At 58.8% G+C, this 57,671-nt stretch carries 48 protein-coding genes, 1 tRNA gene and 1 pseudogene; 18 read left to right on the top strand and 32 right to left on the bottom strand.

The genetic code is table 11. The annotated features are described in order from the left end of the window. Positions 1-46: 46 nt before the first annotated feature. The 12 genes and pseudogenes from EOS_RS33590 to EOS_RS33545 form a co-directional block, all read right to left on the bottom strand. Positions 47-997 (bottom strand): DUF979 domain-containing protein, encoded by a 951-nt coding sequence (locus EOS_RS33590; protein WP_047896521.1) that lies wholly within the window; start codon positions 995-997, stop codon positions 47-49. Next, entirely contained in the window at positions 994-1,731 is a 738-nt protein-coding gene (locus EOS_RS33585; RefSeq protein WP_047896520.1) for a DUF969 domain-containing protein, read from the bottom strand. Before EOS_RS33585 ends, EOS_RS33590 begins: the two co-directional genes overlap by 4 nt. Positions 1,732-2,705: 974 nt before the next feature. Next, positions 2,706-3,293: pseudogene (locus EOS_RS49560) on the bottom strand (L-serine ammonia-lyase, iron-sulfur-dependent, subunit alpha); the annotation flags it as partial. A 204-nt stretch (positions 3,294-3,497) separates the two neighbouring features. After that, positions 3,498-3,614 carry a serine dehydratase beta chain gene (locus tag EOS_RS49365; protein ID WP_235443040.1) on the bottom strand — a complete coding sequence of 39 codons (117 nt, stop codon included), beginning with the start codon at positions 3,612-3,614 and terminating at the stop codon, positions 3,498-3,500. 279 nt (positions 3,615-3,893) lie between these two features. Continuing rightward, the gene (locus EOS_RS33580) at positions 3,894-5,450 is read right to left on the bottom strand and encodes a methyl-accepting chemotaxis protein (protein ID WP_047896519.1); all 1,557 of its coding nucleotides are present in this window, start codon (positions 5,448-5,450) and stop codon (positions 3,894-3,896) included. Between the two features lie 768 nt (positions 5,451-6,218). Further along, positions 6,219-7,298 (bottom strand): NAD/NADP-dependent octopine/nopaline dehydrogenase family protein, encoded by a 1,080-nt coding sequence (locus EOS_RS33575; protein WP_047896518.1) that lies wholly within the window; start codon positions 7,296-7,298, stop codon positions 6,219-6,221. 440 nt (positions 7,299-7,738) lie between these two features. Continuing rightward, a complete protein-coding gene (locus tag EOS_RS33570; RefSeq protein ID WP_047896530.1) occupies positions 7,739-9,478 on the bottom strand; it encodes a hydantoinase B/oxoprolinase family protein in 1,740 nt (579 codons plus the stop codon). Between the two features lie 64 nt (positions 9,479-9,542). Then, positions 9,543-11,612: a hydantoinase/oxoprolinase family protein gene (locus tag EOS_RS33565; protein WP_235443039.1), complete on the bottom strand. Its 2,070-nt coding sequence runs from the start codon at positions 11,610-11,612 to the stop codon at positions 9,543-9,545. A gap of 1,786 nt (positions 11,613-13,398) precedes the next feature. Beyond that, entirely contained in the window at positions 13,399-14,526 is a 1,128-nt protein-coding gene (locus EOS_RS33555) for an NAD(P)/FAD-dependent oxidoreductase (protein ID WP_047896515.1), read from the bottom strand. Further along, the gene (locus EOS_RS33550) at positions 14,523-15,923 is read right to left on the bottom strand and encodes an NAD(P)/FAD-dependent oxidoreductase (protein ID WP_047896514.1); all 1,401 of its coding nucleotides are present in this window, start codon (positions 15,921-15,923) and stop codon (positions 14,523-14,525) included. Before EOS_RS33550 ends, EOS_RS33555 begins: the two co-directional genes overlap by 4 nt. Then, positions 15,907-16,293 (bottom strand): (2Fe-2S)-binding protein, encoded by a 387-nt coding sequence (locus EOS_RS45030; protein WP_082163607.1) that lies wholly within the window; start codon positions 16,291-16,293, stop codon positions 15,907-15,909. Before EOS_RS45030 ends, EOS_RS33550 begins: the two co-directional genes overlap by 17 nt. Positions 16,294-16,584: 291 nt before the next feature. Next, positions 16,585-17,784, bottom strand: coding sequence for a porin (locus tag EOS_RS33545; RefSeq protein ID WP_047896513.1), 1,200 nt, complete (start codon positions 17,782-17,784; stop codon positions 16,585-16,587). 457 nt (positions 17,785-18,241) lie between these two features. On the opposite strand from EOS_RS33545, the gene EOS_RS33540 reads away from it, so the two are divergent. Beyond that, entirely contained in the window at positions 18,242-19,159 is a 918-nt protein-coding gene (locus EOS_RS33540) for a LysR substrate-binding domain-containing protein (protein ID WP_047896512.1), read from the top strand. Between the two features lie 661 nt (positions 19,160-19,820). Here EOS_RS33540 and EOS_RS33535 read toward each other — a convergent pair. Next, positions 19,821-20,447: a helix-turn-helix domain-containing protein gene (locus EOS_RS33535; RefSeq protein ID WP_200908731.1), complete on the bottom strand. Its 627-nt coding sequence runs from the start codon at positions 20,445-20,447 to the stop codon at positions 19,821-19,823. 115 nt (positions 20,448-20,562) lie between these two features. On the opposite strand from EOS_RS33535, the gene EOS_RS33530 reads away from it, so the two are divergent. The 3 genes from EOS_RS33530 to EOS_RS33520 all read left to right on the top strand — a co-directional run bounded on the left by EOS_RS33530 (position 20,563) and on the right by EOS_RS33520 (position 23,217). Further along, positions 20,563-21,762 carry a glycine C-acetyltransferase gene (locus tag EOS_RS33530; RefSeq protein ID WP_047896510.1) on the top strand — a complete coding sequence of 400 codons (1,200 nt, stop codon included), beginning with the start codon at positions 20,563-20,565 and terminating at the stop codon, positions 21,760-21,762. A 12-nt stretch (positions 21,763-21,774) separates the two neighbouring features. After that, on the top strand, positions 21,775-22,803 hold the full coding sequence (gene tdh, locus EOS_RS33525; RefSeq protein WP_047896509.1) for an L-threonine 3-dehydrogenase: 1,029 nt from the start codon (positions 21,775-21,777) through the stop codon (positions 22,801-22,803). 75 nt (positions 22,804-22,878) lie between these two features. After that, positions 22,879-23,217: a hypothetical protein gene (locus EOS_RS33520; RefSeq protein ID WP_047896508.1), complete on the top strand. Its 339-nt coding sequence runs from the start codon at positions 22,879-22,881 to the stop codon at positions 23,215-23,217. A 276-nt stretch (positions 23,218-23,493) separates the two neighbouring features. Here EOS_RS33520 and EOS_RS33515 read toward each other — a convergent pair. From EOS_RS33515 to cysS, 6 genes are all read right to left on the bottom strand, one after another. Next, positions 23,494-23,587 (bottom strand) — tRNA-Ser (locus tag EOS_RS33515). 203 nt (positions 23,588-23,790) lie between these two features. Next, positions 23,791-25,041 (bottom strand): aspartate kinase, encoded by a 1,251-nt coding sequence (locus EOS_RS33510; protein ID WP_047896507.1) that lies wholly within the window; start codon positions 25,039-25,041, stop codon positions 23,791-23,793. Positions 25,042-25,489: 448 nt separating this feature from the next. Beyond that, entirely contained in the window at positions 25,490-26,917 is a 1,428-nt protein-coding gene (tilS, locus tag EOS_RS33505) for a tRNA lysidine(34) synthetase TilS (protein WP_047896506.1), read from the bottom strand. 98 nt (positions 26,918-27,015) lie between these two features. Further along, positions 27,016-27,987: an acetyl-CoA carboxylase carboxyltransferase subunit alpha gene (locus EOS_RS33500; protein WP_047896505.1), complete on the bottom strand. Its 972-nt coding sequence runs from the start codon at positions 27,985-27,987 to the stop codon at positions 27,016-27,018. A gap of 118 nt (positions 27,988-28,105) precedes the next feature. Next, entirely contained in the window at positions 28,106-29,182 is a 1,077-nt protein-coding gene (locus tag EOS_RS33495; RefSeq protein ID WP_047896504.1) for a DNA-3-methyladenine glycosylase family protein, read from the bottom strand. 44 nt (positions 29,183-29,226) lie between these two features. After that, positions 29,227-30,645: a cysteine--tRNA ligase gene (gene cysS, locus EOS_RS33490; RefSeq protein ID WP_047896529.1), complete on the bottom strand. Its 1,419-nt coding sequence runs from the start codon at positions 30,643-30,645 to the stop codon at positions 29,227-29,229. A 408-nt stretch (positions 30,646-31,053) separates the two neighbouring features. Here cysS and EOS_RS33485 point away from each other — a divergent pair, with 408 nt between their 5' ends. The 4 genes from EOS_RS33485 (at position 31,054) to EOS_RS33470 (ending at position 34,038) form a co-directional block, all read left to right on the top strand. Further along, positions 31,054-31,914 (top strand): tetratricopeptide repeat protein, encoded by an 861-nt coding sequence (locus tag EOS_RS33485; RefSeq protein ID WP_082163603.1) that lies wholly within the window; start codon positions 31,054-31,056, stop codon positions 31,912-31,914. 90 nt (positions 31,915-32,004) lie between these two features. Further along, positions 32,005-32,586, top strand: a complete 582-nt coding sequence (locus EOS_RS33480) for a peptidylprolyl isomerase (RefSeq protein WP_047896502.1) — start codon at positions 32,005-32,007, stop codon at positions 32,584-32,586. A gap of 148 nt (positions 32,587-32,734) precedes the next feature. Continuing rightward, positions 32,735-33,232, top strand: coding sequence for a peptidylprolyl isomerase (locus EOS_RS33475; RefSeq protein ID WP_047896501.1), 498 nt, complete (start codon positions 32,735-32,737; stop codon positions 33,230-33,232). Then, the gene (locus tag EOS_RS33470; protein ID WP_047896500.1) at positions 33,229-34,038 is read left to right on the top strand and encodes a UDP-2,3-diacylglucosamine diphosphatase; all 810 of its coding nucleotides are present in this window, start codon (positions 33,229-33,231) and stop codon (positions 34,036-34,038) included. The genes EOS_RS33475 and EOS_RS33470 overlap by 4 nt, the downstream gene beginning before the upstream one ends. A 47-nt stretch (positions 34,039-34,085) precedes the next feature. Here EOS_RS33470 and cysE read toward each other — a convergent pair whose 3' ends face one another. Both cysE and EOS_RS33460 read right to left on the bottom strand, forming a co-directional pair. Beyond that, on the bottom strand, positions 34,086-34,874 hold the full coding sequence (cysE, locus tag EOS_RS33465) for a serine O-acetyltransferase (RefSeq protein ID WP_047896499.1): 789 nt from the start codon (positions 34,872-34,874) through the stop codon (positions 34,086-34,088). 251 nt (positions 34,875-35,125) lie between these two features. Further along, positions 35,126-35,908, bottom strand: a complete 783-nt coding sequence (locus tag EOS_RS33460) for an RNA methyltransferase (RefSeq protein ID WP_047896498.1) — start codon at positions 35,906-35,908, stop codon at positions 35,126-35,128. 328 nt (positions 35,909-36,236) lie between these two features. Between EOS_RS33460 and EOS_RS33455 the strand changes: the two genes are divergently transcribed. From EOS_RS33455 to EOS_RS33435, 5 genes are all read left to right on the top strand, one after another. Further along, complete coding sequence (locus EOS_RS33455) at positions 36,237-37,037, top strand: inositol monophosphatase family protein (protein WP_047896497.1); 801 nt, start codon at positions 36,237-36,239, stop codon at positions 37,035-37,037. Between the two features lie 242 nt (positions 37,038-37,279). Further along, complete coding sequence (gene lplT, locus EOS_RS33450; RefSeq protein ID WP_047896528.1) at positions 37,280-38,578, top strand: lysophospholipid transporter LplT; 1,299 nt, start codon at positions 37,280-37,282, stop codon at positions 38,576-38,578. 116 nt (positions 38,579-38,694) lie between these two features. Beyond that, complete coding sequence (locus EOS_RS33445) at positions 38,695-39,063, top strand: DUF883 family protein (RefSeq protein WP_047896496.1); 369 nt, start codon at positions 38,695-38,697, stop codon at positions 39,061-39,063. A gap of 186 nt (positions 39,064-39,249) precedes the next feature. Then, positions 39,250-41,967: a DNA mismatch repair protein MutS gene (gene mutS / locus EOS_RS33440; RefSeq protein ID WP_082163602.1), complete on the top strand. Its 2,718-nt coding sequence runs from the start codon at positions 39,250-39,252 to the stop codon at positions 41,965-41,967. Further along, entirely contained in the window at positions 41,954-43,336 is a 1,383-nt protein-coding gene (locus EOS_RS33435) for a hypothetical protein (RefSeq protein ID WP_235443038.1), read from the top strand. The genes mutS and EOS_RS33435 overlap by 14 nt, the downstream gene beginning before the upstream one ends. Before the next feature lie 96 nt (positions 43,337-43,432). Here the strand turns inward: EOS_RS33435 and EOS_RS33430 are convergent, their stop codons facing one another. After that, entirely contained in the window at positions 43,433-43,972 is a 540-nt protein-coding gene (locus EOS_RS33430) for an FKBP-type peptidyl-prolyl cis-trans isomerase (RefSeq protein ID WP_031363930.1), read from the bottom strand. 33 nt (positions 43,973-44,005) lie between these two features. On the opposite strand from EOS_RS33430, the gene EOS_RS33425 reads away from it, so the two are divergent. Together EOS_RS33425 and EOS_RS45020 are read left to right on the top strand one after the other, a co-directional pair. Further along, positions 44,006-45,226 (top strand): JmjC domain-containing protein, encoded by a 1,221-nt coding sequence (locus tag EOS_RS33425; protein WP_075645431.1) that lies wholly within the window; start codon positions 44,006-44,008, stop codon positions 45,224-45,226. Positions 45,227-45,454: 228 nt separating this feature from the next. After that, complete coding sequence (locus tag EOS_RS45020; RefSeq protein ID WP_075645430.1) at positions 45,455-45,733, top strand: hypothetical protein; 279 nt, start codon at positions 45,455-45,457, stop codon at positions 45,731-45,733. 196 nt (positions 45,734-45,929) lie between these two features. On the opposite strand, the gene EOS_RS33415 is transcribed toward EOS_RS45020, so the two are convergent. The 10 genes from EOS_RS33415 to EOS_RS33365 all read right to left on the bottom strand — a co-directional run bounded on the left by EOS_RS33415 (position 45,930) and on the right by EOS_RS33365 (position 55,274). Further along, the gene (locus EOS_RS33415) at positions 45,930-46,703 is read right to left on the bottom strand and encodes an MBL fold metallo-hydrolase (RefSeq protein WP_047896494.1); all 774 of its coding nucleotides are present in this window, start codon (positions 46,701-46,703) and stop codon (positions 45,930-45,932) included. Positions 46,704-46,712: 9 nt separating this feature from the next. Next, positions 46,713-47,855, bottom strand: a complete 1,143-nt coding sequence (bamC, locus tag EOS_RS33410; RefSeq protein WP_047896493.1) for an outer membrane protein assembly factor BamC — start codon at positions 47,853-47,855, stop codon at positions 46,713-46,715. Positions 47,856-48,019: 164 nt separating this feature from the next. Beyond that, positions 48,020-48,925 carry a 4-hydroxy-tetrahydrodipicolinate synthase gene (gene dapA / locus EOS_RS33405; protein ID WP_047896492.1) on the bottom strand — a complete coding sequence of 302 codons (906 nt, stop codon included), beginning with the start codon at positions 48,923-48,925 and terminating at the stop codon, positions 48,020-48,022. A gap of 42 nt (positions 48,926-48,967) precedes the next feature. Beyond that, positions 48,968-49,579, bottom strand: coding sequence for a class I SAM-dependent methyltransferase (locus tag EOS_RS33400; protein ID WP_053064112.1), 612 nt, complete (start codon positions 49,577-49,579; stop codon positions 48,968-48,970). After that, entirely contained in the window at positions 49,579-50,781 is a 1,203-nt protein-coding gene (locus EOS_RS33395) for a tryptophan--tRNA ligase (protein ID WP_047896491.1), read from the bottom strand. The genes EOS_RS33400 and EOS_RS33395 overlap by 1 nt, the downstream gene beginning before the upstream one ends. Positions 50,782-50,785: 4 nt before the next feature. After that, the gene (locus tag EOS_RS33390) at positions 50,786-51,451 is read right to left on the bottom strand and encodes a site-2 protease family protein (RefSeq protein ID WP_047896490.1); all 666 of its coding nucleotides are present in this window, start codon (positions 51,449-51,451) and stop codon (positions 50,786-50,788) included. Between the two features lie 178 nt (positions 51,452-51,629). After that, a complete protein-coding gene (locus EOS_RS33385) occupies positions 51,630-52,271 on the bottom strand; it encodes an L-threonylcarbamoyladenylate synthase (protein WP_047896489.1) in 642 nt (213 codons plus the stop codon). Between the two features lie 296 nt (positions 52,272-52,567). Continuing rightward, positions 52,568-53,398: a 3',5'-nucleoside bisphosphate phosphatase gene (locus EOS_RS33375; protein ID WP_047896487.1), complete on the bottom strand. Its 831-nt coding sequence runs from the start codon at positions 53,396-53,398 to the stop codon at positions 52,568-52,570. Positions 53,399-53,496: 98 nt separating this feature from the next. After that, the gene (locus tag EOS_RS33370) at positions 53,497-54,402 is read right to left on the bottom strand and encodes an alpha/beta fold hydrolase (protein WP_047896486.1); all 906 of its coding nucleotides are present in this window, start codon (positions 54,400-54,402) and stop codon (positions 53,497-53,499) included. Next, positions 54,399-55,274, bottom strand: a complete 876-nt coding sequence (locus EOS_RS33365; RefSeq protein ID WP_047896485.1) for a ferritin-like domain-containing protein — start codon at positions 55,272-55,274, stop codon at positions 54,399-54,401. The genes EOS_RS33370 and EOS_RS33365 overlap by 4 nt, the downstream gene beginning before the upstream one ends. Before the next feature lie 311 nt (positions 55,275-55,585). Here EOS_RS33365 and EOS_RS33360 point away from each other — a divergent pair, with 311 nt between their 5' ends. The 3 genes from EOS_RS33360 to EOS_RS33350 all read left to right on the top strand — a co-directional run bounded on the left by EOS_RS33360 (position 55,586) and on the right by EOS_RS33350 (position 57,595). Next, positions 55,586-56,110, top strand: coding sequence for a gamma carbonic anhydrase family protein (locus EOS_RS33360; RefSeq protein WP_047896484.1), 525 nt, complete (start codon positions 55,586-55,588; stop codon positions 56,108-56,110). A gap of 47 nt (positions 56,111-56,157) precedes the next feature. Next, positions 56,158-57,126 carry an Hsp33 family molecular chaperone HslO gene (hslO, locus tag EOS_RS33355; RefSeq protein ID WP_047896523.1) on the top strand — a complete coding sequence of 323 codons (969 nt, stop codon included), beginning with the start codon at positions 56,158-56,160 and terminating at the stop codon, positions 57,124-57,126. Positions 57,127-57,235: 109 nt separating this feature from the next. Further along, positions 57,236-57,595: a hypothetical protein gene (locus EOS_RS33350; RefSeq protein WP_047896522.1), complete on the top strand. Its 360-nt coding sequence runs from the start codon at positions 57,236-57,238 to the stop codon at positions 57,593-57,595. The last annotated feature ends 76 nt before the right edge of the window (positions 57,596-57,671 follow it).

Raw genomic sequence — 57,671 nt, 5'->3', positions numbered from 1 at the left:
AACTGGTCATTCCACAAAAATCATGACAATTTTCGGTTCGCAATCCTCACATCAAGAAATATAGCAATACTGCGTTCACCACCAAAACGCAAATCGCGGTCGGCGCTTGGGCGCGAATTACACCATACTTGTCTGGCAATTCCAGTAATGCAGCGGGAATCAGGTTGAAGTGGGCCGCCATCGGAGTCATGAGCACGCCCGCGTACCCGCTGAACGTTCCTAGCGCCGCGATTTCCGCCACGTTGCCATGGAAAGTGCCAACCAACACTGGCACGCCAATTCCAGCCACCATCAGCGGAAACGCTGCTGCGCTACCGCCCATGATCATCGAGAACACCGCCATTCCTGCACAATAGACCGCTACGGCCACCCAGCGTACGTCAGTTGCAATATAGTGGCTAGCGAGGTAGGCGCTTGCATTCCCTACGCCAGTGTGCTGAAACATCGCTCCCAGCATGGACAGCATCTGAGGCAGGACGAGTGTCCAGCCTACAGCATCGGTCAATTCACGCGACTGGCGCACCGCCTGTACTACTGTGTCTCGCGTTAGCCAGCACGCCAGACCTAACGCAACGATACAACCGATTCCAAATGAAATAAGGTTGGTGTTAGCAGCATCATGCAGGAACGCTATCCCGATTTTCGTGTACCCCAACGCCATCGTCCCTACCAAAGTACAGAACGGTATCGCCAATGCTGGGATCAACAGCTTCCAACCTAGGCGAAGCGCGCTTGCCTCACGCACTGAGGCCGGGAGGCGCCGCGGAGACGATCTGCGCAGACCGCCGCACGCGGCAATCGCACTCAGCGCCAGCACCTGCGCACCAACCACTGTAGGTGGCATTCTGTCACCTGCAATAAACAACAGGCCCAGATCCGACCAGAATATAGCGGCGAATAACCGTCGCGGGTGCCTCCCGTCGCGCACGATCACGAAGGCGCTGGCTAAGAGAAGGCTACCAGCCAGCCAATATAGGTATTGAACTGAGAGGATCACGGGCGACACTCCTCGCCTGCTGAGGCTGAAACATCCTCGACCGCGGCGGTCCTTTGCTCACGGTCGAGCCAGCCGTCAAGCCGGTACAGACGGAACGAATGAATGACAAACACGCACACCGCAGTTGGTATGCCGGCGAACGCGATGCGCGTTGGATCGACGTCTATACCCATGTTATGTAGAACGTTCTGCATGAACAGTATCCCGCCGAAAGCAACGAAAACGTCTTCGCCGAAAAACTGGCCGATATTATCGGTCGACGCAGCAAACGCTCGCAGGCGGTAGACCTGGCGACTTCCGAGTTTGCCGTAATGGCTCTCAGCGACGCCTTCCGCCATCGGAGCAATCAGTGGTCGGACCATCTGCGCGTGGCCGCCAAGGCTCATCAGCCCGATAGCCGCTGACAACTCTCGCACGAATAAGTAGACAATTAACAGGCGTCCAGCCGTCGCTGTGCGTACCTTAGCTATCGCTCGCTGGACAAACTCTCGTAGACCATGCCGCTCCAGAAGGCCGATCACCGGCAGCGGCAGCAGTGTAATCAGCGGCAGATTGCGAGCCTTTACGAAATCGCTACCCACTTGTGCCAGAATTTCGTGGAACGGCATCTTCGCGGCGATTCCAGTCACGATCGCCGCAACAGAAACGATCAGCATCGGGTTGAAGCGGCATATAAAGCCCAATGCAACTGTGGCGACTCCGAGCAATGGCCAAAAACTAATAGTAGTGCTCATATCTTATCCAGAAATTGAATTAACTGTTAGGCTCACGCCGGCGTCGCTTTCTCTCCAACGCCGCAGTCGCCACGCAAGGATAGCGCGACACATCGTCGTCGATTAACTCTTGCCGCGGAGATTCCATCTTATGCTCGCGTGGATGACCGTAACCATCGCCTCCGCGTCTCTTAAAGCGAACTCTTTCACCGAAGTCATGCCGGATGTCTCGGTCGTCCTCGATCCCCGCATCCTCTGTCGGCGCTGGCGTTGTCTCTCATCAAAAGAGCGCGTCTCGCAACGTGACAGATCGCAACAGGCGACGGTACGCCAGCCAGATAAACGTCGGATCGCGCAGAAAACATCATGCCTGCTGCATCGAGCACGGTGATCTAGTTGGCGATACCCAATCTGCGACGCGCACGTGCCGCCCCGCCCCGCCCATAGCCGCAATCCGAACCTCTTCGTACACCGCCATCAAATTTTCGTTCTTTAGCGCTTCTATGCTAATTTTTGTGCAATTCATTTTTAACGTCTCCAGTCTTTTATATGAGAGGAACGGCCGAATTGCAGCAATCGTCGATTTGCAGATGACTCATGGATCTGATCGCCGTCGTCGAACACTTCTTCCCAACGCCAACCGAATCCGGTATCCCGTTGCCGCTGCACAAACTCTGCCCTCAATGCACCGACGCAGTGATACCGATCTATACGCAGCCGCGGTCTCTAAATCGAGTCTGAACACGCAAAAAAACCGTGTCAAAGTCCAATTTAGAGGGACGCTATGCCGTTGGGTTATGGTCTTTCCCTTCTGGCTGTTGCGCCGCGGGCATGCGCCTACCGGTTTGCAGGAGTGTCATGCACTGATCGTTGCCTCGCGGGTTGCCGCCTGCAGATTCGTAGAGTGAGACACCCACCGGGTGGGAGCTACCAGTCAACATACCAAGAATGTTTGAAGGTAAGGTAAGCTTGGCCCGCGCTGGTCTAGTCGTCACCATATCGATGTTAGCGACCGCCAAACCGCCTCGGGACGTCTCCTTATATTTGGTCTTCGTGTCCGCCCCTCTCTGCATGATGACTCGGATGACTCAATCGACGGAGACGTAGTGGATAGCGGCGCTATGAGGTGTTATGCGAACGGCATTTACTGCCGTCAGAACCCATCGCGCTGCGCTCGATACAGGGTATCTGCACGATCTCACCTAACGGACCACAAATCAGTTCAAGGTTGTATTCCATCCCAATTTCGGCAGCGTTCTCGTTTTGCGCGAGAGTCCACCCATGACCGAAAACATCGCCGCACCGGCCATAGAACAGGCCGGGCCCACCACGCCCTGGCACCCCACTTCGGCCCCGATATGGGCACATTTCGCCTCGGTAGAATCCCAATTGCGGCAACCGTCAAAAGGAACTCCATGATTCCCTGTCTATTGGGCCCGAGATAAATCGAACGCAGTAGTGAAGAACGACGGGATTATTCCTGCTGTCCGTTCGTCGGAGCCTTAACTACACGGTCTCCGCAGCGCATTCTCCTCGTCGCTAGCAAGCGCGGATAGGTTCAACCAGTCCATCGCGGCACGTGGTTAATCTGGTCGCTAACCGAGCGCACTATCAACTTCTCATGAAGATGCTTGGCGCACCGCTTTACACCCAGTGACCCTGGCCAACCGCCTTCTGTTCGGCATCCAAGATCAACGCAAGCCTGAATCACATTTCAGATCGGGAACAACCCCTTGCCGGTCGCACCGAGGGAACCTCGCTACTCGGCGTGGATGCGGTCGACACACTCAAACGAGTTGCTTCTGTTCAAGGCAGAAACAAAAGGTAAACCATGCTCGCATGGGCCCTACTTCATGCGAGCATGACGGACCGATGCCGATCTCGAAGAGGGCGGAGACGCTCACTGACACCTTGAATGTCACCCTTTAAGGCATTTCAAAAAAAATCGACTGTGCTGCTACGCCATCCCAGGCCGGAGCAGCTAAGAGCGTAACCATTGTGCTACCAGCACCCAGCGCCAATTTTCTACGCTTGTTATCGTGTCGAACCTATCACAGTTTGGGGACGAGCGCCCGGTACGAACCGCCCCTATATGTCATGGGCGGACGATGACGCGGCCAACGCGCAGCATTGATCGCACCAGCCCGTATACGCCTGTACTATCGCCCCTAGCAGTCTGCCAGTTAAGCCGTATTTGGAACATGAAAGACGTTGACCGCGTCGCGCAACTCGCGGGCCTGTTCGTCGAGTAAATGGGCGGCGGCCGCCGCCTCTTCAACCATCGCGGCGTTTTGCTGAGTCGTCTGGTCTATTTGGTAGATCGCGATATTGACCTGCTCTATTCCCTTGCTTTGCTCCTCTGACGCCGTTGCGATTTCACCAATAATATCGGTGACGCGCCGCACGGCCGAGACCACCGAGACCATCGTGGTTCCCGCACGCTGAACCAGCACAGATCCCGCGTCAACCTGGCTGACCGACTTCTCGATCAATGCCTTAATTTCCTTGGCGGCATCGGCGCTACGACTCGCCAGGCTGCGCACCTCACCGGCCACCACCGCAAACCCGCGTCCCTGTTCGCCAGCACGTGCAGCCTCTACGGCTGCATTGAGCGCCAGGATATTCGTTTGGAAGGCAATGCCTTCGATGACCGAAATAATATCGACGATTTTCTTCGAACTCGTCGTGATGCTTTCCATGGTATTGACCACCTGACACACTACATCACCACCTTCTACGGCAATCTTCGACGCGCTAGCTCCCATCTGGTTGGCTTGCTGCGCACTCTCAACATTTTGTTTTACTGCAGCCGTGAATTGCTCCATGCTGGCCGCGGTTTCAGCCAGTGACGCGGCTTGCTGTTCGGTACGTACCGATAAGTCTTGATTGCTAGCTGCAATTTCCTGGGTTGCGAGGGATATCGTTTCGGTGCCGCTATGAATGCGCTTGATGGTCCTGGTAAGCCTCTCCTGCATATTGCTCATCGCAAATAACATGCTGCTATTGTCGTTACTCGCCAAGGAGATGACTGTGGTCAGTTCGCCCGCCGCAATTTTCTGCGCAATACTCGTGGCATACGTGGGTTCTCCGCCGAGGCTACACTTGACGTTGCGGATGATCGTAACCATCGCGACAGTTATCGCCCCGCCGATCACCAGGATCGCAAGTAGGTACTTCACCAGGTTTGCTTCGAAGGCCGTGTTGATGTCATTCACATATAGGCCCGAGATCAAATACCAGTCCCATGGCCCAAAGCGTTTGACAAAGGTGATCTTCGGTACCGAGCTATCGCTTCCAGGCACTGTAGCCATATAGTCGACGTAACCTTGCCCCTGAGCTTGGGCAACCTTGACCATTTCGACGAATAGGAGCTTACCGGTGGGATCTTTAAAGTCGCTGACATCCTTGTTGCGCAAATTAGGCACCGTCGGATGCATTAATACGACCGGCTTGGCCGAGGTGATGACCATAAAGCCGTTTTTTCCATAACGCATAGCCGACAACCGCACCATCGCCTGATGCTGGGCATCATCGAGCGTAATGGCTTTACTGTCGACCAGGCTTGCATATTCGTCGACGATGCCGTACGCAGCTTCAACGATATTCTGAATCACTAGTTTGCGATCGGCCAGCATGGTGCCGCGCAATTCGATTGCCGCCCAGCCACCGAGTACCAGCAGGCCAAGCCACGTTACCGCAAGCGCCAGCCATAATTTCGTATTCAGGCTAAAGCCGCTCATGGGTTATCCTTATTGTATGGAAGTGCCGCTAGGGATTTTAAAAGCTACTAAAGGAGGTATGAGAAACGTTTTTGTGGACAAAGGGTTGCCGCATTGGAAATCACCAGCCTCGAGCAATTGTTCAGTCTGGGCATGCGATGATCTGTAGATCGAATTCTCACCTTCATCTAATGATCAGCTGCCGCTGTTCTTGGACACTGTCGTCTAAGCGTATAGTGCCTGCGACAAGCCGTCCAAGCATTCGACAGCGCGAACAAATATGCCCGCTGAGCGGTGCTCTTCTTTAGGCCACGATACCTAACCGTGACAACACCAAACGCCGCTTGATCATTCGATAGGCAACCGACCATCGACTGCGGTCGAAAAATGATTAAGCATTTTCATCAACCGGAGCCGAGTCTAGGTATGCAAAAGTGCCGTGTCAAAGTCCGAATCTACGAGGGGCTATTCCATAGAGTTATGGATGTGCCGGCGAAAAGAGATCGTGCGCCGCTTCGGGTCTCGACGTAAATTGACCTCATGCGATGCTAGAACGGGAAGTCGACCTACTCTCCTGTCTTGACGTGGAGCGCAACCGGTTGTGCAGGATGCCGTTGTTCCCTATCACTGATCGTTCTCACTTGCGATGGCGTCGCTGAGCCTAACAAAGGCTGATCCTGTCTCGTGACGAGGAGCGTCGAATATCCTGCACTGCGGCGTGTCAGCCTGTCGATGGTTGCTTGCGCACGCAGCCGATTCGCAATCGAGCGATCACTGATCGTACGGGCATCAAATACTTTCGTACCCGACACGCGTGAGACGCTGCAATTCCGCGACAGACATATACTGCAGGCCGAGTTCGGGCAGAATATCGTTTTTCTGTGCGAAATCGCACCCATACGCGGCGGAAAATATCGCTATGCCAGACTCATGCAAGATGGCTTTGCTACCGGTCAGTTGACTGAGAAGAATAGTGGGCAGCAATCCGAATGGAACATCTTCGAGAACGTAGCGGCTATCCACTGTCTTCGGCCCGGAGCCACCCAAGCCTCGGCGATGCATTTCTTGACTCATTTCGGACACGCCACTGGGGGGTATGCGGTACGACAGTGAGAAGTGCTCCTGAACCGTCTTTACCGGCAAATCGAAGGTCTTCGCAATAGCAAGGCGCTCTAGGTCCAACGCCTCAATCAGTCGACCCACGGTAGGCGTAATATTCCCGCTTTGGCTCCATTCCTCGCCATGCTCCATACGCGTGAGATTCAACAGTGCGATGCCAAGATGATTCTGAGGATTCAGGTTACTCAGCGCGATCGCTAGGAGTCCATCGCGTTTCCCGAAGCGGTCGCCAAAAATTTGGAGGCAAAGAGAGTGTCCCTCATCGATAGCGCCCTCCGGAAGCGTCGCCATATCGACTTTCTGCCGCACTGTGCCCACTTTTACCTCCGTCGAACTCAACTGCCTTCCCGTCAAAAGCGTTGTGCTCCAAGCGATTATGGGTGCTCGAATACCGCGTGCGGCAAGAAGTTTCGACAAATAGAGCGCGCCGAAGGACATATGAGAGCTGATAATGATGGGCTGTCCCTCCCGTACATGGGGTGCCGCAGCCTCAAGCGCAAACTTGTGACCATAGCCTGGCAGCGCAAACATGACGACGTCTGCATCGCCGATGGCTTCGGCGCAAGAAGATGCAACGCGAAGCGCGAAACTCCCGCTGATCGCGCCTATGGCAGTGAGCGGCTGACCAGCGGCCAACTCTCTCGTTCGCTTGCCGGACGGCGACCAAAGCATGGGGTCATGCCCCGCCTGCGCCAGATACGCCGCAGTGCCATACGCGATTGCACCCGCTCCTAAAATACTGACTCGCATAACGCTCCATTTTTTAGCATTTTGGAATTTCGTATATACATTTTCGCCTTCCTGAACGCGCTAACTCAACATAAGGAGGGCGTTATCGCGTATCCGGTATGTAGCAGCTGAATATGTACTCGTGAACCATGTGCCGCCATCAACGGCATGACGAGCGATCTTCCTGCTCTGAGGTATCGCTTGGTACATCGGTCCGTATCGCGTATTCTTAAACTGAGTCGCTACCGATCTTTCGCGCTTGCAGCTACCCACTATTTAGCTCGAACCATTTGCGATATGGGATTACGCGCATTCCAAGAAGTGCTACGCAGGCGCCAATAGGGAATACGGGACGTTAAGGCATATCGACTGCCACGAGACTGCTGACAGACAATACGCTCCTAACACTCCCTGATTGGTTTCCAGACGTCAACCTCTCAGATTCGAGTCCGCCTGTGATTTCAGATCGTTAACGCTGTAGCCACCAGCTCTAACCCATAATCTTCTCGTGCCCGCTCTAAGCTTAAGATGCCGTCTCGGACGTCTTTCGCTATCAGCCGAGGATCGCGTTCTCCTGGTGGTCCATAACCTGCGCCGCCTGGCGTTTCGATGCGAATCGTCTCGCCCGCGACTAGCGTCACTCCCGCCACCCTCGAATTTAAATTCTCCGATGTGTCACGATCGAAATTCTTGATGAGACGACCGCACCCACCATCAAGACCGCCGAGTACTCCGGCGGCCCCTCGCTTATGATTATCGGAACGACCAGAGAACACTGTATCGGATTTAAGGGCACGAACTTGACGACATATTCCTAGGCCCCCTCGATGAAACCCTGCTCCTCCTGAATCCGGTACCAACGTGTAAGCTTCGACAAAGAGTGGAAACTCGTTCTCCAGCGCCTCGGACGGCATATTCAGTGAGTTCGTGATATGCACATGTACTCCATCCATGCCGTCGGATTCGGCCCGGCCGCCGGAGCCACCTCCCACTGTTTCTCCGAAGACGTAGTAGCTGCCATCCGAGCGATAGCCGGAAAAGGAAATCGCTGGCAAGACGTCGTAGCTGGACGCCATTACGCGATCAGTTGTCAAGATCCCGCGGAATGCGCCGAAAATCGCTCCTGCTATTTTCTGACATGTGACGGTGCGCGCACTGCAGGCAGCGGGCGCCCTTGGGTTTGTGATCGTCCCCTCTGGAGCGGTGATCGTAACGGGTTCGAATAAACCACTATTTACACTTAATCCGTGGTCTACAAGGGCTTTGACGCAATAGTAGACGGTCGCATTTAACGCGCTCCTTGGAACGTTCAATCCCCCTCTAGCCTGCGGCCCGCTACCAGTCATGTCGACGAACAACCGGTTGTCCCTAATGGTTACGTTTGCCACGATGGGAACAGAATCTCCGCCAAATCCGTCGTCGTCCAGCCAGGTCGTGAACGAATAGGCGCCTGGTGTCAGTTGTGTTAACCGTTGTTCGAGCCTCAGCCGCGTGTATTTCAACAATGCTTCGATAGCGAGACGCATCTCCTCAAGCTTCATGCGTGAAGCAAGGGAACGAACTGCCGCCGCCCCTCTTTCATTAGTAGCGATTTGTACCTGCAAATCAAAATTTCGCTCCTCAGGCAGCCGCGAATTCGCTGCAATCATAGCGAGAAGATGGCGGTCAGGCTTACCTCTCGACGCTATTTTAACAATGGGGATTCGGAGACCTTCCTCGAAGATATTTTTCGAAGTGGCGGATGTCGAGCCAGGGGTAGGTCCTCCAATGTCCGCGTGGTGGCCGATGCAAGCCGTGAACATTGCAAGCTCGCCATCGACAAACACGGGACTCACGATCGAAATATCCGGTAGATGCGTTCCACCTGCGAGATAAGGATCATTACAGATAAACGCGTCGCCCTCCTCGATGCTCTCCTTTGGAAACGCTGCCAAGAGAGCTTGCATTGCTCCCATGAGAGATCCTAAGTGGACCGGAATATGCGTACCTTGCGCCACGAGTCTACCGTTCCCGTCAAACAAGCCAACAGAGAAGTCGTGACGTTCTTTAATTTGTGAAGAGAAGGAAGATCTCATCATGTTGATTGCCATATCTTCAGTTATGGCCAACAGGCGATTGCTAAAGACTTCCATAGCAATTGCATCAAAGTTCTTTCCGACACTGTCTCGATCTGTAGCTATGCTGTCGCGGTTTTCAACCATTGCCATCATCCTTAAGTTTCTTTCAGTCGATTGCCAAAGAATAGAGCCGTAGCCTAGCCTTCGCTTACGTTAGCCGTGCTATGCACAGATTCCCTATCTCATCTACCGTGCAGGTTTGACGCGGCAAGACGACGGTGGTCGAACTCATTTCTTCGATGATAGCCGGCCCCTCTAGCCGACTATCAATCGAAAGCTCGTTGCGTCGATACACCGGTGTATCCAGCCAACCATCTTGCACGCCAAAGTAGACTTCACGTCCTTCTTTCAGGGCATTCCTCCCCGATCTCTGCTCGGTAGAGGCCGAGAGTTGGTTACGTAAAATCAGGCCAACGGCTTTAACCCGAATATTTACGATCTGAACAATTTGATCCTTAATGGCATAGCCGTACTGCCTTTCATGAGTCTGATGGAACTTGACGAGAAACTGGTCCATAGACTCAGAGCCGGTCGCGTCACAGACGATCGGAATATCGTGATTTTGCCCAGCGTAGCGTGCGTCAAAGGAAATAACAAATCTGCGACTAGCTTCTTCGACTTTCTCCGCATCCAGCCATCTTTGACCGGCAGCGATCATTTTTTCGGCCGACGTCCTTAAGCCCGTCCAATTATCTGCATCCACCCGTGCTAGCTGTGTAACAACGAAGTCTCTGCTGATATCAGAAACGAGAACTCCACGCGCGCACATAGTTCCTGGTTCTTGGGGGATTAGAATATTGTTTATGCCGCATTCCTCGGCTACGTCCGCCGCGTGTAACGGTCCCGCGCCGCCGAAAGCCATTAACGTGAATCCGGCCGCATCGACACCGTGCTCTGCGGAGATCGCTCGGATTGCACGGCTCATGTTTGCGGTTGCCACTTGCAGCATGCCATGTGCTGCCGCTTCGACGGTGATACCTAGCGGCTGCGCGATCTTGGCATCAATGGCAGCCCAAGATCGCTCTCGGTCGATGGGCATCCTTCCATCCAAAAGGGCAATCGGATTAAGCCGGCGCAAGCAAATATTTGCATCGGTAAGTGTCGGGTCAACGCCGCCTAAGCCGTACGCGACAGGACCTGGCTTCGCACCCGCACTACGCGGGCCGACTTTGAGACCTCCTGCACTGTCAACCTCAGCGATGCTTCCACCGCCGGCCCCAATGACGTGGATATCCACCATTGGCAACCTCGCGGGGTAGTCCGCAATCAATCTATTCGAGGTGAAATACGGACTTCCATCATTGATTAGCGAAACGTCAGTACTCGTTCCGCCTACGTCGAATGTAATTATGTTTTTCACTCCCGCGGCTGCGCCAATCGCCACGGCCCCTGACACACCTGCGGCCGGGCCGGAGAGACACGTCAAAACAGGGAGACGTTCGACGGTAGGTAGTGACAGCAATCCGCCGTTCGAGTGGACTGTGAGAGGCTCTGGAGTGATCCCTACGTCCCGGACTCGGTCGCGAAGGCGGTCGAGATAGGCTTTCATCCGAGGACCGACGTATGCATTCAAAGCCGTCGTCGACGTACGTTCATATTCGCGAAATTCCGGAAGCACTTCCGACGAGATGCTTATATAGACATTAGGGAGTAAAGCTTGGAGCACATCTCTCGCGCGAACTTCGTGCTCATTGTTCCGGTACGAATGCAGAAAACAGATTGCGACTGACTCAACCCCAAGCGCCAATAGTTGCTGCGCAACAATCTCAAGGTCCGCATCTTTGAGCGGGTTAAGGACTGAACCCTCGGAACTCATTCGCTCGTCGATTTCCAAACGCAATGAGCGTTCAATCAATGCCGGCGGACGGGAGACAGAGTAATCGAAAAGGTTGGGTCTAGTCTGGCGGCCGATAGCTAGAACATCGCGAAAACCCGCTGTTGTCACGAGCGCAGCGGTCGCTCCCCGACGCTCGATAATCATGTTTGTAGCGACCGTCGTACCATGGCCAAAGAACTCAACATCGGTTGGGGCTACATCAAAATTCGTCAGCATTTCTCGAACGCCGTTCGCTATTGCGACGGAAGGGTCCGCGGGCGTGCTCGGCACTTTAAAGTAATAGAATTTCTCCGCAGATGAATTCACCATAACGAAATCCGTGAAGCTACCGCCAACGTCCACACCTATCCGATACATAACCGTTTCCTGTTCAATGTTCACGCAAATTTGATTTGCAACCTTGCGCCATAAGCGTCGGAGGTCTTTTTAAATTTCAGCATCAATGGTTTTATGGTCCAGGGCACAAAAATTCGAATTGGACACTCTCCGTGATTCCAGACGATTTCAATTATGCTTACCTATTTGTCCGTATTGCGCGATGCGCTTGAGCGTCATCGATTCCGCGCTCGGCTCCGGTGCCATCGACCATCACGGCGGTGGGGTAACGCAAGCGATTTAGTCCGCCTCTATGGCCGACAAGCAACCCACACACGCCTCGGTCATGCCGGGCGTGCGGCCAGTCGTAGACCGATTGTCCGCGCTAACTCGGGCTTCGGGGCAAACTCTATCAGCTTGACCTTGAGCCCCGGCAGCACCACACCTACAGATTGGATAGGGATGTCGGAATGTTTGTGATTCAGCAATAATTTTTGCAAAGTTGTATCCTCCGCTTGGGCCATCTTTACAGCGCACTTCATCGTGCATTCTGAAGCGATAATTTATCCCAAACTAACAAAGGCAAAGTACGATAGCAGTGAGACTTTCACACTTTACCCGTTGTGATTTGATGGATCACCGATCGGATATCGCGATCTTCATACCGACATCTAAATATGGCATTTGTTGACACCACGACAATCGCTAATACGAAACAGAAAAACAGACCTTATGCAGAAAATATATTCCGCATCAGACGGCTCTTAGAGTTTCTGGTTTAAGAATTTATCCTTGCAATTTTATGTCGTCCAGTTCCTATTGCAACCGACCCTATGCCAGAAGGTTATGACATGCTACGTCGAGCGCCGCGTCAATTCGAGGCCCCAAGCCCGTGTGGAATATGGGGCGCTTCGTGGCGCTGCTCGTGGAGTGTCCGTGACCATGCCGGGATGGTGGAAAGCTTACTGAAATAACCCTATTTGAATGAGTAAAGGCAAGCTCGCCCCGTCCTCATCAGGTATACGAATGAAGGGACTTCCCATCCCAAAGTAGCGTCCGTTGCTAACACATCCAACGACGCACCGCGTTGGGTTTCGCGGTCCACCAGCCGAATCGGAAGGGGAAAGCCAATTGCGATCGTATTTAACGAGAGTTGAGGAAGCGACATAGCCGTCCAGCGCATTGGTTCTTGGAAGCAGCGCTTCGCTCCTGATCATATTCGCGACAAAGCGCTTCGGGCAATGAAATCGCGCGTGCTACCGAGCCCGAAATCCACTGCTCCTCCTCTCGATCAACTGGATGTTAAAGAAGGGACTAGTTGCCGGATCTTCACGTGCCTCGGGTCGACTCGCCGCGAGTGTCCAGCTAGTTATCGACAGTCCATCCCTGCGACTGACCAACTCCATCGTGCGGCATTTCACTCAGCGCAGGATCGTCCCATGCCGCCGTGCTTCTTTCGGGTCGAGCGATCACGACAGGTCGTGACCAGCCCTAATTTCCACGTGGCTTCGAAAGCTCAGCGCAGGTACCATCCCACGCATGGACGATTATTTCGCGGTCGACGTGTTTGCAGGTGATCAGCCATCCGAGGGATTTCGGCTTACGCATTGCGAATTTGTGCCTGTCACAACACAGATGTGACCCACTGGCTCGTCCAATATGCCCCCCTCCCAACCGTTGTTCCGGTGACTTCACACCCAAGCGATATCGACTGAGTTTGGAACACTAGATTTCAACTGGCGGAAAAATCCGCTGTTTCCTAACATTCGTCAGATGAGCGGATCGTCTAGGGGGGGCTTTACTTCGAACTGACATGGTAGGGCCAAGCAGTGAATGCCCAGCCTATGTTGTTCTAGGAAACAATGAGGCGACCGGGCGTCAAATTGCTGATAGCCCGACGGGTCGAACCATGCACAATAAGATCCGTGATCGCCGCGCCCACCACGGGCACCAACTCAAAACCATGGCCTGAATAGCCGAAGGCATGGAATACTCCCGATGCGTTGATGGCGGCGCCTATCACCGGTAGCTTGTCATCCGTTTGGGCTTCGAGACCCGCCCACGTCCGCACGATACGGATATCACTTACGCACGAGAAGAGGTCAGTCGCTGCTCGTGCTCCCTTCGCCAATGTTCCCAAGCGGACCGTCGACGTTTCGAGATCGAGGTTGGAAAGTCCTTGCAATCCTCCACCGATAACCAAAGTGCCTTGATCTGACTGCTTGAAAGATAAGGAACGCCCCATATGGGAGACCACTGGCTTTAGCATAGGAGCCAGTCGTTCCGTGACCATCATCATGGAAGCTCTGGTCTTTAACGGGATGATATCTCCCACCATCGCCGCGATGCGTCCCGACCAAGCCCCAGCGGCGTTCACGACGATCGGTGCCACTACGGGAGGAACCCCGACTATGCCTGTTTCAAGGGACCAGTCTTGGCCATGACGTTCGATCCTTTGAACACCGAAACCCTCCCGAATCACAGCGCCAGCTGCTTGCGCACTACGTCTAAAGGCCGCGATGGTTCGATGAGGATCGGCGGCACCGTTGTTTCGCGCGATGGATGCACCCAAGCATTGAGCACTCATCATCGGCACAAGCTGGCGGAGTTCCCGTGGGTCGATGATTTCTTCATGCGTATAACCGAGGGCACGCAACATGGAAACACGGTCTTGGAGTTTGCCGAAATTGCTTATGTCGTCCGCAACACAGATCTGGCCATGCGCATTGAATCCACAGTCGTCTCCAACGATCGCGGCCATGTTGTGCCACATGTCCATGGATTCCAATGCAAGGTCCAGTTCGCCTAGATCTCGATTTAACGTGCGTACTCCGGCCGCAGTCGCGCCGGAAGCGTGCCGCCCAACCCATGCCCGCTCAAGAACAACGACGCGCATACCGGCGCGGCTCAAATTTAACGCAATTGAGAGTCCATGAAGGCCACCACCAATAACAGCAACGTCAAAGACGGTCGCATTCATGTCGATTCACTCGCAATGTCCAACGACGCCAGTTCCCCAAGCGTCAGCGGTTTCAGTGGGGGTCGAATCGCGAAAAACCCGATTTGCTTGACCTGTTTCTTTTGAGCCGCGGCAAGTATATGAGCAACGGTATACGCACACTGTCGGCCCTGACAGGGACCCATGCCCGCGCGGGTCAACGATTTGATCTGGTTAGGGTCGGGCGTGCCGATCGCTGCGGCCTCACGAATTTGACCAGCAGTCAGTTCTTCGCAGCGGCAGATCACTGTCTCGTCGGAGGGTGCGAATATCTCCTCCCTGGGCGGATACAACGCATCAAGGAGTGGACGTGTCGATAGTTCCACCGCAAGACGTCGACGCAATGGCGCGGCGATATGTTGAGCCTCGTCAACAGAAATTTTTCCGATGCGCACGGCGATGCCCAACGCCGCGAGCTCGCCACGTACACACGCGGCGCGCGCACCGCCAACGCCTGCACCATCACCCGCGGAAAAGATACCGGGCTGACTCGTCTGGCCCCAGTCGTCGACTACCGGTGCGAGACAAACCTGTTCATCACGCCAGATGTGCTCACAGCCAAGCGCCTGGGTCATATGAATTGATGGAATCACGCCTTCGTGTATCAGCAGCAGCTCGGCGTCGACTTGCTGAACCCGTCCGTCGGCGGTGCGATACTCGACGCGCTCGAGGCGATTTTTTCCTTCCGCCCGCAGATGCGTAACTCCGCGAATGATAGGAAAGTCGGCGCGCTTCAATTGGCGCATCCATTGCAACCCCTTTACGATGTCTTTCCATCCGGCACGCGCTCGTGCAGCGTGTGGCAAAGCTCTACGCCAGCCACCTGCCGGCGTTGTGTCCAGCCACCCGGCAATGCGCCCTTGTCCACGCAGCAACTGAATCATGTACAGCATTGGTAGCGGCCCACTGCCCGCTACCCAGACCGGCCTATCCGGAATGTGCCGTGACGTTTTCAAGAGGATCTGGGCCGCGCCTACTGTCAGCACACCAGGCAGCGTCCATCCGGGGAACGGCGCGGGGCGCTCTTGTGCGCCCGTCGCCAAGAGCACGCTGGTTGCTTGTACTCGTTCCGCCCGCTGCGCGCGGCTCATAAAAATTTCCCATTCGGGCTCAATTTGCCACACTTGTGTGCTCGGCTCATAGATAGCACCGCTGGCCCGAAACGACTTCGTCAGCGACGTGCCGACCTTATACTCTTTGCCTAAAAGCTCGCCGACGGAAGTTTCAGCCCTGGTTTCTACTGCTCGCCAGATTTGCCCGCCGGGCGCGGCTTGATCATCAACGACAAGGACACTCAGTCCAAATCTGCGTGCCTCAATCGCGGCGGTCATACCGGCAGGACCAGAACCTATCACAAGCAGATCAAAGCTTCGGCTCATCAGATGGTCCCATAGTGATGCTGTGCAATGCTTTCTCGAGAGTCACATTTTGACCTTCGCCCGTAACAACGTTTGTCACTGTACGTCGGCCGTGTTGGCGCTCCACTCGCATTCCCTCACGGACTTGTACGAGACATGTTTGTGTGGACGCTACATTGTCGACTAACGCTAAACAATCGAAACATACGCCCATAAGACAATAAGGGGCGCGTGGGCTGCCTTTTACAGGCGTAGTGCGCGATAGCGGGGGTGCGAGTCGCAGCAAAACAGAGGCAACCGTGTCGCCCGACTCTGCTTGAACCGCGCAACCATCGACGCTCAAAGTCAACGTCGGTGTGTAGTGGTCGGGATCATTCAATCTGCGAAACATTAAGGTGCCCATGCTCGATAAAGAAGTACTGAATCTAGTCGCCGCGGTTACAAGCGTCAAATTGCTATTTAGGCCGATGCTATTCCCAAAGGTTATGCGAGAGCGGCTAGCTTTTTTACTATTCATTTACTTCCGGCGGCATTTGGAATAACGCGACGTCTACGTATCGGATAGTTCCTCGACAACGCGCAGATACTCTGCTCAGCTATTGCCCCAATCGTCGCGAATGATACCCGTCGTCGGTGCGCGAGCAAGGTATAGTGCTCTGCTCGCCCGCGCCTAAGTTGTTCGTTAAAACTTATGGCGAATACCGACTCGAAGCAGACCCTGACGATTGCTAGTCGACGGCGTCAGACCGGTGATCGCGGCTACGGCGTCACCACCGGTGGATTTCGTCCCTGACGCCTTTTGGTAGGTCCCAATAAAATAAAGGTCTGTACGCTGCGAAAGGAAGTAGTCCGCTCCTACGGAACCCTGCAAATATTTGGCGCCGTTGTTCAAGGTCGAAGAACTCGAGACAGCATCTCCCTTCATATAGTTCATGGCAGCTCCGAGAACAAGTGCTGGAGTGACCTGGAATTTTGCGTTCACCTCGACGTCGTTGAAGGTGGCCGACCCAGAATACTTTAGTGTGTTCGGACCTGAGCTCACGTTACCCAGCGACAGGAACTTAGTATTTGAATAGGTCGCTCCAATTGTAGCGATACCAAAAGTATAAGCACCGCCTGCACCAATAACCTGCATTGTGTGAGCAGAAGCGAATCCACTGCTCACGGGTGACGTAAAGAAGTTGCCAGCGGCTGTCGCAGGTGTACTTGCGCCGTTATTACCGTATAAACTTAGATTTGGACTACGCACGTTCAGGTACCCGACGGCCGCCGTCAGGGGACCCTTTGCATAGCCGCCGCCCAGTGACCAAATTTGATTGCTTGAGAAGTTTCCTGCGATTCCGCCAAGACTATAGAGTCCACTGAATGAGAACCCCTGGTAACTTGTGCTCGCAAATTTGATGGAGTTGTTAACGCGACCCGTGTTGTTGAAGTTGTCTACGTCACCCGGGTGAGCAGTGACGGAGCCGCCCCACTGGTCACCAACTTCCAGCGGACCGAGGTAGTCGACCACGGAGTCGTATTGACGCCCAATGGTTAAGGTACCAAACCTATTACCCAGTCCAACCCACGCTTGACGGCCAAACATCAACCCTTGTGTGCTCCCACTGTTGGCTTGGCTCAATGCGCCATTGGACAAATTAAAGCCATTTTCCAACCTGAAGCTTGCCGTCACACCGCCGCCGAGGTCTTCCGTGCCTCGCAAGCCCCATCGGCTATTTTGAAGACCACCGCTCACTAAGTTATACAACCGAGACCCACCAGCGTTTGAATTATAGGTGAGACCTTCGTCCACAATCCCGTATAACGTCACGCTACTTTGTGCGTGTGCTATACCTGTAAACATGCTTAGTGCGGCAACGGCCATTATCGACTTCTTCATTAGTAGCCTCCAAGTTCGGATTATTCAACTGGTTTGCTGAATTTGGTTGAGTGAATTGGGATTTATACTTTTTATTAGTTATACTAATAATATAATCTGACCTTCATCTTCCTGATCTTTCCGCCAAAATCGAAGGCGACCGTTCGGTGGAGCACGCCGCAACAGCACTCGCCTTAAGTGTTGTCAGTGGCCACCGGTCTTTACGCCGTTGACTCGGTATTTCAATTCATAAAATCGGCACTGCTAGCGCCGCGCATCACACGCTTTAAATCGCAGAGGGCGCGACCGTCCCAACGCCGAGCGATATGACGCATTCGCTTAGTCAAACCATGCCATGAAAAAGTTGGTCGATCGGAACGTTGAAATTGCCCAGAGAAGAAAGTGGCCTGAATTTATCCTTGCATATTTCTGGCGTCCAATTAGTATTCCGATCAATGCTATTCCATAAGGTTATGCCATGAAGCGCCAGCTCAACTTACGTCAGGTGGAGGCCTTTAAAGCGGTCTTCGAACAAGGTTCCGTCAGTCGTGCCGCAGAAATTCTCTTCGTTACGCAACCGGCGGCCAGCAAGCTGGTAGCTCATCTCGAAGAGGATACTGGCCTCACACTATTTGAGCGCGTACGCGGCAAATTGGTACCGACCCGCCACGGCGTTCGTCTTTATGCCGAAGTCGATCGCGTTTTTGCTGGTTTGCGGCAAGTGGAACAGGCCGTCGATTCGATCCGCCGAGACGAAGAGCGGCATCTTTCCGTGGGAGTATTGCCGGCGTTGTCAGGTTTTTTTTTAACGAGCGTCACCATGAATTTCCTGAAAAAATTTCCGAACGTTCAGGTATCGATCGTATCGCTAAGCTCACCGATCCTAGCCGATCGAATGGTCACGCGCCAGCTTGACGTGGGACTTGTCAATGGCATGATCGATAACCCATACGTCGAACGTGAGCCGCTTATGGAGCAGCCTTTGGTCTGTGTTTTGCCGCCGACACACCCTCTTTGCAAGAAAACCCTTATCCGCCCGCACGACCTAGACGCCGTTCCCTTTGTGACCTTCTCATCCGACGTTCATGCTCGCCGCTTAATAGAATCGACCTTCGAAAAATACTCGCAGCATCTTTATACTGTGCTAGAGACATCAACGGCACCGTCGGTTTGCGAATTTGTCGCAGCGGGCCTCGGTGTGGCGCTGATACATCCGCTATTTGCATCTGGCATGCGAGATCGCGTCGTCATCCGTCCTTTCGAGCCAGAAGTTAATTTTTATTTCCAGTTATGTCGTATGCAGTCGTCTCGAAATCCCGCGTTAGTCGATGCCTACCTGCACGAAGTTCGGTTAATGGCGTCGCAGATCTCACGGGAAATGTTGAGCAGTCCGTAGGTGAATACCGGGGCTGCCTCAAGAGTGAAGTCAGATATCTGTTTTGTATCAGGTGTCACAATAGGCCAGAGAATCGGTACCAACAGCCGCAACCTGACGATCGGCTGACCATTGCAAGCTTGCACTTCCAGGGTTCGAGTATCCGGGCGCATGGCCCGGATACTCGGGCGCTCGCTGGCCTACAGCTGCGAATGACGCGAAACAGATCTGGGGCTGGCTACTCATTCCTGCCTGCTTATGCACTCAGCGGCGCACGCCGCAGCGCGGGGCGTCGTCACAGGGTCAACTTTACCTTCAACAGGACTGTGCAGAAGCGGCTCGTTACGCCTAGACAAGGAATGTCTAAGTTGCGGGTGATCGTTGCGCTTTAAGGTGAGAACTTAGCGAGCGCTAGCTGACGTATTGGTGGGCGAACTGCCCACCTAGCGGTATCTGCGAGGTAGCGGCTGCAATGTACGTGAAACCGCGCGAATTCGAACAGCCTGATGATCGAGCAACGCGCGATACTGGACATGAGTTGGCACCTTAATGTTCCATCCGGAATAAAATCGAGCCGTCATCATCCACAATCGTTTCGATGATGCAAAGGAATCCCAATGATTGACAATTTAGGATCTGTCGGCTTCTCCGAGCGGGCCGATTCCGGTGCCGAGCGCTCGGTTCATCCGTGAATGACCACTAGCAGGGCCTTGGCTTCGGTCCTTCCAACATTGCGAATGGCGTGCGGTTCGTCGGCCACGTAGCGCGCCGTGTCGGCTGCCTTCAGTCGCCTCGTCGCGCCCGCCGCCTCGATCTCGATTGCGCCCTGAAGCACGGTCAGGTGCTCGCGCGTTCCCGGTTCGTGCGCGTTCGACACGAGCGCCCCGCCCGACTGCAACAACAACTCATACCATTCGAATTTTCCGGCCAGCTCGATCGGCCCCCAGACGCGCAACTGATATTTCGCGTCGTGACCACTGAGCGTCGGGATATCGTGCGGGCCAGATACGGCAATCGCTTCCGGTGCTTTCTGCTGTGCAAACAGATAGTCGAGACTGACTCCGAGGGCATTGGTCAGCCGCCACGCGACCGCGATGGTCGGATTCGCCTTATCGCGTTCGATCTCTGAGAGCATCGATTTGGACACGCCCGCCGCGCGCGATAAATCGTCGAGCGTCATGCCGCGCTCGCCGCGCAACCGCGCAATCTGCTCGCCCACACGTGGCGGCGCCGCTGGCGCCGGGAGGGGTACAGCCGTGGCGCTCTTTACCGCGCGCCGGGTTCCGGAACTTGCCATTTGCTGCCCTATCGTTTAAAGTTGTTCGATATACCGGATTGTAGTTCGATATACCGATATTTTCCGGTGAAATTTGTCGAGCCACTATAACAGGCGACCGGTGCCACCCCTTTCAGGAGCCCGTTTCATGCGAGACCGTTATCTCACTCATCTGCGCGGCACGCTCGAGCAGATTCGCGCCGATGGCTTCTACAAGTCCGAGCGGGTTATTGCGAGTCCGCAATCGGCTGACGTGCGCCTCGCGGACGGCACGAACGTGCTGAACTTCTGCGCGAACAACTACCTCGGCCTCGCCGACGACGCGCGCCTGATCGACGCAGCCAAACAAGGTCTCGACCGTGACGGCTTCGGCATGGCGTCGGTGCGCTTCATCTGCGGCACGCAGACGGTTCACAAGGAACTGGAACAGGCAATGGCAGCGTTCCTGCAAACCGACGACTGCATCCTGTACTCCAGCTGTTTCGACGCCAACGGCGGCCTGTTCGAAACCCTGCTCGATGAGTCCGACGCGATCATAAGCGACGAACTGAATCACGCGAGCATTATCGACGGCGTGCGTTTGTCCAAGGCGAAACGATACCGCTACAAGAATAACGACTTGGCCGATCTCGAAGCGCGGTTGCGCGAAGCGGACGCCGCCGGCGCGCGCTTCAAGCTGATCGCAACCGACGGCGTATTTTCGATGGACGGCATCATCGCCAATCTCGCCGGCATCTGCGATCTGGCCGACCGCTACGGCGCGCTCGTGATGGTCGACGATTCGCATGCGGTCGGTTTTGTCGGCGAGCATGGCCGCGGCACGCCTGAGCATTGCGGTGTGCTCTCGCGCGTGGACATCATTACCGGCACGCTCGGCAAGGCGCTGGGCGGTGCATCGGGTGGCTATGTCGCGGCGCGGCGGGAGGTGATCGACCTGCTGCGGCAGCGTTCGCGCCCGTATCTGTTTTCGAACACGCTCGCGCCGAGCATCGCCGCGGCGACACTCAAGGTGCTCGAGTTGCTGGGAAGCGCTGAAGGCGCGGCCCTGCGGCAACGCGTCAGGGGAAACGGCGCGCGTTTTCGCGCGGCCATGAGCGCACTCGGTTTCACGCTCGTTCCGGGCGAACACCCGATCATCCCGGTCATGCTCGGCGACGCTCAACTGGCCTCGCGCATGGCCGATGCGCTGTTGAGAGAAGGCGTCTACGTGATCGGCTTCTCGTTTCCCGTCGTACCGAAGGGACGCGCGCGCATCCGCACGCAAATGAGCGCCGCGCACACGCCCGCACAGATCGACCTCGCCGTCGATGCATTCGCGCGCGTCGGCCGGTCGCTTGGCATCATCTGAGAGAGGACGAACGTGAAAGCACTGGCAAAACTCGAACGCGCACCGGGCCTGACGCTGACTGAAGTGGACAAGCCTGAAATCGGCCATAACGACGTGATGATCCGTATCACGCGCACGGCAATCTGCGGCACCGACATCCACATCTGGAAATGGGACGAGTGGGCGCAAAAAACGATTCCCGTGCCCATGCATGTCGGGCACGAATACGTCGGCGAGATCGTCGGCATGGGGCAGGAGGTGCGAGGCTTTGCGATCGGCGACCGCGTGTCGGGCGAAGGACATATCACGTGCGGCTTCTGTCGCAACTGTCGCGCCGGACGTCGCCACCTGTGCCGCAACACGGTCGGCGTAGGCGTGAATCGCGAAGGCGCGTTCGCCGAGTTCCTGGTGATCCCCGCGTTCAACGCGTTCAAGATTCCCGCCGAGATTTCCGACGATCTAGCCGCGATCTTCGATCCCTTTGGCAACGCAACGCACACGGCGCTGTCGTTCGATCTGGTCGGCGAGGACGTGCTGATCACGGGCGCCGGGCCGATCGGCATCATGGCGGTGGCGATTGCAAAACACGTCGGCGCGCGCAATGTCGTGATTACCGATGTCAATGACTATCGCCTGGAACTCGCGCGCAAAATGGGCGCGACGCGCGCTGTGAACGTGTCGCGTGAATCGTTGCGCGACGTGATGGCCGATCTGCACATGACCGAAGGCTTCGACGTGGGCCTCGAGATGTCCGGCGTGCCGAGCGCGTTCACGAGCATGCTCGAAGCGATGAATCACGGCGGCAAGATTGCGCTGCTCGGCATCCCGCCGTCGCAGACGGCCATCGACTGGACGCAGGTGATTTTCAAAGGCTTGGAGATCAAGGGCATCTACGGGCGCGAGATGTTCGAGACCTGGTACAAGATGGTCGCGATGCTGCAAAGCGGGCTCGATCTATCGCCGATCCTCACACACCGTTTTCCCGTCGGCGATTATCAGCGGGCGTTCGCCACCATGCTGTCAGGTGAAAGCGGCAAGGTCATCCTCGACTGGACTGTTTGATCACCAAGCCTTTGGAGGTCACAAAGCGGGGCGGCATGATGTGCGCCGGTTCGATTATCTTTTTCCGGAGCAGCCATGCAGCACGCGTTCTCCCGTTCTTCTGGTCCTCGCTTTGAAGACAGCCTTGAAGAATGGCTACCCGGGTTGGAGTTGACCCATATCCTACACATCTCATCGACTCTGGATCTGGACGCGGTTACCTCGGTGTTGAGTTGCATCAAAGACGTTCAGGACGCGGTTGATGGCTGGACGATCGCTCGCATCGGCGCCGTGCTCGATCAGCGAATCACGATGCGCGGTATCAGTGAAGGACGGGTTAGATCGCTACGTGAACAGCTAACACAGCTCGACAAAGGACTGCGGATACGTCTCGAACATCAATGCAATCGACCGGTTCAGCATGCTTCGAAATGAGCATCACGGTTGGTTATCTCAACATTGGAGCGTAAAGCGAAGGCGGTCACGATGATCACCATCGGCCTAGACAGGTTGCCATTGCGACATGCCCGATGTGTGCGAGCTATTCTAGGCGCGATTCATTTGCGTCGAGTTCGACGAGCATCGGCCGGTATGATTCCGGCAGGTACCGCTAACGGCTTGTAAAAGCCAGCACAATTTTGATGGTTGATTTGTAGGTCGAAAAAACAAAACCCCCGTAAGTCCTGAGACTTACGGGGGTCTGCATCCTTCTGGCGGAGACGGAGGGATTCGAACCCTCGATCCAGGTTTTAGCCCAGATGCTCCCTTAGCAGGGGAGTACCTTCAACCTCTCGGCCACGTCTCCTGCACTTTTTGTCGCGCGGGAGGCAACGCGACGAAGCCAAGATGATAGCGGGTTAGCCGCCGTGGGTCAATTTCATGAGACAAAATTTTTCATCTCGTGAAGTGCATTGCGCAGTCATCGAACAGCGCCCCGCAGCTTATTTCGAATACAGGAAAAAACCGCACCCCGAGCTGTCACGCACCCACGCCGCTACACGCCTTCCTTTACCCGCGATCCAGTTCGAACACCTTATGCAGCGCGCGCACGGCGAGCTCGGTGTACTTTTCGTCGATTAGCACCGAGATCTTGATTTCCGAGGTCGAAATCATCTGGATGTTGATGCCCTCTTCCGCCAGCGTACGGAACATCGTGCTCGCGATCCCCACATGCGAACGCATGCCCACGCCGACCACGGACACCTTCGACACCTTCGGATCGCCGCGCACCTGCTCGGCCTTGACGTGGTCCTTCACCTGGTTCGTCAGGATCTCCATGGCGTGCGCGTAATCGCCGCGGCCGACCGTGAACGTGAAGTCGGTCTTGCCGTCCACGCTCGTGTTCTGGATGATCATGTCGATGTCAATGTTCGCATCCGCCACCGGCCCGAGGATCTGGTACGCAATACCCGGCTTGTCGGGCACGCCCATCACGGCAATACGCGCTTCGTCGCGCTGAAATGCGATGCCCGAGATAACAGCTTTTTCCATGGTCTCGTCTTCTTCAAAAGTAATCAGGGTGCCCGAGCGCATTTCGGTTTCGAGCGGAATCAGCGGGTCCGTCAGGCTCGACAACACGCGCGTCTTGACCTGATATTTGCCGGCGAATTCCACCGAACGGATCTGCAGCACCTTCGATCCGAGGCTCGCCATTTCCAGCATTTCTTCAAACGTCACGCGATCCAGCCGACGCGCTTCTTCCACCACCCGTGGATCGGTGGTGTAGACACCGTCCACGTCCGTATAGATCAGGCATTCGTCGGCTTTCAACGCCGCCGCAATCGCAACCGCCGACGTGTCCGAACCGCCGCGTCCGAGCGTGGCGATATGCCCGTCCGGGTCAACACCCTGGAAGCCCGTGACCACCACGACCTTGCCCGCGTCGAGATCGGCCAGCACGCGCGTGCCGTCGATGTCGTTGATGCGTGCTTTCGTGAACGCGCTGTCCGTCTTGATCGGCACTTGCCAGCCGGCGTAGCTGACCGCTTCGAGCCCTTCGGCTTGCAATGCAATCGCGAGCAGGCCGACGCTGACTTGTTCGCCCGTGGAGGCGATCATGTCGAGTTCGCGCGGGTCGGGGTGTGCGGTGATTTCGCGCGCGAGGCCGAGCAGGCGGTTCGTTTCGCCGGACATGGCCGACGGAACGACGACCATCTTGTGGCCGGCCTTGTGCCATTTCGCGACGCGCTTGGCGACGTTCTTGATGCGCTCGACCGAGCCCATCGAAGTGCCGCCGTATTTATGTACGATGAGTGCCATTGTCGTTTTGAACAGGAGGAATTGCCGCGCTGGCGCGCCGTGTGATGCGCCGCGTACTGCACGTGGTTCACGTAATGCATCAGAAGCCGGCTTGACGAAAACACAAGCAAACTCTGGATCGGTGCGATCGACGACTTAAGCGTGACGACGAAGCGCGGTGGCCGCGCGCGCAAGGTTGGCTCGCGCGCAAAATGCAATTCTGGCGGCTAAAAACGCGTCTTCTGGACGGAAAAGCTGCTTGAAAAGCGTTGCGGGAAACCGGTAAACGTACCCGATCGAGGGTTAAAACACAAGCCGCAACGGGCGATTCGGCCCGGTTTGCGGTCCGCGGGCAGGCGTTGCGAAGAAAAGTTGACCGGAATTCATGCCCGTCCCCGCAACGGTGAAAAATCGGGGGCAGAGTACTGTGCGTACGGTGTATGCGGTCCTGGAACAGCCAGATACGCTCTCAGGCAATCACCAGATCCGGTTGCCACACGATGCGCCGATATCCGCCCTCGCCGCTCGCTTGCGGACATCCTCGATTGACACCAATCGCCGGCACGAACAGCAAGGTCTCGCCGAGAAACACCAGCGGCACGTCGCGTTTCCAGCCCGGCACGCCGCGCTCCTGAAACAGGTTTTTCAGGGTCCGGCCCGGTCCGTCCGCCGATAAACGCAAGCGCTCGCCGCCCGCGCGCGAACGCGCGCAAAGCGGCGCGGCGCGCAGCGTGGCTTCGGAAATCGCGTCCGCGTCGTCTTGCGCAACCGGCTCGAATACAAACGTCCCGCGCCAATGCGGCAGGCGCCAGACACTCTCGCCGTTCCAGTTCAGCACGCTCGCCATGCGCGCGGGATTCGCGCCATCGTCGAGATCGGCGGGGTTCGCGCTGTCGCCCTTTTCCCAGAAGATCGCATCGCGATACGCCCGTAAGCAAAACCCCGCGTGATCAATGCGCAGGGCGTGACCATCGCGGGAAACGGCGGCATCGCGCAATTGCCGGAGCACTTCGCCAATACGCGCCGCCGATGCCGCCTGAAGCCCGAGCGAACGCATCCAGTAACGCAACAGGTTGATCGCGCGTTCGTCGTCGAAAGCGAGTACCGCCGATAACCTCAGCGCACCCTCATCGTCGCCCTCAGCCGAGGCCATATCGATACGCGCGAGTTCGTCGAGCAACCTTTGCGCCGATGCCGCATGCGACGCGGTCCGCGCGAGGGCATCGCGAAAACCGGGGAAATGCACAGCGAGCGCCGGCAGTACGTCGTGACGCAGCGCGTTGCGGGCATAACGGGTATCGGCGTTGGATTCGTCGTCGATCCAGCGCAGGTCACGCTCGTGGGCGTAATGCTCGAGCTGGGCGCGCAGCAAGTGCAGAAACGGCCGCACGCGTGAAATCGATGCACCGTCGGCGCGTTGCGGCGCCATCGCGGCGAGCCCGGCCACACCCGCCCCGCGCAGCAATTGCAGCAACACGGTTTCGGCCTGATCGTCAGCGTGATGCGCAAGCCAGAGCGCGCGTGCGCCCTGCTCTTCGCACAGCCCATCGAGCGCGCGATAACGCGCATCACGTGCTGCAGCTTCCAGACTCTCGCCGCCTTCGCGCACCACATCGACCTGCCGCGACGCAAACCGCACACCGAGCGTTTGTGCGAACGCATGGCAATGCGCGGCCCAGGCGTCCGCGTTCGGGCTCAAACCATGATGAATGTGCAACGCGATCACACGCGATGGTCCCGCGCATCGGACCGCGGCGTCGAGCAGCGCGGTCGAGTCGAGACCACCGCTGAGCGCAACGGCGATGGGGTTACCGGTTGAAGCCGGGACATCGGCAAACGCCGCGCGCACCGCATCGATCACGAGGCGGCTGGCGGGAGTGTCAGTGTCGAATGTCACGGGAATCGGCTGGTTAGCTTGCCATCAAGGCAGTTGCCATCAAGGCAGGCCGTCAGGAGAAACTGCAGGAAGGGAATCGTGAGCGCCGGGCTCAAGCTTCACGCACCCGGCAGGTTTTCCTTGAACTTGCCGTACGCCATCAGCTTGTCGAAGCGGCGCGCGCGAACGTCGAGCGCGTTCATGCCGTGGAACTGGCGCAAGGTATCTGCTAATGCACGGCGCAACAACGCAGCCATGCCCTTCGGATCGCGATGCGCACCGCCGAGCGGCTCGTTGACGATCTTGTCGATCAGTCCCAACGCCTTCAGCCGATGAGCCGTCAATCCCAGCGCTTCGGCCGCTTCCGGTGCCTTCGCGGCGCTCTTCCACAAGATGGACGCACAGCCCTCGGGCGAAATCACCGAGTACGTTGCGAATTGCAGCATCAGTACGCTGTCGGCAACGGCAATCGCCAGCGCGCCGCCGGAACCGCCCTCGCCGATGATCGTTGCCACAATCGGCGTCTTCAGTTCGGCCATCACATACAGATTACGACCGATTGCTTCCGATTGCCCACGCTCTTCTGCACCAATACCGGGATACGCGCCGGGGGTATCGATAAACGTGAAAATCGGCAAACCGAATTTTTCAGCGAGACGCATCAGCCGCTCAGCCTTCCGATACCCCTCCGGACGCGGCATGCCGAAATTGCGCGCTGCGCGCTCCTTCGTGTCGCGGCCCTTCTGCTGGCCGATCACCATGCAAGGCTGGCCGTTAAACCGTGCCAGACCGCCGACAATAGCCAAGTCATCCGCATAAGAGCGGTCGCCGTGGAGTTCGTGGAAGTCGGTGAAAAGCTCGTTCACGTAGTCGAGCGTGTACGGGCGCTGCGGATGGCGCGCGATCTGCGAAACCTGCCAAGGGGTCAGGTTTGCATAGAGATCTTTGGTAAGTTGCTGGCTCTTCTTCGACAGCCGCTCGATTTCTTCCGAAATATCGACAGCGGAATCGTCCTGAACGAAGCGCAATTCTTCGATCTTCGCTTCGAGTTCAGCGATCGGCTGTTCGAAATCCAGAAACGTGGTCTTCATATGTTCGAATCCTAGAGCATCGGGCAGCGCGTATTCTAACCGCGCCAGCCTCACTAAATTTCGGGTCGCAACTATCAATTATAAGATATCGATAGTGCAGTAACTGCGACCGCGCATTTTAGTGATCGGCGGGAACGGGGTAAAGGCTGCGCCACATGTACCAGGTCGCGACGGTGCGCCACGGTTCCCAGTTGGCCGCGACTTCGCGCGCTTCGCTGCGCGTCACGGGTTCGCCGCTGAAATAGTTGACGCTGATGGCCTGGATCAGGCCGAGGTCATCGAGTGGCAGGACGTCCGGACGCGACAGGTTGAAGATCAGGAACATCTCCGCCGTCCAGCGGCCGATGCCGCGAATCTGCGTCAACTCCGCGATCACCGCTTCATCTTCCATCGATGTCCAGCTATCCACGTGCAGCGCACCCGATACGAAATGCTGCGCGACATCCAGAATGTATTCGGACTTCCGTTTCGATAACCCGCATGACTGCAACTTCGCCGGGCCCACCTTGATGAACTGCTGTGGCGCGAGTGTCGGGCACGCGCCCTCCACACGCTTCCATATAGCCTGCGCAGCCGAAACGGAAATCTGCTGGCCGACCACCGAACGTGCGAGCGTGGTGAACGGATCATCGCGATTGATCAGATGCACCGGACCGAACTTCGGGATCAGTTTCTTGAGGATACGGTCACGCTTGACGAGGTCGGCGCAAGCCTTGTCCCAATACTCGGGACGCGCAGCTTCCGCCGACAGCCCGGGTGTCTGCACTGGCACAGTCTTCTCGGCGGCGATCGCACGCGACTTGCGGACAATCTCACCGTCATTTTGCGGATCGCGCGCGAGCCCCTGCGCAGTGTCGGCGTCGGCATCCGTCGCGACGGCTTTGACATCGAGCGCACCGTTAGCATCGCCGCTCACCTTCTTCTGCGACACTTTCGGCGCTGCTGCCCGCACCTTCTTGTGTGCACGAACGGCGCCGTTCGATTTAACAACGCCGTCATGCGCCACGCCATTGACCGCTCGTTTCTTCGATGCAGTCTTGCGTTCTCCGTCGTGACCAGCGCCGTTGGCGAGCTTGGCCTCGGGCGTCGATACCTTCGACGTTTTCACTTGCGCGCGCCGAGCGACCTTGCTCGCTGGCACTGCGATACTTCCGGACGCGGCTCGTTTAGCCGGCGCCTTCCTGGCCGTTGCCATCATGCCTCCTACCTGGCGAGTCGATCAAAGGGAACGAGAGGCGCTTAGCTGCGACGCCATTCGGTCAACCCACCCGGTTTGTCTTCAAGTGCAATCCCGGCTTCGAGCAATTCGGCGCGAATCCGGTCTGCTTCGGCATAGTTCTTTGCCTGCTTCGCAGCAACGCGAGCGGCGATCTTCGTTTCTATATCGGCAGGCGTGAGGCTTTCTGTACCTTCTTTGCCACCACTATCACGACTGCTGCGCGGTGTGTCCTGAAGAAACGCACGCGGCTCGCGCTGTAACAATCCGAGCACGGCGGCCAGTTCCTTCAATTGACGCGCAAGCACTGCGTCCTGCGAGCGATTCACTTCGCTTGCCAATTCGAACAACACGGCGATCGCGACCGGCGTGTTGAAGTCGTCGTTCATGGCCGCGCGAAAACGTTGCGCATGCGCTTCGTTCCAGTCGAGCGGCCCAGCATCCGGCGTCACATCTTTCAACGCTGTATACAAACGCGTAAGCGCCCCACGTGCGTCGTCTATATGAACGTCGCTGTAATTGAGCGGCGAACGATAGTGTGCCCTTGCAATAAAAAAGCGCACAACTTCCGCATCGAATTTTTCGAGGACTTCGCGGATGGTAAAGAAGTTGCCCAGCGACTTCGACATCTTTTCGCTGTCGATCTGCACAAAGCCGTTATGCATCCAGTAGTTCACGAACTGAACGCCGGTTGCCGCCTCGCTCTGCGCAATTTCATTCTCATGGTGCGGAAACTGCAGGTCCTGACCGCCGCCGTGAATGTCGAATCGATCGCCTAGCAAGGTGCAGCCCATGGCCGAACACTCGATATGCCAACCCGGCCGGCCGCGTCCCCAAGCCGAGTCCCAACCTGTGTCCGGCGGCTCGCCTTCCTTCGCCCGTTTCCACAATACGAAGTCGAGCGGATCTTGCTTGGCGTCGTTTGCCGCCACGCGTTCGCCCGCGCGCAAGTCTTCGATCGACTTGCCCGACAGCTTGCCGTAGCCCGCGAACTTGCGTACCGCATAGTTAACATCGCCGTCTTTCGCCTGATACGCGTAACCATTTTGCTCAAGCGTCTGGATCATGCCGAGCATCTGGGGAACGAAGTCGGTCGCGCGCGGTTCGAGATCAGGACGGGCTACGCCGAGCGCATCCGAATCCTCGTGCAGCGCGTCGATAAACCGCTGCGTCAGGGCCTTGATCGGTTCACCGTTTTCGACCGCGCGGCGAATGATTTTGTCGTCGATGTCTGTGATGTTGCGCACATAAGTCACGCGATAGCCGAGTGTCCTGAGCCAGCGCTGGACGACGTCGAATACGACCAGCACGCGGGCATGGCCCACATGACAATAGTCGTACACCGTCATTCCACAGACATACATGCGCACTTCTCCGGCACGGAGCGGCACAAAAGCTTGCTTGTCACGCGCGAGCGTGTTGTAGATGCGCAATGAGTTCATAAACGATGGTGCGTGGGCCGGGACATCCGTGTGTTTCGATTGCTGGCCGATGTTGTGACGGCGTGCTTCATGTTCGCATTCGTTCGCATTCATTCCTGGCTGCCGACGACAAAGGTGCTTTGTGCACTACTGTGGTCCATGCTACAGCTAGCCATGAGACGACAGCAACAGCGAGAATGGTAACGAGAAACAGCGACGAAAAGCGACATCGACGCGAACATCTGCGGGTGACATATTTCAGCACGTTCAACATGTCTGACCCGGCCCGGCTTCGAACTCGAAGCGCTGGGAACCGTGCACGCCGTCGCAAGAAACATGACGGTCGCGTTGCGATCAAAACGGAGGCGGCCGCGAGTGGCGTAAAGACTGTCTGGACGTTCAGCGGAACGTTGCAGACGTTTTGTTAGAATGGGCCGGAGTATAACATCCAGACTAGAGCCTATGAAACCTTCCAGCGGCCGCGCATCTAGCGTTGCCAAGCTCGCGGCGACCGCCCTTGCAACCGTCACATTCGGACTTGGCGCAAGCTTTTTGCCGGTTACGCCGGCGACGGCACAAGTCTCCACCGCCACCGCGGACGACACACCCGCCATCGACCAGGCCATCGCGCAGAAGGAGTGGCCGAACGCGCTGGCGCAACTCGATGCACGCCTCAAGACGAACCCGCGCGACGTGCAGGCCAAGTTCAAGCGTGCGACCGTACTCGCGCGTTTGAACCGGGACGACGAAGCCATTGCCGCGTTCACCGAGCTCACCCAGGCTTACCCGGAACTGCCCGAACCGTATAACAATCTCGCTGCGCTCTACGCCAAGAAAGGCCGCTACGACGAAGCACGCGTAGCACTCGAAACGGCGACGAAGGCGAATCCGAGTTACGCGCTGGCGTTCGAAAATCTCGGCGATTTGTATCTGCGGCTTGCAAGCGAATCGTATAAGCGGGCTCAGTCGCTCGGATCGAAGAGTCCGTTGACGGCGCAACGCGTGGGCGATATCCAGAAGATCGTGTCGCCGCCGCCGCGACGTCGTCCGGAAGCGGCAGCAGCAGCGGCCGCGGCTGCGTCGGGTGCTTCGCATGTATCGGCCGCTTCGGCGGCTGTGGCCGCATCTTCGTCGAGTGCAACCTCTAATGACTGGTCGACGCAGAGCTCAGGCACGAGCTCGGGGACCACGTCGGACACGACGGACATGTCGTCGCCGCTCTACTCGCCGTTCTCCGGACCGAGCGTGCCGCTCTCGACCACACCTTACTTCGCGCCGACGAATCCGTGACCCGGCAGGATCGAACGTTCAAACAGTTTGATGTTTGAACGTTCGGCGAGTCTTCACACGTAGCTGCTCCAACCAGAGGATCGATTGCTCATGAAAAGTTTGTTGTTGGCGCTCGGCAGCGCTGCACTTATCGCCCAGGCGCCCGCCTTTGCCCAGTCGTCGCAGACCGCGGCTCACCCGACCGTGTTGCTCAAGACTTCGCAAGGCGACATCAAGGTCGAGTTGTATCCTGAGAAGGCGCCGAAAAGTGTCGCCAACTTTCTCGACTACGTGAAGTCCGGCCAATACAACGGCACGATTTTTCATCGCGTGATTCCGGGCTTCATGATTCAGGGCGGCGGTTACACGACCAGCTTCGTCGAAAAACCCACGCTCGCGCCCATTCCGCTTGAAAGCAAGAACGGGCTGAAGAACACGACCGGCACGCTCGCGATGGCGCGCACGAGCGATCCGAATTCGGCCACCTCGCAGTTCTTCATCAACACCGTCGATAACACCGGCCTCGATTACCCCAACGGCGACGGCAACGGTTATGCCGTGTTCGGCAAGGTCGTCTCGGGCATGGACGTAGTGAAGAAGATCGAAGGCACCCCGACTACCACGCGCGGCCCGATGGCCGATGTGCCGCAAACGAATGTCGTGATCCAGTCGGCCAGCGTGGTCGCGAAGTAAGCTGGCGAATAAGCCGGGAAGCAGTCGGAAAGCAAGTCGGGGAACAAGTCGTAGCCGCTCGCCTTGGTGGCGAGCAGGCATGAAGCAGGCATACGCCGTGCGCGTCGCGTATAGCCCCATCTACTCTTGAAAGGGAAAGGAACTCATCATGGTCGAACTGCACACGAATCACGGCATCATCAAGATCGAACTGAACGCCGAGAAGGCGCCCAAGTCGGTCGAAAACTTCCTGAACTACGTGAAGAAAGGTCATTACGACAACACCGTGTTCCATCGCGTGATCGACGGCTTCATGATCCAGGGCGGCGGTTTCGAACCCGGCATGAAGCAAAAGCCGACGGACGCGCCCATCGACAACGAAGCGAACAACGGCCTGAAGAACGAACACGGTTCCGTCGCTATGGCGCGTACCAACGACCCGCATTCGGCCACCGCGCAGTTCTTCATCAACGTCGGTGACAACGAGTTTCTGAACCACTCGTCGCCGTCGCCGCAAGGCTGGGGCTACGCAGTATTCGGTAAGGTCGTGGAAGGCCTCGATATCGTCGACAAGATCCGCAAGGTCAAGACGGGCTCGAAGGGCTTTCATCAGGACGTGCCGGTGGATGACGTCGTGATCGAAAAGGCTGTCGTCGCCGGGGAATGATCGACTCGACGCACAGCGTGATCGATTCAGCAGAAACAGCGGGCGTGACCACTACAGCGCGCCCGCTGTTTTTCATTTCCGATCTCCATTTGAGCGACGCCATTCCGCATACGGTGGCGGCGTTCGAGCATTTCATCGAAGTGACGGCGAACGACGCCGACTCGGTGTTCATCCTCGGCGACCTGTTCGAATTCTGGGTCGGCGACGATGTGCTGGAGGCATCGGTGCCCGGGCCGCGCGCTGCGTTCGCGAGGCGCATGACAGCGCTGATGCATACGTTATCCGAACGAGGTATCGCGTTGTACGTGATGCACGGCAACCGCGATTTTCTGCTCGGCAAGCGTTTCATGCGAGCCGCCGGCGCATTGCCGTTACCCGATCCATTTGTTATCACGGCGTTCGGTACGCGCATCGCGATCGCGCATGGCGATTCGCTCTGCACCGCCGACCCCGCCTATCAGCGCTTTCGCCGGTTCGCACGCAATGGCCTGGCGCAACAGATGTTCTTGAGCTTGCCGCTGAAGGTAAGATTATCGATTGCAGAACGCATGCGATCGACCAGCGAAGACGGAAGAATGCGTCCGGCGCAGGCGAAATATGATGTGACGCGCGAAGCGGTAGCCAAGTTGTTTGCGAGCACCGGCACGCACATGATGATCCACGGGCATACGCATCTACCCGCGCGTCATCGCGAAACGGATGGCGTCCGCTGGGTCATGCCGGATTGGGAACTGGATCATGGCGAGCCACGCGGCGGATATCTGCGCGTGGACGCCGAAGGCATTCGGGCGTTGCCGCTGGAGTGAACTCAAGCGGACGGTTTTGAAAACCCGCCCCTAGGCTCAACGCAGGTTCAGCGCCGCGCGGCTTCGCCTTTCATCGCGTCCGAGAGACGCTTCAGATCGATAAACGCGGCATTGTCGACGCCGCTGATCGCATCAATACGGGTACCCAGCTTTTCAAGCGCCGCGACGATCTCATCCACGCGATGGGTTTGCGTCGACGCATGATCGATCAGGCCGTGGATCGCGAGCGACACCGGATCATCGGCGTTCGGCGTGATGCCGTACGCGCAAAAAGCCGAGCGCTCAGGCACGCCACGCTCTTTCTGCGCCGGCTTGACGGCCGCCGGCATCACCACGCGCGCGGGATTGCCCACCGCCGTTCCGCCCGCTGGAACGGGCTTCACCACCACCGCGTTTGAACCGATCTTCGCTTCCGCGCCGACCGTAAACCCGCCGAGCACTTTCGCACCCGCACCAACGATCACGCCGCGCTCGAGCGTCGGATGCCGCTTGGCGCCACGCGTGAGCGACGTGCCGCCAAGCGTCACGCCCTGATAGATCGTGCAGTCATCGCCAATTTCCGCCGTTTCACCGACCACCACGCCCATGCCGTGATCGATGAATACACGCCGCCCGAGCGTCGCGCCGGGGTGAATCTCGATGCCGGTCATGAAGCGCGCGAACTGCGAGACAAACCGTCCGAGCCAGCGCCAGCCCGATCCCCAGCACCCATGCGCGATCCGGTGCAGGACAACGGCATGAAAGCCCGGATAACACGTCACGACTTCCCAAGCGCTGCGGGCGGCTGGATCGCGCTCACGGATGGCGGCGATGTCTTCGCGGAGTCGGTTGAACATGGCGGTGGCTCAGTGGGGGACTCGGGGTGCAATTCTCGAACGCGCGGTTCAGCACGAATTCGGGAATCGATAGTTCGATTTCCGCAGATTGTAGGACGAGCCGAAAAAATTCGCTGCGATGCCCCCGCTGGCAAAGCGGTCAGCGGGTTGGTGCTGGCGATGGCCGGGGGCGACTGAGAAGGCATCGCCATCGTGGCGGCTGGGAGAGAAAAACCGCTGATTTCTCTCGTTCTGACTTGCCTGTAGCCTACCTAGCGCTTGATCTTTAGAAGAACATGCTTGGCAATGCCGCGCAGGATATTCACCTCCTCGTGCTCCAGCCCCGAGCGCGAAAAAAGCCGCCGCAACCGCGACATCAGTTTCTTCGGATTGGCGGGATCGAGGAAATCGAGCGCGACCAGTGCCTGTTCCAGATGCGTGTACATCCCTTCTATTTCGTCGCTGGACGCGCTTACCAGGCCCGCCACAGGAGTCGCGTCCGCTCGGCCAAGCAGCGCGAGCCGCAGTTCGTAGGCCAGAACCTGAACCGCCTGCGCCAAATTCAGCGAGCTATAGGCGGGGTTGGCCGGAATGTGCGCGAGTGCGCTGCAGCGCTCCACGTCCGCATTCGATAACCCCACGCGCTCGTTGCCGAACACCAGCGCAATGGCGCCCGGACTGCTGCCCTGTCCCTGCCCCGTGAACTCGCAGGCCTTTTCCGCCGCGGCACGCGGCGCCATCTGCGGCGGGCCGTATTCCCGCGAACGCGCCGTCAGCGCGATCGACCAATGCACGCCGTTCAGGGCATCGGCGAGCGTTTCCACGACTTGTGCCGAGGCGAGCACGTCGTCGGCGCCGCTTGCCATGGCGATCGCTTCAGGCTCGCGCGTGACAAATGCGATCTTTGGCGCGACCACGATCAGCCGGGAAAATCCCATCGTCTTGAGCGCGCGCGCGGCTGCGCCAACGTTACCGGGATGGCTCGGCTCGACCAGCACGAAGCGGGTCGAGGCGAAAACATCGTCTGAAGGGTTTGAGGAGGGGTTCAGGTCCAAGGGAAAACGCTTGCCAGAAGGTTGAAAGAGACGTCATGGTATCGCCGCGCGGCCTATCCGGCGACATAACCTGCTCACGCATGACGCGCCACCGGCCGACTCGGGTAAAATACGCCGTTCGCGTGTGCCAACTGTTGCAAGTCGCTGTATTTAGCCACTATTTTTAGCCGCTATTGCAGGTTCAAAGAAAGCACGCGCCCCGCTCTTCTTCAATTCGTTGCCGTCGACACACGTCGTTTTTGCCCGCCGGTTTGGGCCGTTTTCCGTTCGGGGCTGAGACTTCACGCGCTTGCGTGGAGCGCAGCCACCGGCCAAAAGGACTATTTTCATGCATCCGATGCTCAATATCGCTGTCAAGGCCGCTCGCCGCGCCGGACAGATCATTAACCGCGCGTCGCTGGATCTGGACCGTATCCAGGTCAGCAAGAAACAGCACAACGACTTCGTGACGGAAGTCGACAAGGCCTCCGAGGCAGCGATTATCGAAACGCTGACCACCGCCTATCCGAAGCACTCCATCCTCGCTGAGGAATCGGGCGTTCAGGACAAGGACTCGGAGTTCCAGTGGATCATCGATCCGCTCGACGGCACGACCAACTTCATCCACGGCTTCCAGTACTACTGCGTCTCCATCGCGCTGGCCCACAAGGGCATCATCACGCAAGCCGTTGTCTACGACCCCACCCGCAACGACCTGTTCACCGCCTCGCGCGGCAGCGGCGCTTACTTGAACGAGCGGCGCATTCGCGTGGCGAAACTGGACCGGCTCGGCGATGCGCTCATCGGCACGGGTTTCCCATTCCGCGACGGCCAGGGTATCGACGCGTATTGCAAACTCTTCGCGCAAATGACTGAAGCTTGCGCCGGCTTGCGCCGCCCGGGCGCGGCCGCGCTGGATCTGGCGAACGTGGCGGCAGGCCGGCTCGACGGGTTCTTCGAGCAAGGCATCAGCGCGTGGGACGTGGCCGCGGGCAGCTTGCTGATCACCGAAGCAGGCGGACTGGTCGGTAACTACACGGGCGAATCGGACTTCCTGCACAAGAGCGAGATCGTCGCGGGCAATCCGAAGGTCTACGCGCAGATGATCAAGATACTCGATCCCTTTACAACCACCCGCCAAAACGCGTAACGCGTAACGGTTGCGAAGTAAGAAAAGCGGCTTCGGCCGCTTTTCTTATTTGGGCACACGGTCCATGCGCCTGGTCGCGGTGGCTTCCGGCCGCTTCGCGTGTAAGTGTCTGAAAATCGAAAAGCGTCCGAAAGGCTAACGTTCGGCCTGCATTTGTGCGTGCGGCCGCCGGCTCCGCTAAAGTGTTCCGTTCGCCGTCCGCGGCATTCCTCATTCTCTTTGCCGCCCTTCCCGTCCGTCTAATGAAAAAAGGCTTCTATACGATCATCGCCGCGCAGTTCGTTTCGTCGCTCGCCGACAACGCGCTGCTGATCGCCGCCATCGCCATGCTTTCGGTGATGCATTCCGCGTCGTGGGTCACGCCGCTGTTGCAGATTTTCTTCACGGTGTCGTACGTGCTGCTCGCGCCCTTCGTCGGTGCGTTCGCGGATTCCATCCAGAAACGCCACGTGATGTTCGTCTCGAATGCGCTGAAAGCCGGCGGCTGTGCGCTGATGATCCTCGGCGTGCATCCGATGATCGCGTACGGCGTGGTCGGACTCGGCGCCGCGGCGTATTCGCCGGCCAAATACGGCATCCTCACCGAGCTATTGCCGGCCGACAAGCTCATCCCGGCCAACGCGTGGCTCGAATCGGCCACGGTCGGTTCGACCATTCTCGGCACGGTGATCGGCGGCGCGCTGGTCAGCCAGTATGTTCAGCACTTCATCAGCGGCGCACATCTGGTGCTGATCCGCTCGGCTGCGGACGCCGCCATGTTCGCGGTGATGGTCGTCTATGCGGCAGCCGCGGTGATCAACATCGGCATCCCGGACACGGGCGCGCGGTACCCGAACCGGCTCAAGAAGCCGTCGAAGCTGGTAGGCGATTTCACCCATGCATTCAAGGTGTTATGGGGCGACAAGCTCGCGCAGATCGCGCTGTGGGTCACTACGTTGTTGTGGGGCGCGGCGGTCACGCTGCAACTGCTGGTGCTCAAATGGGCCGATGCGAATCTGGGTTTGTCACTGTCGAAGGCGGCGGTGTTACAGGGCGTGACGGGGCTGGGGATTGCGATCGGCGCGGGTGCGGCGGCTGCGTGGGTGCCGTTGCGCAGCTCGCTCAAAGTGCTGCCGGTGGGCCTGGTGACGGGCGCAGTGGCTATCTGCATGGCGTTCTACAACAAGGACCTGTTTCCGGTGGGTTCCGGTGTGCAGATCGGCCCGCTGTTCGCGCCGCTCTACATCCTGGGCGCGTATCCGCTGATGATTTTGCTGGGTGCGCTGTCGGGCTTTTTCATCGTGCCGATGAACGCGATCCTGCAGCATCGCGGCGCGACGCTGCTGTCCGCCGGGGCCTCGATTGCGGTACAGAATTTCAACCAGAACCTCGCCGTTTTGTCGATGCTCGGTGCTTATGCGCTTTTACTGACGACGAGACTGCCGGTGGAGTGGATTATTGTGGTGTTCGGCGTGCTTATCTGCCTGCTGATGGGACTCGCCATGCGGCGCCACGCTCGCAATGAGCAGACGGTGGACCTGCGCGGACTGGTCGAAGAGTGATCGGGATCAGATTGCGGGAATGAAATCTGCTTCAACTTTTGTTCCGCCGGCAAGCGAGGCGCGCTCTTCCGAGAGCGCGCGATTCGGAAACAAACGACACGTCAAAGGAGCTGCAAATGGGTCTATTCACACGTTCCACACTCGATAGCAACATCAATGGCGCTGCCAAAATGGGCCACCGTGCGGTAGAGGGCGCAAGCGACGCGGTCGATACCGCCAGCACGCAGTTGCGCAGCCTGCTCGATGACCTGGACAGTTCGATCCGCGATGCGAAGGACATCGACGTCGACAAGCTGCGCAAGGACTTGCAAACCAAGCTGAAAACGGCACGTGCGCAGTTCGACGGTTCGTCCTCGGCAATTGCCGGACGACTGAACGACGCCGCCGGTTACGCCGACGAATTCGTACACGACAAGCCGTGGCACACGCTCGGCGCGGTAGCGGGGCTCGCGCTGCTGGTGGGGTTCCTGGCGGGACGATCCTGATTGGTCTTGCGTCATGTTCGAGGTAGAGCAAAACGCCGGCACGTGCCGGCGTTTTGCTTTTTTGAGACTTTGGTGAGCCTTCGCTGATGCGCCCCGCCCCGCGTTAGGCGTTCGACCAGCGTTCCCGCGGCGAGCCGACGCGGTACACTCGTGCCCTTAGGACTTTCCCAAATTCACGCACGCAAGATGGGTACGCATATCTCCGTTTCGTCTACCGCTCATGACTTGAGCCCCGCCGCGCAGGAACCCGGCGCCGCTGTCGATCTGTCGCATCACACCCCCATGATGCAGCAGTACCTGCGCATCAAACAGGAGCACCCCGGCACGCTCGTGTTTTATCGAATGGGCGACTTCTACGAGCTGTTCTTCGACGACGCCGTCAAAGCCTCTCGCCTGCTCGACCTGACGCTCACGCAACGCGGGGCGTCGGGCGGCAATCCGATCAAGATGGCCGGTATCCCCCATCATTCGTGCGAGCAATACCTGGCGAAGCTGGTGAAGCTCGGGGAATCGGTCGCTATTTGCGAGCAGATCGGCGATCCGGCGACATCGAAGGGACCGGTCGAGCGCAAGGTCGTGCGAGTAGTCACACCCGGTACGCTGACCGACGCAGCGCTTCTCTCCGATAAAAACGACGTCTACCTGCTCGCTCTCTGCCCGGCGCACAATCGTCGCGGCGTGGTCACGAGCGTCGGCCTGGCATGGTTGAATCTGGCGAGCGGCGCGTTGCGTCTTGCCGAAGTAGCGCCCGATCAGTTGAGCGCGGCGCTCGAGCGAATTCGCCCGGCTGAAACGCTGATTGCCGACTCGATTTCTGCGACCAATGCGCCGTTCGAAGTGCCAAATATAGGGGCGACAACCCGCGCGCCTGCGTGGCATTTCGACATCGATTCGGGTACGCAACGGCTGTGTGAGCAACTCGATGTCGCGGGCCTCGACGGCTTCGGTGCGCATTCGCTGACCTGCGCGTGCGGGGCCGCGGGCGCGCTGCTGCTGTATGCGGCCGCGACCCAGGGCCAGCAACTGCGGCACGTGCGCAGCCTGAAGGTGGAGTACGAGTCCGAGTACATAGGCCTCGACCCGGCCACGCGGCGCAATCTCGAACTGACGGAGACCTTACGCGGTACGGAATCGCCCACGTTGTGCTCGCTGCTGGACACGTGCTGCACGACCATGGGCAGTCGCTTGCTGCGTCACTGGCTGCATCATCCGCCACGCGACTTCACTATCGCGCAAAGCCGGCAGCGTGCTATCGGCGCGTTGCTCGACGCCCCCGCAAGCGCGAGTCTTGACGGCTTGCGTGCCGCGTTACGGCAGATTTCGGACATCGAACGGATTACGGGGCGGCTTGCGCTGCTGTCGGCGCGGCCACGCGATCTCTCCAGCTTGCGCGACACCTTCGCTGCATTACCCCAGCTGCGCGAACGGCTCGCCGCCGTGACGATGAACTCGGCATCGCTTGAACGTATCGATATCTCGCTCGAGCCGCCGCCCGAATGCCTCACGTTGCTGACCCGCGCAATCGCGCCCGAACCCGCGGCGCTGATTCGTGATGGCGGCGTGATCGCGCGTGGTTATGACACCGATCTCGACGAGCTTCGCGACATCTCCGAGAACTGCGACCAGTTCCTGATCGACCTGGAAACGCGTGAGCGCACGCGAACGGGCATCGCGAATCTGCGGGTCGAGTACAACAAGGTGCATGGTTTTTATATCGAGGTCACGCGCGGCCAGACGGACAAGGTTCCCGACGATTACCGCCGTCGCCAGACGCTGAAAAACGCCGAGCGTTACATCACGCCGGAGTTGAAAACCTTCGAGGACAAGGCCCTGTCGGCGCAGGACCGGGCGCTCGCCCGCGAGCGCATGCTCTACGACGCGCTGCTGCAAACGCTGCTGCCGCACATCGGCGATTGCCAGCGCGTGGCGGCGGCTCTCGCTGAACTCGACCTGCTCGGTGCGTTCGCGGAACGGGCGCTCGCGCTCGACTGGATCGCACCGGAATTCGCGGGCGACGCAGGCATCGATATCGAGCAGGGGCGGCATCCGGTAGTGGAAGCGCAGGTCGAGCAGTTCATCGCCAACGACTGTTGCCTGAATACCGAGCGCAAGTTGTTGCTCATCACCGGACCGAACATGGGCGGTAAGTCGACGTTCATGCGGCAGACCGCGTTGATCGCGTTGCTGGCTTATGTGGGCAGTTACGTGCCCGCGAAACGCGCACGTTTTGGTCCGATCGACCGGATCTTTACGCGCATCGGCGCCGCCGACGATCTCGCCGGCGGCCGCTCCACGTTCATGGTCGAGATGACGGAAGCGGCGGCCATTCTCAACGACGCAACCCCGTCGAGTCTCGTGCTGATGGACGAGATCGGCCGCGGCACGTCCACCTTCGACGGCCTCGCGCTCGCGTGGGCAATTGCCCGGCATCTGCTGTCGCATAACGGCTGCCACACGTTGTTCGCGACGCATTATTTCGAGCTGACGCAGTTGCCGGCCGAATTCGTCCAGGCCGCGAACGTGCATTTGTCGGCGGTCGAGCACGATCACGGCATCGTGTTCCTGCACGCGGTGAACGAAGGCCCTGCGAACCAGAGCTACGGCTTGCAGGTGGCACAACTGGCAGGCGTTCCGCCGGCAGTCATCAAGGCCGCAAGGAAACATCTGGCACATCTGGAGCAGCAGTCGATCGGCCAGCCGTCACCACAATTCGACCTGTTCGCGGCACCGGTCGTTGAGATTGCTGACGCTCACGAGCGCGATGAACCGGCCGAAGCGCAACCGCATCCCGCACTCGACCGGCTGCGTGCAATCGATCCGAACGAATTGCGCCCACGCGACGCGCTCGATCTGCTCTACGAACTACATGAGCTGGCGTCGAACGCTCCGGATGCGTCGCGTTAAGGCGGACTCTGACGCTGACTGGCCGCGCGCGCGCCGCATGGTGCGCGGCCGTTTCGCTTTTGTCTGCGCTTTTGTCTGTTTAGGCGCCCTCTTGCTGCTCGGCGGATGGCAGCATGCGCGAGCCGAAGCGCCGTCACTGACATTCGCAATCGCTTCGAATGTGCTCGACAAACCCGCCGGCGAAACATCGCTTCAGCAGATGCTCGACGCCATCGGACGCGAACGGAACACGTCGTTCATCGTCTACGATGGCAACCTCAAAGGCGAAACGGAGCCGTGCCGGGATTCGCTCTATAACACGCGCGAGCAGATCTTCGATACCTCGCGCAAACCCGTCGTCCTGCTGCCCGGCGGCAACGACTGGGCGTCTTGCGGTCTCGCCCAAGCGGGCAGTTACGATCCGGTCGAGCGGTTGGACTTCGTCCGCCAGTTGTTCTTCGGTGACTCGAATTCGCTCGGCCAGACGCCCATGAACGTCATTCGCGAAAGCGATGTCGCGCGCTTTCGCCCGTTCCGCGAAAACGTCCGATGGCAGTCAAACGGGGTTGCGTTCATTGGCTTGAACGCGCCCGCGCCGAACAATCACTATCTGAGCGCGGGCGGACGCAACGGCGAGTTCGAGGACCGCTCCATCGCCAATGCATTCTGGCTGGAACACGCAGTCGAAACCGCGCGACGCTCGGACATGCGCGCAGTGGTGGTGATCCTTCAGGGCGACCCCGACTTCGCGCGTTACGAGCGTCGCGATCGTTTCGCATGGCTGCGCTTTTCTCGCGGCGAAACGTCGCGCGATGGTTTTCTCGAACTCAAGCGCAGTCTCGTCAAAGCCGCCGAATTGTTTCGCGGACCTGTGATCGTGATTCACCAGTCGGATACGCCGATTCCCCGGGGATTTCGCATCGACCAGCCGTTGCGCAACGACAAGGGCACGGTCGTGGCCAATCTGACACGCATCGCGATGGGCCTGAAGAAACCGCAATCGCAGTGGCTGGAAGTAGAGTCCGACATTGCATGGCGGCCGCCGTTTCGGGTTCGCGTGCGTGACGTGATCGTGCGGCCGGCTACGCCTGGACCGGCGTCGGCACCGGCCGTGCCCGCGTCTTCGTTGGCGCCTTCTTCGTCGATCCCCGGCATTGAAGACGACACTTCAGGGCCCTCATCTTTTTTCCAGCAGATGCTGCCGGTAACGCCAGCACAACCGACACAACAACTCCCGGCGTCTCAACCGGGCACCGCTACACCCGCGTCGAATGCCGCGTCTTCAGTGCCGCCCATACTGAACTCGAACTCGCCTGCGAATCTGCCGCCAATTCTGCCTTTGCCATCGAATCCGGCGAGCGGCGCATCGGGCACAGGCACAGGCCAATAAACCCGTTCACGCGTCATCGTCACGCTCAATAAAACAAAGGCGCAGCAACCTTCCTGCGCCTTGTTTCATAGTGCTTGCGTAACGCCTGCACCAACCTCAATGCAAGGTCGGACCCGCGTCCTTGCCCGGCTCTTCGTCGTCCTCGTCGAGGACTTCCAGCCCGTCGAGGCCATGGGCGTGCTGATGTTCCTTCTCGTCCTCGGTGGCTTCGCGGACTTCCTGCACGTTCAGCGCGAAGCGCAGCGCCATGCCCGCGAGCGGATGATTGCCGTCGAGCACGACTTTATCTTCCGCTACGTCGGTGACCGTGTAGATCAGCGAATCGAGTTCGTCTTCACCGTCTTCGGGCGTGCCTTCGAACTGCATGCCGACCTCGAGCGGTTCCGGAAAACGGCCGCGTGCCTCGACTTTCACGAGATCGGGATCGTACTCGCCGAACGCATCTTGTGGTTCGAGCTGCAACTGGGTCTGATAGCCGGCTTCCTGACCGTCGAGTGCTTCCTCGATCTTGGGGAACGTGCCATCATAGCCGCCGTGCAGATAGACCATCGGCTCGTCGCTTTCCTCGATCAGATTGCCATGAGCGTCAGACAGCTTATAGGCGACTGATACGACGGTGTCTTTTGCGATTTTCATTGGATTCTCCAAGATACAAGCCTCAATTATACGATGCCAGCGCGGTCCCCTAACGTTCCCTCAAGTCCTTTCGCGGTGCCGCTTCCCGACGAACCTGCAACCCTGCTCGGCAACCTCGCGCCTGCGCAATTCATGCGCCGGTACTGGCAGAAAAAGCCGCTGCTGATCCGTCAGGCCATTCCTGGCATCCAGGCGCCATTGTCGCGCGACGAGCTGTTCGAACTCGCCGATAGCGAAGACGTCGAATCGCGCCTGATCACGCATTTTCGCAAGTCCTGGGCAATGGAGCACGGCCCTTTTGCGCCCGATGAATTGCCATCCGTAAAAAAGCGTGACTGGACATTACTTGTGCAAGGGGCGAACCTGCACGACGACCGCGCCCGGGCGCTGCTGGACCGTTTCCGTTTCATCCCCGATGCCCGCCTGGACGACCTCATGATTTCGTACGCCACCGACGGCGGCGGCGTGGGCGCGCACTTCGATTCCTACGATGTCTTCCTGCTGCAGGTCCACGGCAAGCGGCGCTGGCGCTTTGGCGCACAACGCGATCTCTCGCTAAAAGAGGGGCTGCCGTTGAAAGTTTTACAGCACTTCGAAGCGGACGAGGAATGGGTGCTGGAACCGGGCGACATGCTTTATTTGCCGCCTCACATCGCTCACGAAGGCGTGGCTGAAGGCGAGTGCATGACCGCCTCTATCGGTTTCCGGGCACCCTCTGCAAGCGAACTGTCAGGCCAGTTCCTGTATCACCTTGCAGAGCGTCTGGACGACGCCCGTGACGCCGCCGCGAAGAGTGTCCAACGCTACCGCGATCCGGACCAGCCGGCGGTCAGCCACCCGGCGTTATTGCCACCGCTGCTGATCGAGCGGGTTGGCTCGATCCTTGCGAACATTGCATGGAATGAGAAGGACGTCGCGTCGTTTCTCGGAACGTACCTGAGCGAACCGAAGCCGAATGTCGTATTCGATCCGCCGCGACGCCCTTTGAATGAGAGCAGGTTTATCGAACGCGTGAAACAATCAGGTTTGAAGCTCGATAAAAAGACCGTGCTGCTTTATGACAAACACGCTTATTTTCTGAATGGCGAACAGGATTTATTGTCGGGAAAGGCCAAAAAATGGCTGCTTGAACTCGCCGACAAACGGTATTTGGAGGGGAAACGCTTTGTAACACTCTCAGGCGATTCGTCAATGACAGTGCTACTGCACGAGTGGTATTGTGCGGGCTGGATACAAGTCGACGCAAACGCCTAGTGTTTGGACTGTCTTGCTGTTCCGTGGGTTGAAATGTATGAGAAAGACAACGTATTGGCCCCGCATTTATCGACGGTCGATACGAAAGTGCATATAATTTCCGCCCAAGCCGTAGGAAGTCTCACAACCATACATAATGTGAGTCCACAACGGCCCGGGTCGGTGTTGGAGCACACATTACCGGTACTTTGCGCTGTTGCTTACCTTTAACCATAAAAGGACGTGATCATGAAGAAATCTCTCCTCGTAGCATCCCTGTTGGCTGCTGTTGCTCTTGCTGCATGCAACAAGTCTAGCGATACGGCTGCTCCGGGCGCTGCTAGCGATACCTCGGCTGCTTCGGCACCGGCTGCTGCTGCTTCGGACGCTGTGGCGGCTGCTGCAAGCGACGTGAGCGCTGCAGCATCGTCCGCTGTGGCCGCTGCAAGCGACGCAACGGCTGCTGCCGCATCGGCAGTGGACGCAGCTGCTTCGGCAGCTACTGCCGCTTCGGGCGCAAGCCAGTAAGCACATAGTCAGGGGCCCGGTTCCAGCTCTTTAGCTGAAAACGAAGCCTCCGCAGTAAGCCTCGCAGAGATGTTATTCTGGGAGGCTTATGAAAAAACCGGCCCTCGGGCCGGTTTTTTTACGTCTGTTGTTTCCGTTGTATCAATACACGTTGTATATGCGTTATGCGAAGCTCAAAACGAAACGCTGCCCGATTTCATAAGGACAACCAGCCGAAACCATCGGCTTGGGTCGCGACCATGACATCGGCCGCGGTGCCGCCCAGGACGGCAGCAAGCGCCGCTTGGGCGAGCTCGGGCAGGTTGTTCTGCTGACTCAGATGCGCGGCCACCAGATGGCGCAGCTTCGATCGGTCAAGCGCTGCAAGAATCCCTGCCGCAGCGTCGTTGTTAAGATGTCCATGCATGCCACCAATGCGCGCCTTGAGCGAAGCCGGATAGCGGCTTGACGCGAGCATCCCGACATCGTGATTTGATTCGAGCACCAAAGCATCGCAACCGCTCAGCACATTCGTGATGTGAGTTGTCGCAACACCTACATCCGTCAGGACGCCCAAACGGCTTGCGCCGTCAGAGAACACGTATTGGAGCGGTTCGCGCGCGTCGTGAGGCACGGTATAAGGGAGCACTTCCAGATCCCCTACTACTACGCTCTCGTCGCCCCAGAGCACATGCAGATCGACCGGGGCTTCGTCGGCACCCACTGCGCGTGCGGTACCCCAGCTCATGTGCAACGGAATCGACCATTTGCGCGCCAATGTCAGCGCGCCACCTATGTGATCCGTGTGCTCGTGGGTGATAAGAATGGCGTCGATCTCGTCTGCGCGAACGCCGAGCCGCGCCAGGCGCCGCTCGACTTCTTTCGCAGAGAAACCGCAGTCCAGCAGCACGCGGGTGGTCGTCGTGCCGCTTACCGACTCGACGAGCAACGCATTGCCTTCGCTGCCGCTGCCGAGACTGGCAAAACGCATGCGTGAAGCCTAGTTCAACTGCGCGTGCAGCAACGCGACGATTCGTTGCGCGTCGGTCGATGTATCGACCTGACCATTGGCGTCGACTACGGCGATCTGCGTCACCGTGTCAGCCTTCGGACGCACGTTCACCATGAACTCGCGTGTAGGCTTCGGCGTGCCGCCGGCAAAGAGCTTGCCGAGCAGACCTTCCTTCTTCAACTCCTGCATCGAGTCCGAGAAACGCACGTAATACAAACCCTTCGCGCGATCCTGGTTGTCGACCGTGAAGTTGGTCCGGTCGAGTGCGAGTCCCACGCGCAACCAGGCGCTGTCGAACGGCTCGGAAAGATCGAGCGTGGACGAGCCACCCGACTGGTCGACCGTGGCCGTCGCGGTCGCCGGACGGGCATCGGTCAACAATTGCTTCGCTTGCGCGTCGGTCAGGCCGAACTTCTCCATCAGCTTCGCGAGGAACGCGGCCTCGAGCGCCGGATTACGCGGCCGCTCGACCCATTTCGACGAGGTCTTGTCCTGACCCGTTAGCATTTCTTCCATCGCGGCGTGGGTGATGGAGATGTCGGTGGAAGCGTTCGAACCGCGCTCGACCAGCGTACGGAACTGATCGCGCGTACCCGATGAATACGCAAAGTCGATCAGCTTGCCGATGCTCTTCCTGAACCAGTCGTCCGGAATGTTCGCGCGATTTTCAGCCCAGTCGGTGGTCATGATGCCGGTCGCTGCGGCATCGGTCTTGAGCGTGAAACCGTTCTCTTGCCAGAACTCCTGCAACTGCGGCCAGAGCTGGTCGGGCGAGCGGCCATCGACCACTAGCCAGCGGCGATCGCCGTCGCGCTCCACGTGCATGCCGAACGGGTCTTGCGGCGTCGGCAAACCGACGGTTGCATTGCCCGCGGGCGTAAGCGAACGCGGTGCAGCGCCGCCGAGAGAATTCAGCTTGGGCGGTGCGGCGTAGCGCTGACTGATATCGGCGGTGCTCAAATCCGATGGCACGGTCAGCGTAGGCGCCGTTTCAGCACCCTTGTAATTGACCCGATCCGGCGCGAGCCAGTCGTTCAACGTATCACAACCGGCAAGCGAGATCAGCGTGCCGATTCCAAGCGACAGCACGCTCAGGGTGCGAGCGTGATTGAATAAGGCGGAACGTTTCATGAGGTCCTTCGTGATGCTGAATGCGCGTTGCCTGGAAGCTAAGCCGGGAACGGGTCGATGAACGACGGGTTGATGACACTCGCTGGCTGGCCGAATGGTATTACGGCCGAAACCACTGCATTACGGTGGCACGCACGTTTTCAGATGCGCCCCGCCGCCGGCCGTCAGGCCAGAAGTCCTGTTTCGCGTAACGCGTCGCGCACGACGCCGTGATAGCGCTCGTCGAGCGGCGTCAGCGGCAGGCGAATCCCGCTTTCCATGCGCCCGAGCGCAGCAAGCGCCCATTTCGCGGGGATCGGATTCGACTCGCAGAACATCTGCTTGTGCAGCGACAGCAAGCCCAGGTGAATCTTGCGCGCAGTGATCGCGTCGCCAGCGAGCGCCGCGCGGCAGAGTTCGCTCATCGCGCGCGGCGCGACGTTCGCAGTCACCGAGATATTGCCGTGGCCGCCGAGAAGCATTAACGCGATGGCGGTCGGATCGTCGCCGCTATAGATCGCGAAATGCGCCGGCGCGTACTTGATCAGGTTGGCCGCACGGTCGATGTTGCCCGTCGCTTCCTTCACGCCCACGATACCCGGCACCTCAGCGAGGCGCAGCACGGTGTCATGGTTCATGTCGGCGACGGTCCGGCCCGGAACGTTATACAGGATGACGGGCAGGTCGACGGATTCCGCGATCTTGCGGAAGTGCTGGTACATGCCTTCTTGCGTCGGCTTGTTGTAATAAGGAACCACTTGCAGCGTGGCGTCTGCGCCGACTTCCTTGGCCGCTTTTGCCAGCTCGACCGCTTCGGACGTGGAGTTGCCGCCCGCGCCGGCGATGATCGGAAAGCGCTTGGCCGTGTGCTCGACAGCGGTTTTCACCATCAGGATGTGTTCATCTACTGAGAGCGTGGCCGATTCGCCGCTGGTGCCCACCACGACGAGGCCGTTCGAGCCCTCTGCCACATGCCAGTCGATCAGTTTTCGAAACGCCGGCAGATCGAGACTACCGTCCTCGTGCATCGGGGTGACGATGGCAGGAATGCTGCCGCGGATCTGGACGCCGCCGTGTGTTCCGTTTGTCATGAAACGCTATGAAATTGATCGGTAAACCGCGATTGTAGCGGATTAGCCCTGCAGTACGTAACGATCGGGATCTGACCCATTGTTACGTTCCGTAAGACCCGTTGGGGTGGGCCGCGCCGGGGCGGCGGCGCAGATGCGCTGCACGCAGGATGCACGCGGCGCGTTGATAAAACCATCCTGATAAGCGATGACCCGCAACCGTCCGTGCACGGCCTCGAGCAACTCGCCTGGGTTGAGCAGGAAAGCCGGATTCGACGGCTTGCCGAACCGTTCGTTGCCCACCGCGAAGGTCTCATAGAGCAGCACGCCACCGGGCGCGAGGGCATCGAATAAGTAAGGAAACAAGGGCCGGTGAAGGTAGTTCGTCACCACTACGGCGGCGAATTTTTCGTCTTCGCGCAGCGGCCAGCCTGCGTTTTCCAGATCGGCGCAACGCGTGCTGACATGCTGCACAGCAGCGAGACTCGCCAAGACGGTTTCATCGCGATCCAGCGCCAGCACCGAATGCCCGCGCAACGCAAAATAACGGGCGTGGCGGCCGTTGCCCGACGCAACATCAAGCACCGCGCCACCCTGCTCCACCAGATGCGACCATTGCTCGATCCACGCACTGGCGGCGGTGGGTGGCGTGGGCGCAGCGGACATCGCCGTCATCAGTTGTAGGAAAGGCCCATTGCGTCGCGAACGTCGCGCATGGTCTCCACCGCGAACTTGCGCGCCTTGTCGCAGCCGTCGGCGACGATCGCGCGCAACAGCGACGGATCGTCCATGTATTTCTGCGCACGTTCCAGCATCGGTTGCTGCTCGCGCAAGATGCCTTCGATCACCGGTTGCTTGCATTCAAGGCAGCCGATTCCCGCGCTGCGGCAGTTCGTCTGCACCCACTTGTGCGTGGTTTCGTCGGTGTAGACCTGATGCAGTTGCCACACCGGGCATTTGTCCGGATCGCCGGGATCGGTGCGGCGAACCCGCGCCGGATCGGTCGGCATGGTGCGCACTTTCTTCGTGATTGTCTCGGCATCTTCGCGCAAGCCGATGGTGTTGCCGTACGACTTCGACATCTTGGCGCCATCGAGTCCAGGCATCCGCGACGCTTCGGTCAGCAGCGCCTGCGGCTCGACCAGAATGATCTTGCGCGCGCCTTCCAGATAGCCGAACAACCGTTCGCGATCGTTCATGGACAGGCTCTGCGATTCTTGCAGCATCGCACGCGCCTTTTCGAGCGCTTCGTCGTCGCCTTCCTGCTGATACGCGACGCGCAGTTCGTGATAGAGCTTCGCGCGTTTGCCGCCGAGTTTCTTCGCGGCGTCCAGCGCCTTCTCCTCGAAATCCGCTTCACGCCCATACAGGTAATTGAAACGCCGTGCGATCTCGCGCGTCATCTCGACGTGCGGCACCTGGTCCTCGCCGACCGGCACGAGCGACGCGCGATACAGCAGGATGTCGGCCGCCATCAGCACCGGATAACCGAGGAAGCCGTATGTGGTCAGGTCCTTTTCCTTTAGCTTCTCGATCTGCTCTTTGTAGGTCGGCACGCGTTCGAGCCAGCCAAGCGGCGTGCCCATGCCGAGCAGCAGCGCGAGTTCGGCATGTTCGGGCACCCGGCTCTGGATAAAGAGCGTGGCTTGCGCCGGATCGATACCGGACGCGAGCCAGTCGATCAGCACTTCCCACACGTTCTTCTCGATGACTTCGGGCGTTTCGTAATGGGTCGTCAGCGCGTGCCAGTCGACGACCGCGAAAAAGCACGGGTACTCGGACTGCAGCCGCACCCAGTTCTTGAGCACGCCGTGATAGTGGCCTAGATGCAGCGAGCCGGTCGGCCGCATGCCGGAGAAGATACGGTCAGGGAACATGGATTTATTGTAAAAGCGAGGCAAGGGGATTCAGGACGGCCGACACCGCGACATACCCGGCGCTCACCAGCGGCCCGAGCCAGAAACGCGTCAGGGTACCGGTCATGACAAGCGCCATCACGATGAAAAAACCGTAGGGTTCGAGCCGCGACAGCATGATCGAAGCGCGTACAGGCAGCAGCGCCATCAGCACGCGTCCGCCGTCGAGCGGCGGCAAGGGAAACAGGTTGAGCACGCCGAGCACCAGGTTCACGCCGACACCGGCTGCGGCCATGCGCGTAAAAAACGGTTCGTTGACGCTGAACGACGCCAGCAGCACGGCGAAGATGCCCCAGATGAGCGCCTGCACGAAATTGCTCGCCGGTCCGGCGGCTGCGACCCACAAGCTGCCCCAGCGCGGATTGCGCAGATTGCCGAATGCAACCGGGACGGGTTTCGCGTAGCCGAACATGAACGCGCCGCTCGTGACGAAATACAGGATCAGCGGGATGGCGAGGGTGCCGATCGGGTCGATGTGGCGCATCGGGTTGACCGACACGCGGCCGAGTACGTAAGCCGTGTTGTCGCCCAGCAGGCGGGCTGCGTAGCCGTGCGCGGCCTCGTGCAGCGTGATCGCGAAGATCACGGGGAGCGCGTAGACCGCGATAGTTTGTATCAGGGAGGAATCCATAGCTCGCTATTGTATCAAGCAGTTGTGGCGCCACTCGGTGGCGGACGGTTTGCGTTCGCCCAAGGGCCGTGGGTTTGCGAGCGTCGAGGCGAATGACGTTGCGCTTGGGCTATTTCCCTGAGCGCGATGTCATCGCCTCAATGTGTAATCGTACGTGAGCGTACGTAAGTGCGCTGCGTCATTGCGGATTCTCGGCGGTGAGGCCGAACGGTTCCAAGCTGCCTCGGCCGGGGCGCACCAATACGGGCTCTTCGCCGGTCAGGTCGATCACGGTGGAGGGTTCCATGGCGCACGCGCCGGCGTCGATAACCAGATCGATTTGCTTTTCCAGCCGCTCGCGAATCTCTTCGGCGTCGTTGAGCGGATGGGTGTCGGGCGGCAGGATCAGCGTCGAGCCAAGCAGCGGCTGGCCCAGCGCTTCGAGTAACGCCAGCGTGATCGCGTGATTCGGCACGCGCAGGCCGATCGTCTTGCGCGACGGGTGTGAGAGGCGCCGCGGCACTTCCTTCGTCGCCTGCAGGACAAACACGTAAGGTCCGGGCGTCACCGATTTAATCAGACGATAGTTTCGATTATCGACAATCGCGAAATTCGCCAATTCCGATAAATCGCGTACCAGCAGCGAGAGCAGTTGCTTCTCGTCGAGTCCGCGAATCCGGCGGATGCGTTCAACGGCATCCTTGTCGTCGAGATGGCAGGCGAGCGCGTAGCTCGAATCGGTTGGCAACGCGACAATCCCGCCATCGTTGATGATCTGCACCGCCTGGTTGATCAGTCGCGGCTGCGGATTGTCCGGATGAATTCGAAAAAATTGAGACATGACCAGATGACGTAAGTGGGTTGTCCGGATTTGCCTGCACACCGGCGCCAATGCGTTTAGCGATTTACGTTTTTACGCGCCACGCGCACCAAGCGCACCGCGCATTACGCCCGTGGTTTCAAGCTGGATACCAGATGAAAGGCGCCGGGCGGTGCCAATGCGAACACGCGAGAATACCCGCAAATGCGTGGAGTTGCGCGACAAACAGAAGTGGATGAACGCAAGGATCGTGCGCGGTTTTTCGCGCCTTCCAACGCTGCTCAACGATGAGCGGGGGGCCATGCCATACCCGCTGTTTAAAGCAGACACTCCCACACGGGCTTGAGATCGGCGGGAAGCGGCGGCAACTGGCCAAGGTCGATACGCCCCTCGCCCGCCGCATGGAAATCCGAACCACGCGACGCGTAGAAACCATATCGACGCGCTACTTCCGCATATTCGCGATACTGGTCCGGCGTGTGGCTTCCAGTCACCACTTCAATGGCGCGACCGCCGAGCTGGATGAATTCATCGAAGAAAGCGGTGAATTCGACCGGCGAGAAATCGTAGCGGCCAGGATGCGCGATCACCGCCTCGCCGCCCGCCGCCTTGATCCATTTCATGGAGTCGGCGAGTTTGGACCAGCGGTGGCCAACATAACCCGGCTTGCCGTCGCCGAGATATTTCGAGAACACATCCGAGGTGGATTCCGCGTAGCCCTTGTCCACCAGATAGCGTGCGAAATGCGTGCGCGAGATCATGGCCGGATCGTTCACATACTGAAGCGCGCCTTCGTATGTGTCCGGGATGCCGACCGCGGCAAGCGCCTCGCCTATTGCTTCACCGCGAGCCTGGCGGCCGCTGCGCGTCTGCGCCAGGCCATCGATCAATTCCTGGTTGTCCACATCCACGTTCAGCCCGACGATATGCACCGTCCGCCCCGCCCACGTGACCGAAATCTCCACCCCGCTGAGATAGCCCATGCCGAGCGCTTCTGCCGCTGCACGCGCCTCGCGCTGACCGCCAAGCTGATCGTGGTCGGTGAGCGCCCACAGCGCCACACCGCCCGCGTGAGCACGCGCGGCGACCTCGGCGGGAGCGAGTTGGCCGTCGGAAACGGTTGAGTGGCAATGCAGATCGGCGTTCATCGTTTGGCTCTAGGGGTTATCCGCCATTCTACTGCAACGCGTCAATGCGATTCTGTCACCTACCGATCGGTCGATCACATAATTTCGGGCCACCAACCCTACGCGCAAAACGCCTCGATCAGCGCCGCTACCCGCTCCGGCTGATCGTGATGCAGCATGTGGCCGGCGTGCTCGACGATCTCTTCGCGCCAGTCCGCGAACGCCTTGAAGCGCTGCTTGAATTCATCGATGGGAACGCTAGCGGCAATCATCGCGAGGGTCGGTGAAGCCAGCGCTTCAACGTGCAGGACCTTCGCCTGCACCTTCGCCCAGACGGCCATCACCTCATCCAGCCGATACAGCAATGGCCCACGCATTTTGTGCGCAGGATCGGCTAACAGATGGTAACGGCCGGTATCGTCGAGCTTCGCCCAGTGTTGCGCCAGAAAACGCGCTTTCGCCATCGGCAGACGCGAATTCGTGCGTATCAGCCGTTGGGCGACATCGTCGAGCGTGGCATACGTGCTGAGCGAAGGCGGTGCGCGCAAATCGTCCAGCCATTGTGCGATCCGCGCGGGTGAACGCTCCGCTTTAGCCGGCGCCATACCGAACCCCTCCAGATCGACCACGCGCCGCACCCGCTCCGGCCGCACGCCCGCGTACAGGCAAACGACGTTCGCGCCCATGCTGTGACCGACCAGGTTCACCGGCTCCCCACGTAGAGAAGCGGGCGCGTAGTGGTCGAGCAGCGCGTCGAGATCGGCGAGATAGTCCTGGAACCAGTAGTGGCCGCTCTTACCCTCCGCCACGGGCCAGTCAGAAAGCCCGAAACCGCGAGCGTCAGGTGCGATCACCTGCCAGTCACCCGCGAGGGCATCGACGACGAATTGGAACGACGCGGAAATATCCATCCAGCCATGCAGCATGAAGAGCATAGGTGCGTCAGGCGATCCCCAGCGGCGGACGTGCAGTCGCGTGCCGCGTGTGGTGACGAATTCGGAAACGGGGAGTTTAAGAGAAGTCATCGGGGAATCGGTGCAGTAATCGGGGCAGTTTCAATGGAGTCGATGTCGTCAAGGCCCGCTAGAGCGCGCAATTCGGCTTCATCGAAACCGGCGTCGCGGCGTGCTTCGAAATTGAACGGGCCGCGTAATTTTGGCGCGTGATATTGCCCGGCGAGCTGCGCGTAGGTGGTGTGCGGATCGGCGGCGGCTTCGCTGCACAGGTGCCGGAACCAATGGTTGCCGATCAGCACGTGGCCGATTTCATCGCGCAGAATCACGTCGAGAATCGCCGCCGATGCGTGGTCGCCCGCTTGCGCGAGGCGCCGGCGAATGGGCGGCGAGGCGTCCAGGCCACGCGCCTCCAGCGTACGCGGCACAAGCGCCATGCGGGCCAGCACGTCGCCGCGGGTGCGCTCGGCCATCTCCCACAAGCCATCGTGAGCGGGAAAATCGCCATACTGATGGCCGAATTCCGCCAGACGCGCGCTCAGCAACGAAAAGTGGCGCGCTTCCTCGGCCGCGACCTTGAACCAGTCGCGATAAAACGCCTCGGGCATCGAGGGGAAACGCCAGACGGCATCGAGCGCCAGATTGATCGCATTGAACTCGATATGCGCGAGCGCGTGCAGCAACACCGCTCGCCCCGCGTCCGACTGCATGCTGCGGCGCTTGAGCGACGACGGCGCCACGAGCTCCGGCGCCACCGGGCGGCCGGGCAGATCGAGCGGATCGGGGATATCGGCGATAGTGTCCAGCGTGGTGTCACCCGCCAGCAAACGCTCGTAGAAATGCTGGGCGGCGCTTGCCTTGGTCGCGGGATCGCGCTCCCGGAGCAGCGCAAGCGCGGTCGGCCGGACGCTGGTGGACGCTGAATAATCGAGCTGTTCGGACATGATTCCAGGGTGCTTATGAACGGCAAGGGATAAGGGCGACGCCGCAGGTTGCGCCACGGCCCGCGCGAGCCGGTATGAAACCGCTAAATCAGGTCCATGAAACCCGGGGCGCACGTCGCTTTTCCGCAACCGGCTAAAATAGCACTTTCCGCGGGCGATTTTTGGCTTGAGGCACGCCGGGGCCGCAGTCTATAGCATCGACACAACCCGCCTGAAATCACCCGAGACTGCAATTTCAATCGATTGTACCGGCCACGCCCGCGGGCCAATCCGCGCGTCATGGCTCACGTCAAGCGCTCACAGGAGACACAGTGGCAATCTACAAGCTCGGCGATGCCGCCCCGACCATCCACGAAAGCGTCTTCGTCGCGGATACCGCGACCATCATCGGCCGTGTGACGCTCGAAGAAAACTCGAGCGTCTGGTTCGGCGCTGCCCTGCGCGGCGACAACGAACCCATCGTGCTTGGCCGCGGCAGCAACATCCAGGAAGGCGCTGTGCTGCATACCGACCCTGGGTATCCGCTGACCATTGAAGCCAACGTGACTATCGGCCATCAGGCCATGCTGCACGGCTGCACGATCAAGGAAGGCGCGCTCATCGGAATTCAGGCCGTGGTCTTGAATGGTGCGGTAATCGGCCGCAATTGCCTGGTTGGCGCGGGTGCCGTGGTGACCGAAGGTAAAACCTTCCCTGACAATACCCTGATTCTCGGCGCGCCCGCGAAAGCCGTGCGCGAGCTCACGGAAGCAGATATTGCCCAGATGCAGGCGGGTACGCGTGGTTACGCGGAACGCCGCGAATTTTACAAGGCGCAACTCGTGCGTATCGGCTGAACGCCGGTTGACACGCGTTACGCCGTCGATGAAAGGACTCAAGCGTGGTGAACGACCAGCTGCAAAAATTCATGTTCAACGCGGCGCCGGTGCGCGGCGAGATTGTCTCGTTGCGCGACACGTGGCAGGAAGTGCTCACGCGCCGCTCGTACCCCACGCCCGTGCGCAATGTGCTCGGTGAAATGATGGCCGCGTGTGCGCTGCTGTCGGCGAATCTCAAGTTCGACGGCACGCTCATCATGCAGATCTACGGCGACGGCCCGGTGACCATGCTCGTCGTGCAATGCAATTCGGACTTGTCGCTGCGGGCGACCGCGAAGCTGGCTGAGTCCATAGAGGGCGCGAGCGAGGCACCCGTGCCGATCACCGACGACATGACCCTCCCCGACCTGCTCAACCGCAACGGCCAGGGCCGGTGCGTGATCACGCTCGATCCGCGCGACAAGAAGCCAGGGCAGCAGGCGTACCAGGGCATCGTGCCGCTGAGCGGCGAGCACGGGCCGCTGGCGTCGATGGCGGAGGTGCTGGAACACTACATGCATCACTCCGAGCAACTCGACACGCGCATGTGGCTCGCGGCGAACACCGAGCGCGCCGTGGGCATGCTGCTGCAAAAACTTCCCGGCGATGGCGGCATCGTCCCGCATCCGGGTGAACACGATGCCGATACGTGGCAGCGCGTGTGCCATCTCGGCGGTACGCTGTCGAACGAGGAGTTGCTGAAGGAAGAGCCGGAAACGGTGTTCAAGCGGCTCTTCTGGCAGGAGAACGTGCAGCATTTCGAGCCGGCGCAAGCGCGTTTCGAATGCACGTGTTCGCGCGAGAAAGTGGGCGGCATGCTCAAGATGCTCGGCCGTGGCGAAGTGGACAGCGTGGTTGAAGAACGCGGCAGCGTGGAAGTGCACTGCGAGTTCTGTAACCAGCGCTACGAGTTCGATCCGGTGGATGTGGCGCAACTTTTTGTCGCTGGGGAAATCTCACAAGGTGTGAGCCCGGCGCCGGATCAACGGCATTAAGTCCGTGTCGTCGCTGCCTCTGTAACAAGACGTCGCAGGATGGATGTTTGACGTGCTGCGGCGTGGCATGATCCGTGTCCGCTTAGTGTCCGGCCCGCTGGAGGTCGAAATGAAACCCTTGGGATGTGTATCGAAGAAACTGGTTATCGCGTTATCCGGCGCGACGCTGCTTGCGCTCGGCGGTTGCATGATGGACCCGCCGGGACCATCGCCAATTTATAGCCGTTTGCCGGCCCCGCAAAATCAGGCACCGCAGCCGCTGTCGAAGGACGAGCAGGAGCGTTACAACCAGATCGACCGGCAAGTGCTGGCCGAACAGCAGCAGGCAATGGCCGCCGATGCCGCCGCGCAGGCGTACTGGCAGTACTATCGCGCGCCGGTCACGGTGTACGGTGGATACTCGAGCGGTGGCTGGGGCAACCGATGGGGCACGGGCTTCGGCTACGGATACCCGGGATATTATTGGTAGCGTCCCGGCCACGCATTGTTCAGCCAAGCCAACTGGTCGTAGCGCCAAGACAAAAAGCCGTTTTCAACTCACGTTG

Source organism: Caballeronia mineralivorans PML1(12), from assembly GCF_001028175.1.
Classification (GTDB): Bacteria; Pseudomonadota; Gammaproteobacteria; order Burkholderiales; family Burkholderiaceae; genus Caballeronia; species Caballeronia mineralivorans.
Note: the sequence above shows the minus strand (reverse complement) of the source record. Positions and strands in the feature narration are given on the sequence as shown.

What these genes read in the sequence shown, in the direction of transcription:
- EOS_RS33585 (WP_047896520.1), bottom strand. Translation starts at nt 1,731, where the DNA reads ATGAGCACTACTATTAGTTTTTGGCCATTGCTCGGAGTCGCCACAGTT.
- EOS_RS33580 (WP_047896519.1), bottom strand. Translation starts at nt 5,450, where the DNA reads ATGAGCGGCTTTAGCCTGAATACGAAATTATGGCTGGCGCTTGCGGTA.
- EOS_RS33575 (WP_047896518.1), bottom strand. Translation starts at nt 7,298, where the DNA reads ATGCGAGTCAGTATTTTAGGAGCGGGTGCAATCGCGTATGGCACTGCG.
- EOS_RS33570 (WP_047896530.1), bottom strand. Translation starts at nt 9,478, where the DNA reads ATGGTTGAAAACCGCGACAGCATAGCTACAGATCGAGACAGTGTCGGA.
- EOS_RS33555 (WP_047896515.1), bottom strand. Translation starts at nt 14,526, where the DNA reads ATGAATGCGACCGTCTTTGACGTTGCTGTTATTGGTGGTGGCCTTCAT.
- EOS_RS33550 (WP_047896514.1), bottom strand. Translation starts at nt 15,923, where the DNA reads ATGAGCCGAAGCTTTGATCTGCTTGTGATAGGTTCTGGTCCTGCCGGT.
- EOS_RS45030 (WP_082163607.1), bottom strand. Translation starts at nt 16,293, where the DNA reads ATGTTTCGCAGATTGAATGATCCCGACCACTACACACCGACGTTGACT.
- EOS_RS33545 (WP_047896513.1), bottom strand. Translation starts at nt 17,784, where the DNA reads ATGAAGAAGTCGATAATGGCCGTTGCCGCACTAAGCATGTTTACAGGT.
- EOS_RS33540 (WP_047896512.1), top strand. Translation starts at nt 18,242, where the DNA reads ATGAAGCGCCAGCTCAACTTACGTCAGGTGGAGGCCTTTAAAGCGGTC.
- EOS_RS33530 (WP_047896510.1), top strand. Translation starts at nt 20,563, where the DNA reads ATGCGAGACCGTTATCTCACTCATCTGCGCGGCACGCTCGAGCAGATT.
- EOS_RS33520 (WP_047896508.1), top strand. Translation starts at nt 22,879, where the DNA reads ATGCAGCACGCGTTCTCCCGTTCTTCTGGTCCTCGCTTTGAAGACAGC.
- EOS_RS33510 (WP_047896507.1), bottom strand. Translation starts at nt 25,041, where the DNA reads ATGGCACTCATCGTACATAAATACGGCGGCACTTCGATGGGCTCGGTC.
- EOS_RS33500 (WP_047896505.1), bottom strand. Translation starts at nt 27,987, where the DNA reads ATGAAGACCACGTTTCTGGATTTCGAACAGCCGATCGCTGAACTCGAA.
- EOS_RS33495 (WP_047896504.1), bottom strand. Translation starts at nt 29,182, where the DNA reads ATGGCAACGGCCAGGAAGGCGCCGGCTAAACGAGCCGCGTCCGGAAGT.
- cysS (WP_047896529.1), bottom strand. Translation starts at nt 30,645, where the DNA reads ATGAACTCATTGCGCATCTACAACACGCTCGCGCGTGACAAGCAAGCT.
- EOS_RS33485 (WP_082163603.1), top strand. Translation starts at nt 31,054, where the DNA reads ATGGGCCGGAGTATAACATCCAGACTAGAGCCTATGAAACCTTCCAGC.
- EOS_RS33480 (WP_047896502.1), top strand. Translation starts at nt 32,005, where the DNA reads ATGAAAAGTTTGTTGTTGGCGCTCGGCAGCGCTGCACTTATCGCCCAG.
- EOS_RS33475 (WP_047896501.1), top strand. Translation starts at nt 32,735, where the DNA reads ATGGTCGAACTGCACACGAATCACGGCATCATCAAGATCGAACTGAAC.
- EOS_RS33470 (WP_047896500.1), top strand. Translation starts at nt 33,229, where the DNA reads ATGATCGACTCGACGCACAGCGTGATCGATTCAGCAGAAACAGCGGGC.
- cysE (WP_047896499.1), bottom strand. Translation starts at nt 34,874, where the DNA reads ATGTTCAACCGACTCCGCGAAGACATCGCCGCCATCCGTGAGCGCGAT.
- EOS_RS33455 (WP_047896497.1), top strand. Translation starts at nt 36,237, where the DNA reads ATGCATCCGATGCTCAATATCGCTGTCAAGGCCGCTCGCCGCGCCGGA.
- lplT (WP_047896528.1), top strand. Translation starts at nt 37,280, where the DNA reads ATGAAAAAAGGCTTCTATACGATCATCGCCGCGCAGTTCGTTTCGTCG.
- EOS_RS33445 (WP_047896496.1), top strand. Translation starts at nt 38,695, where the DNA reads ATGGGTCTATTCACACGTTCCACACTCGATAGCAACATCAATGGCGCT.
- mutS (WP_082163602.1), top strand. Translation starts at nt 39,250, where the DNA reads ATGGGTACGCATATCTCCGTTTCGTCTACCGCTCATGACTTGAGCCCC.
- EOS_RS33435 (WP_235443038.1), top strand. Translation starts at nt 41,954, where the DNA reads ATGCGTCGCGTTAAGGCGGACTCTGACGCTGACTGGCCGCGCGCGCGC.
- EOS_RS33430 (WP_031363930.1), bottom strand. Translation starts at nt 43,972, where the DNA reads ATGAAAATCGCAAAAGACACCGTCGTATCAGTCGCCTATAAGCTGTCT.
- EOS_RS33425 (WP_075645431.1), top strand. Translation starts at nt 44,006, where the DNA reads ATGCCAGCGCGGTCCCCTAACGTTCCCTCAAGTCCTTTCGCGGTGCCG.
- EOS_RS45020 (WP_075645430.1), top strand. Translation starts at nt 45,455, where the DNA reads ATGAAGAAATCTCTCCTCGTAGCATCCCTGTTGGCTGCTGTTGCTCTT.
- EOS_RS33415 (WP_047896494.1), bottom strand. Translation starts at nt 46,703, where the DNA reads ATGCGTTTTGCCAGTCTCGGCAGCGGCAGCGAAGGCAATGCGTTGCTC.
- bamC (WP_047896493.1), bottom strand. Translation starts at nt 47,855, where the DNA reads ATGAAACGTTCCGCCTTATTCAATCACGCTCGCACCCTGAGCGTGCTG.
- dapA (WP_047896492.1), bottom strand. Translation starts at nt 48,925, where the DNA reads ATGACAAACGGAACACACGGCGGCGTCCAGATCCGCGGCAGCATTCCT.
- EOS_RS33400 (WP_053064112.1), bottom strand. Translation starts at nt 49,579, where the DNA reads ATGACGGCGATGTCCGCTGCGCCCACGCCACCCACCGCCGCCAGTGCG.
- EOS_RS33395 (WP_047896491.1), bottom strand. Translation starts at nt 50,781, where the DNA reads ATGTTCCCTGACCGTATCTTCTCCGGCATGCGGCCGACCGGCTCGCTG.
- EOS_RS33390 (WP_047896490.1), bottom strand. Translation starts at nt 51,451, where the DNA reads ATGGATTCCTCCCTGATACAAACTATCGCGGTCTACGCGCTCCCCGTG.
- EOS_RS33385 (WP_047896489.1), bottom strand. Translation starts at nt 52,271, where the DNA reads ATGTCTCAATTTTTTCGAATTCATCCGGACAATCCGCAGCCGCGACTG.
- EOS_RS33375 (WP_047896487.1), bottom strand. Translation starts at nt 53,398, where the DNA reads ATGAACGCCGATCTGCATTGCCACTCAACCGTTTCCGACGGCCAACTC.
- EOS_RS33370 (WP_047896486.1), bottom strand. Translation starts at nt 54,402, where the DNA reads ATGACTTCTCTTAAACTCCCCGTTTCCGAATTCGTCACCACACGCGGC.
- EOS_RS33365 (WP_047896485.1), bottom strand. Translation starts at nt 55,274, where the DNA reads ATGTCCGAACAGCTCGATTATTCAGCGTCCACCAGCGTCCGGCCGACC.
- EOS_RS33350 (WP_047896522.1), top strand. Translation starts at nt 57,236, where the DNA reads ATGAAACCCTTGGGATGTGTATCGAAGAAACTGGTTATCGCGTTATCC.